Origin of the sequence: Streptomyces sp. ERV7 (assembly GCF_001653515.1) — a bacterium.
Classification (GTDB): domain Bacteria; phylum Actinomycetota; class Actinomycetes; order Streptomycetales; family Streptomycetaceae; genus Streptomyces.
This window is the reverse complement of record NZ_LYOY01000040.1, coordinates 1245367-1299381: the sequence shown is the minus strand read 5'-3', so window position 1 is coordinate 1299381 and position 54015 is coordinate 1245367. Positions and strand designations below refer to the sequence as shown.

General features: G+C 70.4%; 57 protein-coding genes and 3 pseudogenes (2 of these 60 cut by a window edge). 34 read left to right on the top strand and 26 right to left on the bottom strand.

What is annotated here, in order from left to right; translation table 11 throughout:
* The 3 genes from A8W25_RS20520 to ilvA form a co-directional block, all read right to left on the bottom strand.
* Nucleotides 1–219: the beginning of an ABC transporter permease gene (locus tag A8W25_RS20520; protein ID WP_067163477.1), read on the bottom strand. 633 nt of this gene lie to the left of the window's left edge; only the first 219 of its 852 coding nucleotides appear in the window; it begins with the start codon at nt 217–219; the stop codon falls past the left edge of the window.
* The gene (locus tag A8W25_RS20515; RefSeq protein WP_067163475.1) at nt 216–1190 is read right to left on the bottom strand and encodes an ATP-binding cassette domain-containing protein; all 975 of its coding nucleotides are present in this window, start codon (nt 1188–1190) and stop codon (nt 216–218) included. The genes A8W25_RS20520 and A8W25_RS20515 overlap by 4 nt, the downstream gene beginning before the upstream one ends.
* A gap of 182 nt (nt 1191–1372) precedes the next feature.
* The gene (ilvA, locus tag A8W25_RS20510) at nt 1373–2602 is read right to left on the bottom strand and encodes a threonine ammonia-lyase (protein ID WP_067164280.1); all 1230 of its coding nucleotides are present in this window, start codon (nt 2600–2602) and stop codon (nt 1373–1375) included.
* A gap of 155 nt (nt 2603–2757) precedes the next feature.
* Here ilvA and A8W25_RS20505 point away from each other — a divergent pair, with 155 nt between their 5' ends.
* The 3 genes from A8W25_RS20505 to A8W25_RS20495 are packed head-to-tail and all read left to right on the top strand — an operon-like array spanning nt 2758 to nt 4070.
* Nucleotides 2758–3261: a MarR family winged helix-turn-helix transcriptional regulator gene (locus A8W25_RS20505; protein ID WP_067163473.1), complete on the top strand. Its 504-nt coding sequence runs from the start codon at nt 2758–2760 to the stop codon at nt 3259–3261.
* Between the two features lie 31 nt (nt 3262–3292).
* Nucleotides 3293–3787 (top strand): sigma factor-like helix-turn-helix DNA-binding protein, encoded by a 495-nt coding sequence (locus tag A8W25_RS20500; RefSeq protein ID WP_067163472.1) that lies wholly within the window; start codon nt 3293–3295, stop codon nt 3785–3787.
* 31 nt (nt 3788–3818) lie between these two features.
* The gene (locus A8W25_RS20495; RefSeq protein ID WP_067163470.1) at nt 3819–4070 is read left to right on the top strand and encodes a hypothetical protein; all 252 of its coding nucleotides are present in this window, start codon (nt 3819–3821) and stop codon (nt 4068–4070) included.
* 214 nt (nt 4071–4284) lie between these two features.
* Here the strand turns inward: A8W25_RS20495 and A8W25_RS20490 are convergent, their stop codons facing one another.
* On the bottom strand, nt 4285–5439 hold the full coding sequence (locus tag A8W25_RS20490; protein WP_067163469.1) for a cystathionine gamma-synthase: 1155 nt from the start codon (nt 5437–5439) through the stop codon (nt 4285–4287).
* A 130-nt stretch (nt 5440–5569) separates the two neighbouring features.
* On the opposite strand from A8W25_RS20490, the gene msrA reads away from it, so the two are divergent.
* Nucleotides 5570–6235 (top strand): peptide-methionine (S)-S-oxide reductase MsrA, encoded by a 666-nt coding sequence (msrA, locus tag A8W25_RS20485; protein ID WP_067163467.1) that lies wholly within the window; start codon nt 5570–5572, stop codon nt 6233–6235.
* Between the two features lie 25 nt (nt 6236–6260).
* On the opposite strand, the gene A8W25_RS20480 is transcribed toward msrA, so the two are convergent.
* The 3 genes from A8W25_RS20480 to A8W25_RS20470 all read right to left on the bottom strand — a co-directional run bounded on the left by A8W25_RS20480 (nt 6261) and on the right by A8W25_RS20470 (nt 8820).
* Nucleotides 6261–6719, bottom strand: a complete 459-nt coding sequence (locus A8W25_RS20480) for a hypothetical protein (RefSeq protein WP_067163465.1) — start codon at nt 6717–6719, stop codon at nt 6261–6263.
* A 62-nt stretch (nt 6720–6781) separates the two neighbouring features.
* Complete coding sequence (locus A8W25_RS20475) at nt 6782–7495, bottom strand: creatininase family protein (RefSeq protein ID WP_067163464.1); 714 nt, start codon at nt 7493–7495, stop codon at nt 6782–6784.
* A 32-nt stretch (nt 7496–7527) separates the two neighbouring features.
* A complete protein-coding gene (locus tag A8W25_RS20470) occupies nt 7528–8820 on the bottom strand; it encodes a tetratricopeptide repeat protein (RefSeq protein ID WP_067163462.1) in 1293 nt (430 codons plus the stop codon).
* Nucleotides 8821–8936: 116 nt separating this feature from the next.
* Between A8W25_RS20470 and A8W25_RS32660 the strand changes: the two genes are divergently transcribed.
* The 3 genes from A8W25_RS32660 to A8W25_RS20460 all read left to right on the top strand — a co-directional run bounded on the left by A8W25_RS32660 (nt 8937) and on the right by A8W25_RS20460 (nt 10410).
* A complete protein-coding gene (locus tag A8W25_RS32660) occupies nt 8937–9356 on the top strand; it encodes an ATP-binding protein (protein WP_079126200.1) in 420 nt (139 codons plus the stop codon).
* A 223-nt stretch (nt 9357–9579) separates the two neighbouring features.
* Nucleotides 9580–9825 carry a hypothetical protein gene (locus A8W25_RS20465; protein ID WP_067163461.1) on the top strand — a complete coding sequence of 82 codons (246 nt, stop codon included), beginning with the start codon at nt 9580–9582 and terminating at the stop codon, nt 9823–9825.
* Nucleotides 9826–10119: 294 nt separating this feature from the next.
* On the top strand, nt 10120–10410 hold the full coding sequence (locus A8W25_RS20460; protein ID WP_067164278.1) for a hypothetical protein: 291 nt from the start codon (nt 10120–10122) through the stop codon (nt 10408–10410).
* Nucleotides 10411–10817: 407 nt separating this feature from the next.
* On the opposite strand, the gene A8W25_RS20455 is transcribed toward A8W25_RS20460, so the two are convergent.
* On the bottom strand, nt 10818–11597 hold the full coding sequence (locus tag A8W25_RS20455; RefSeq protein ID WP_067163459.1) for a GntR family transcriptional regulator: 780 nt from the start codon (nt 11595–11597) through the stop codon (nt 10818–10820).
* A 172-nt stretch (nt 11598–11769) separates the two neighbouring features.
* On the opposite strand from A8W25_RS20455, the gene A8W25_RS20450 reads away from it, so the two are divergent.
* From A8W25_RS20450 to A8W25_RS34075, 5 genes are all read left to right on the top strand, one after another.
* Nucleotides 11770–12111 carry a hypothetical protein gene (locus A8W25_RS20450; protein WP_067163457.1) on the top strand — a complete coding sequence of 114 codons (342 nt, stop codon included), beginning with the start codon at nt 11770–11772 and terminating at the stop codon, nt 12109–12111.
* The gene (locus A8W25_RS20445; RefSeq protein WP_067163456.1) at nt 12111–13412 is read left to right on the top strand and encodes an FtsK/SpoIIIE domain-containing protein; all 1302 of its coding nucleotides are present in this window, start codon (nt 12111–12113) and stop codon (nt 13410–13412) included. The genes A8W25_RS20450 and A8W25_RS20445 overlap by 1 nt, the downstream gene beginning before the upstream one ends.
* A complete protein-coding gene (locus A8W25_RS20440; protein WP_067163454.1) occupies nt 13409–13603 on the top strand; it encodes a hypothetical protein in 195 nt (64 codons plus the stop codon). The genes A8W25_RS20445 and A8W25_RS20440 overlap by 4 nt, the downstream gene beginning before the upstream one ends.
* Nucleotides 13604–13823: 220 nt before the next feature.
* Nucleotides 13824–15263 (top strand): replication initiator, encoded by a 1440-nt coding sequence (locus A8W25_RS20435; RefSeq protein ID WP_324616279.1) that lies wholly within the window; start codon nt 13824–13826, stop codon nt 15261–15263.
* Between the two features lie 361 nt (nt 15264–15624).
* Nucleotides 15625–16761, top strand: a complete 1137-nt coding sequence (locus tag A8W25_RS34075; RefSeq protein ID WP_158942629.1) for a hypothetical protein — start codon at nt 15625–15627, stop codon at nt 16759–16761.
* 441 nt (nt 16762–17202) lie between these two features.
* Here A8W25_RS34075 and A8W25_RS20430 read toward each other — a convergent pair whose 3' ends face one another.
* Nucleotides 17203–18678: a recombinase family protein gene (locus tag A8W25_RS20430; protein WP_067163451.1), complete on the bottom strand. Its 1476-nt coding sequence runs from the start codon at nt 18676–18678 to the stop codon at nt 17203–17205.
* 47 nt (nt 18679–18725) lie between these two features.
* Between A8W25_RS20430 and A8W25_RS33545 the strand changes: the two are divergent.
* From A8W25_RS33545 to A8W25_RS20415, 5 genes and pseudogenes are all read left to right on the top strand, one after another.
* Nucleotides 18726–18824 (top strand): annotated as a pseudogene (locus A8W25_RS33545) (peptide-methionine (S)-S-oxide reductase); the annotation flags it as partial.
* Nucleotides 18825–18983: 159 nt separating this feature from the next.
* Nucleotides 18984–19193, top strand: coding sequence for a hypothetical protein (locus A8W25_RS32655; RefSeq protein WP_079126199.1), 210 nt, complete (start codon nt 18984–18986; stop codon nt 19191–19193).
* Nucleotides 19177–19704, top strand: coding sequence for a DUF6879 family protein (locus A8W25_RS20425; protein WP_067163450.1), 528 nt, complete (start codon nt 19177–19179; stop codon nt 19702–19704). Before A8W25_RS32655 ends, A8W25_RS20425 begins: the two co-directional genes overlap by 17 nt.
* Nucleotides 19688–20539, top strand: a complete 852-nt coding sequence (locus tag A8W25_RS20420) for a helix-turn-helix domain-containing protein (RefSeq protein ID WP_067163448.1) — start codon at nt 19688–19690, stop codon at nt 20537–20539. Before A8W25_RS20425 ends, A8W25_RS20420 begins: the two co-directional genes overlap by 17 nt.
* Before the next feature lie 76 nt (nt 20540–20615).
* Nucleotides 20616–20831, top strand: coding sequence for a hypothetical protein (locus A8W25_RS20415; RefSeq protein WP_067163446.1), 216 nt, complete (start codon nt 20616–20618; stop codon nt 20829–20831).
* Nucleotides 20832–20855: 24 nt separating this feature from the next.
* Here A8W25_RS20415 and A8W25_RS20410 read toward each other — a convergent pair whose 3' ends face one another.
* Entirely contained in the window at nt 20856–22025 is a 1170-nt protein-coding gene (locus A8W25_RS20410) for an AAA family ATPase (protein WP_067163444.1), read from the bottom strand.
* 201 nt (nt 22026–22226) lie between these two features.
* Between A8W25_RS20410 and A8W25_RS20405 the strand changes: the two are divergent.
* Nucleotides 22227–22523: pseudogene (locus A8W25_RS20405) on the top strand (hypothetical protein); the annotation flags it as partial.
* A 367-nt stretch (nt 22524–22890) separates the two neighbouring features.
* Here the strand turns inward: A8W25_RS20405 and A8W25_RS20400 are convergent.
* Nucleotides 22891–23247 (bottom strand): DUF1330 domain-containing protein, encoded by a 357-nt coding sequence (locus tag A8W25_RS20400; protein ID WP_067163441.1) that lies wholly within the window; start codon nt 23245–23247, stop codon nt 22891–22893.
* A gap of 161 nt (nt 23248–23408) precedes the next feature.
* Nucleotides 23409–24446, bottom strand: coding sequence for an NAD(P)-dependent alcohol dehydrogenase (locus tag A8W25_RS20395; RefSeq protein WP_067163439.1), 1038 nt, complete (start codon nt 24444–24446; stop codon nt 23409–23411).
* A 163-nt stretch (nt 24447–24609) separates the two neighbouring features.
* On the opposite strand from A8W25_RS20395, the gene A8W25_RS20390 reads away from it, so the two are divergent.
* Nucleotides 24610–25512, top strand: a complete 903-nt coding sequence (locus A8W25_RS20390) for a helix-turn-helix domain-containing protein (protein ID WP_067163438.1) — start codon at nt 24610–24612, stop codon at nt 25510–25512.
* Between the two features lie 9 nt (nt 25513–25521).
* On the opposite strand, the gene A8W25_RS20385 is transcribed toward A8W25_RS20390, so the two are convergent.
* The 4 genes from A8W25_RS20385 to A8W25_RS20370 form a co-directional block, all read right to left on the bottom strand.
* Nucleotides 25522–26208, bottom strand: a complete 687-nt coding sequence (locus A8W25_RS20385) for an ABC transporter ATP-binding protein (RefSeq protein ID WP_067163436.1) — start codon at nt 26206–26208, stop codon at nt 25522–25524.
* A 51-nt stretch (nt 26209–26259) separates the two neighbouring features.
* Nucleotides 26260–27693 (bottom strand): ABC transporter permease, encoded by a 1434-nt coding sequence (locus A8W25_RS20380; RefSeq protein ID WP_067163434.1) that lies wholly within the window; start codon nt 27691–27693, stop codon nt 26260–26262.
* 119 nt (nt 27694–27812) lie between these two features.
* On the bottom strand, nt 27813–29078 hold the full coding sequence (locus tag A8W25_RS20375; RefSeq protein ID WP_067163432.1) for a L,D-transpeptidase: 1266 nt from the start codon (nt 29076–29078) through the stop codon (nt 27813–27815).
* Nucleotides 29079–29201: 123 nt separating this feature from the next.
* Nucleotides 29202–29552, bottom strand: coding sequence for a hypothetical protein (locus tag A8W25_RS20370; RefSeq protein WP_067163430.1), 351 nt, complete (start codon nt 29550–29552; stop codon nt 29202–29204).
* 109 nt (nt 29553–29661) lie between these two features.
* Between A8W25_RS20370 and A8W25_RS20365 the strand changes: the two genes are divergently transcribed.
* Entirely contained in the window at nt 29662–29937 is a 276-nt protein-coding gene (locus A8W25_RS20365) for a hypothetical protein (RefSeq protein WP_067163428.1), read from the top strand.
* A 66-nt stretch (nt 29938–30003) separates the two neighbouring features.
* Here the strand turns inward: A8W25_RS20365 and hutH are convergent, their stop codons facing one another.
* The 5 genes and pseudogenes from hutH to A8W25_RS20340 all read right to left on the bottom strand — a co-directional run bounded on the left by hutH (nt 30004) and on the right by A8W25_RS20340 (nt 35893).
* Entirely contained in the window at nt 30004–31545 is a 1542-nt protein-coding gene (gene hutH, locus A8W25_RS20360) for a histidine ammonia-lyase (protein ID WP_067163426.1), read from the bottom strand.
* 185 nt (nt 31546–31730) lie between these two features.
* Nucleotides 31731–32675: pseudogene (locus A8W25_RS20355) on the bottom strand (diguanylate cyclase domain-containing protein); the annotation flags it as partial.
* 88 nt (nt 32676–32763) lie between these two features.
* Entirely contained in the window at nt 32764–33564 is an 801-nt protein-coding gene (locus tag A8W25_RS20350) for an enoyl-CoA hydratase/isomerase family protein (protein ID WP_067163425.1), read from the bottom strand.
* 139 nt (nt 33565–33703) lie between these two features.
* The gene (locus tag A8W25_RS20345) at nt 33704–34861 is read right to left on the bottom strand and encodes an adenylate/guanylate cyclase domain-containing protein (RefSeq protein ID WP_067163423.1); all 1158 of its coding nucleotides are present in this window, start codon (nt 34859–34861) and stop codon (nt 33704–33706) included.
* A 171-nt stretch (nt 34862–35032) separates the two neighbouring features.
* The gene (locus tag A8W25_RS20340) at nt 35033–35893 is read right to left on the bottom strand and encodes a biotin--[acetyl-CoA-carboxylase] ligase (RefSeq protein WP_067163422.1); all 861 of its coding nucleotides are present in this window, start codon (nt 35891–35893) and stop codon (nt 35033–35035) included.
* Between the two features lie 136 nt (nt 35894–36029).
* Between A8W25_RS20340 and A8W25_RS20335 the strand changes: the two genes are divergently transcribed.
* From A8W25_RS20335 to A8W25_RS20325, 4 genes are all read left to right on the top strand, one after another.
* Entirely contained in the window at nt 36030–37622 is a 1593-nt protein-coding gene (locus A8W25_RS20335) for an acyl-CoA carboxylase subunit beta (RefSeq protein ID WP_067163420.1), read from the top strand.
* 17 nt (nt 37623–37639) lie between these two features.
* Nucleotides 37640–37846 (top strand): acyl-CoA carboxylase epsilon subunit, encoded by a 207-nt coding sequence (locus tag A8W25_RS20330; protein ID WP_067163418.1) that lies wholly within the window; start codon nt 37640–37642, stop codon nt 37844–37846.
* A gap of 104 nt (nt 37847–37950) precedes the next feature.
* A complete protein-coding gene (gene mmpB / locus A8W25_RS35460; RefSeq protein WP_267890382.1) occupies nt 37951–38079 on the top strand; it encodes a morphogenic membrane protein MmpB in 129 nt (42 codons plus the stop codon).
* A 70-nt stretch (nt 38080–38149) separates the two neighbouring features.
* The gene (locus A8W25_RS20325) at nt 38150–38761 is read left to right on the top strand and encodes a Maf family protein (protein ID WP_107470733.1); all 612 of its coding nucleotides are present in this window, start codon (nt 38150–38152) and stop codon (nt 38759–38761) included.
* Between the two features lie 7 nt (nt 38762–38768).
* Here the strand turns inward: A8W25_RS20325 and A8W25_RS20320 are convergent, their stop codons facing one another.
* A complete protein-coding gene (locus A8W25_RS20320; RefSeq protein WP_067163415.1) occupies nt 38769–39242 on the bottom strand; it encodes a hypothetical protein in 474 nt (157 codons plus the stop codon).
* A 383-nt stretch (nt 39243–39625) separates the two neighbouring features.
* Here A8W25_RS20320 and A8W25_RS34070 point away from each other — a divergent pair, with 383 nt between their 5' ends.
* Genes A8W25_RS34070 through A8W25_RS20310 form a run of 3 tightly spaced genes read left to right on the top strand, consistent with a single transcriptional unit; the run spans nt 39626 to nt 40910 of the window.
* Entirely contained in the window at nt 39626–39796 is a 171-nt protein-coding gene (locus A8W25_RS34070; protein ID WP_158942627.1) for a hypothetical protein, read from the top strand.
* Nucleotides 39797–39807: 11 nt separating this feature from the next.
* Entirely contained in the window at nt 39808–40323 is a 516-nt protein-coding gene (locus A8W25_RS20315; protein WP_067163413.1) for a hypothetical protein, read from the top strand.
* A gap of 26 nt (nt 40324–40349) precedes the next feature.
* A complete protein-coding gene (locus A8W25_RS20310) occupies nt 40350–40910 on the top strand; it encodes a TetR/AcrR family transcriptional regulator (protein ID WP_234386506.1) in 561 nt (186 codons plus the stop codon).
* Between the two features lie 73 nt (nt 40911–40983).
* On the opposite strand, the gene A8W25_RS20305 is transcribed toward A8W25_RS20310, so the two are convergent.
* Both A8W25_RS20305 and A8W25_RS20300 read right to left on the bottom strand, forming a co-directional pair.
* The gene (locus tag A8W25_RS20305) at nt 40984–41940 is read right to left on the bottom strand and encodes a DeoR/GlpR family DNA-binding transcription regulator (RefSeq protein ID WP_079126197.1); all 957 of its coding nucleotides are present in this window, start codon (nt 41938–41940) and stop codon (nt 40984–40986) included.
* Between the two features lie 143 nt (nt 41941–42083).
* On the bottom strand, nt 42084–43523 hold the full coding sequence (locus tag A8W25_RS20300; RefSeq protein WP_067163407.1) for an NAD(P)H-quinone dehydrogenase: 1440 nt from the start codon (nt 43521–43523) through the stop codon (nt 42084–42086).
* Nucleotides 43524–43675: 152 nt separating this feature from the next.
* On the opposite strand from A8W25_RS20300, the gene A8W25_RS20295 reads away from it, so the two are divergent.
* The 4 genes from A8W25_RS20295 to A8W25_RS20280 all read left to right on the top strand — a co-directional run bounded on the left by A8W25_RS20295 (nt 43676) and on the right by A8W25_RS20280 (nt 48305).
* Nucleotides 43676–44113, top strand: coding sequence for a gamma-glutamylcyclotransferase (locus tag A8W25_RS20295; protein WP_067163405.1), 438 nt, complete (start codon nt 43676–43678; stop codon nt 44111–44113).
* Nucleotides 44114–44305: 192 nt separating this feature from the next.
* The gene (locus A8W25_RS20290; protein ID WP_067163404.1) at nt 44306–45130 is read left to right on the top strand and encodes a purine-nucleoside phosphorylase; all 825 of its coding nucleotides are present in this window, start codon (nt 44306–44308) and stop codon (nt 45128–45130) included.
* Nucleotides 45131–45159: 29 nt separating this feature from the next.
* Nucleotides 45160–46836, top strand: coding sequence for a phospho-sugar mutase (locus tag A8W25_RS20285; RefSeq protein ID WP_067163402.1), 1677 nt, complete (start codon nt 45160–45162; stop codon nt 46834–46836).
* Between the two features lie 239 nt (nt 46837–47075).
* Complete coding sequence (locus A8W25_RS20280) at nt 47076–48305, top strand: glycosyltransferase family 39 protein (RefSeq protein WP_067163400.1); 1230 nt, start codon at nt 47076–47078, stop codon at nt 48303–48305.
* 76 nt (nt 48306–48381) lie between these two features.
* On the opposite strand, the gene A8W25_RS20275 is transcribed toward A8W25_RS20280, so the two are convergent.
* Nucleotides 48382–49014, bottom strand: coding sequence for a PH domain-containing protein (locus A8W25_RS20275; RefSeq protein ID WP_067163398.1), 633 nt, complete (start codon nt 49012–49014; stop codon nt 48382–48384).
* Nucleotides 49015–49145: 131 nt separating this feature from the next.
* Nucleotides 49146–50594 (bottom strand): hypothetical protein, encoded by a 1449-nt coding sequence (locus A8W25_RS20270; protein WP_067163396.1) that lies wholly within the window; start codon nt 50592–50594, stop codon nt 49146–49148.
* A 244-nt stretch (nt 50595–50838) separates the two neighbouring features.
* Here A8W25_RS20270 and deoC point away from each other — a divergent pair, with 244 nt between their 5' ends.
* The 3 genes in view from deoC to A8W25_RS20255 are tightly spaced (at most 10 nt apart) and all read left to right on the top strand, a layout consistent with a single transcriptional unit that may run on beyond the window.
* Nucleotides 50839–51795, top strand: a complete 957-nt coding sequence (gene deoC, locus A8W25_RS20265) for a deoxyribose-phosphate aldolase (RefSeq protein WP_067163395.1) — start codon at nt 50839–50841, stop codon at nt 51793–51795.
* Nucleotides 51796–51805: 10 nt separating this feature from the next.
* On the top strand, nt 51806–53251 hold the full coding sequence (locus A8W25_RS20260) for an aldehyde dehydrogenase family protein (protein WP_067164276.1): 1446 nt from the start codon (nt 51806–51808) through the stop codon (nt 53249–53251).
* On the top strand, nt 53244–54015 hold the 5' portion of the coding sequence (locus A8W25_RS20255) for an aldehyde dehydrogenase family protein (protein WP_067163393.1). The gene runs 140 nt beyond the window's last position; only the first 772 of its 912 coding nucleotides appear in the window; it begins with the start codon at nt 53244–53246; its stop codon lies beyond the right edge, outside the window. Before A8W25_RS20260 ends, A8W25_RS20255 begins: the two co-directional genes overlap by 8 nt.

Here is a 54015-nt window from a genome sequence, read left to right as displayed (position 1 = left end):
GTCCAGTGAGCCGCCGATGCTGACCGAGCCGCCGAAGACATAGCTGAACAGCACCACGAACATGATCGGCTGGATCAGGCCGAAGATGATCATCTCGGGGATGCGCATCATCCGGATCAGATTGCGCTTGGCCACGACCAGGGAGTCGTTGACCGACTGGACGACGCCGCCGCGCGGCTGCGGCGCTGCGATCTTCGGGGTTTCGACGACGGCGGTCACTTGGCGTCCTCCTTCTCTTCCTCGTTCTTCTGCTCGGCCACATGGCCGGTGAGGGAGATGAAGACGTCGTCGAGGGTCGGGCGGCGCAGCCCGATGTCGTCGATCTCCACTCCGCGGTTGTCGAGCTCGCGGATGACCTCGGCGAGCAGCTTGGCGCCGCCGGTGACCGGCACCGTGAGCTTGCGGGTGTGCTCGGCGACGGCGACCTCGCCCTTGCCGAACCCGGCGAGCACCGCGCGCGCGGGCTCGATCTCCTCGTGCTGGTGCACCACGACCTCGACGCGCTCGCCGCCGGTGCGGGCCTTGAGCTGGTCGGCCGTGCCGCGCTCGATCACCCGGCCGTGGTCGACCACGCAGATGTCGTGCGCGAGGTGGTCGGCCTCCTCCAGATACTGCGTGGTGAGCAGCAGGGTCGTGCCGCCCGCGACGAGCTCCTGGATGACCTCCCACAGCTGCTGGCGGTTGCGCGGGTCGAGGCCGGTCGTCGGCTCGTCCATGAACATCACGGGCGGCGACACGACCAGGGCGGCGGCCAGGTCGAGGCGGCGGCGCATACCGCCGGAGTACGTCTTGGCGGGGCGGTCGGCCGCGTCGGCGAGGTTGAACTTGTCGAGCAGCTCGCCCGCCCTGGCCTTCGCCTCCTTGGCCTTCATCTGGTAGAGCTGGCCGACCATTTGGAGGTTCTCACGGCCTGTCAGATACTCGTCGACCGCCGCGAACTGACCGGACAGACCGATCGCGCGGCGCACCTCGTTGGGATGCTTGAGCACGTCGATGCCCGCGACCGTGGCCCGGCCGCTGTCGGGCTGGAGCAGGGTGGTCAGGACGCGCACGGTGGTGGTCTTGCCGGCGCCGTTGGGGCCGAGCAGGCCCAGGACCGTGCCCTCGGGGACATCGAGGTCCACGCCGTCCAGAGCCTTTACGTCGCCGAACGTCTTCACCAGGCCTTCGGCATAGATGGCGCCTGGCATGTTGGGTACCCCCAGAGTCGGGTGTCGTTTTCGTACACAAATCCTAGGTTTGCCGGGCAGGTGATGCCCGGTGGAGCTGTGGCGCAGGACACACACTAACGCGATGTATCGCGTTTACTCAAGGGGTGCGACGTCTTCCGTGCGGGCGCCGGGGGCGGCAGCGGCCCCCGGCGGGCACCGGGTCAGGAGATGACCTGGTACCCCTCTTCCCGCAGCGCGGCCCCGACCTCCAGGCAGTGCTCCGGCCCCTTCGTCTCCAGGTGCAACTCCACCTCCACTTCGGTGAGTCCGAGCCGCGGGTCGGTCCGTACGTGGCTCACATCGAGGACGTTAGCGTCGACCACTGACAATGACCTGAGAAGCGCCGCGAGGGCACCGGGCCGGTCCGGCAGACGCAGCCGCAGGCTCAGATAGCGCCCGGCCGCCGCCATCCCGTGCCGCAGGATCCGCTGGAGCAGCACCGGGTCCACGTTGCCGCCCGACAGCACCGCCACCACCGGCCCCCTGAACGCCCCCGGATCGCTCAGCAGCGCCGCCACCGGGCTCGCCCCGGCGGGCTCCACGACCAGCTTGGCCCGCTCCAGGCAGAGCAGCAGCGCACTGGACAGCTCGTCCTCGGAGACCGTGCGGATCTCGTCCACCAGCTCCTGGATCAGCCCGAACGGCACGTCCCCGGGCCGCCCCACCTTGATCCCGTCGGCCATCGTCGGCGCCGGGTCGATCGCCACCGGGTGCCCGGCGGCCAGCGAGGGCGGGTACGCGGCCGAGGCCGCCGCCTGCACACCGATCACCTTCACATCGGGGCGGACCGCCTTCACCGCGACCGCGATGCCCGCCGCCAGACCGCCGCCGCCGATCCCGACGACGATGGTGCGCACCTCCGGGCACTGCTCCAGGATCTCCAGGCCGACCGTGCCCTGGCCCGCGATGATGTCCGGGTGGTCGAAGGGGTGGATGAAGACCGCGCCCGTCTCGCGCGCGTACGCCTCGGCCGCCTCCAGCGTCTCGTCGACGACCGTGCCGTGCAGAACGACCTCCGCCCCGTACTCCCGGGTCGCGGCGACCTTCGGCAGAGGCGCGCCGACCGGCATGAACACCGTGGAGCGCACGCCCAGGAGCGAGGAGGCGAGGGCCACTCCCTGCGCGTGGTTGCCCGCGCTGGCCGCCACCACTCCGGCCGCGCGCTCCTCGGGCCGCAGCCCGGCGATCCGTACGTAGGCGCCTCTGAGCTTGAATGAGCCGGTGCGCTGGAGGTTCTCGCACTTGAGGTGGACCGGGGCGCCGACCAGCTGCGTCAGATGCCGGGACCCCTCCATCGCGGTCATCCTGGCGACCCCCGAGAGCATCTTCTGCGCACCCCGGACGTCGTCGAGGATCAGGGGGCGCAAGGGGTCAGGCGTGCTGAAGCTCATGACCACAAGTCTCGCAGCTCATGGGCTTGGCGGCCGCTCCGGACCGGATCCTTGCGGCAGTTGTCCACAGCTTTGCGCAGGGCCGGTACGCGTACCGGTCCGGCCGCGTACTCTGTCCCCCACCACACCGACCGCCGCACGAGAGAGCCCCGGCCATGCCCACTACTCAGGACATGACTTCCCATCTCGACCCAGGTCTCCTCGATGCCCTCCAGCACCAGGTGGCCATCTTCGCGCGCCGTGCGGAGCAGACCCGTCTCGGCGGCGTCGGCCAGGTCCGCAACTCGATGGACCGCGCGGCGTACCTGCTGCTCAACAGGCTCGACCAGGAAGGCCCGATGGGCGTCAAGGCGCTCGCCGCGGGCATGGGCATCGACTCCTCGACGGTCACCCGCCAGGTCGCCCCGCTCGTCGACACCGGCCTCGTGAAACGGACCTCGCACCCGGAGGACGGCCGCGCGGTCGTGCTCCAGCTCTCCCCGCGCGGCCAGGCCCGCCTGGAGGAGGTGCGCTCCTCCCGCCGCGAGCTCATGGCACAGGTGACCGACGGCTGGAGCGAGGAGGAACGCGAGTCCTTCTGCACCCTCCTGACCCGCTTCAACTCCGCTCTCTCGGCCCGCCAGTCGGCCGCCCAGGACCCGGCGGCGCCGACCTCTTGACCTGCCGCGCGCACGGGCTTCATATGAGGCCATGCGCGAGCGGCAGACGGAACGGCAGCGCCGTAGCGCCCGCGAGTTCGAGGCTTTCGTGGCGGGCGCGGGAGGCCGGCTGCTGCATGCCGCCACCCTGCTCACCGGCGAGCCGCCCGAGCACAACGACCGGGCCCGCCGCCTGCTGACCGCCGCCCTGGCGCGGACGTACGCGCACTGGGACCCCGAGCGCGGCGAGGACCCGTACGACCGCACCCGCCAGGAGCTGGCGGCCAGATTCGCCAGCACCGCCTGGCGCCATCACCGTCACCGCGACCGGGCGACCGGCGTCCTGGCCCGGCTCACCCCGCAGGAGCGGCTCGTCCTGGTGCTGCGGCTGTACGAGGGCGTCGCCGAGGAGCAGGTGGCCGCGCTGATCGGCCTGCCGTCCGAGCGGGTCCGGGTGATCTGCACGCGCGCGATCGCGACGATGCGCAGCGGCCCGGCGGGGCCCCGGCACCCGGCGCCGAGGGCGACGGCGGAGGGGGTCTCGTGAGCGGGTCGCGGGCGAGGGGCGAGGGGGCGCCATGAGCCTGCCCGACCGCAAGGAGGCGGAGGTCCGCCGCCTCCTGGAGGGCCCGCACCCACCGGTCCCGGCCGAACTCGCCGTACGGGCAGCCGAGTTGGGCCTGCGGCTGCTGCGCCGCCGCCGGGCCGCGCGGCGGCTGATGTGGCTGGTGATCGTGGCGGCGGCGGTCGTCTTCGCGGTGTGGGCGTCGCGGGTGCATCCGTGGGTGGCGCCGCCGTCGACGGTGGCGCCACCGGTGGAGGGGTTCTGAACGACGGGGGCCGCCGCGGAGGTTGCGCGGGGCGGTCGGCCGCGGAGGGGTGCGCACCACGGCTGTCCGCAGAGGCTGTACACCACGGTCGGCCGCGGAGGCTCTACACCACGGTCGGCCGCAGAGGTCGCGCACCACGGCCACGCGCGCGTGAGGGGACCCGGAGCGCGCGGCTCCAGGTCCCCTCCGTGCACCTGCCCCTGAACCTGAACCGTCAGCCCAGCGCCTGCTGGAGGTCGGCCAGCAGGTCGTCCACGTTCTCGATGCCGACCGACAGTCGCACCAGGTCGCCCGGCACCTCAAGGGCGGAGCCGGCGACGCTGGCGTGCGTCATCCGGCCCGGGTGCTCGATCAGCGACTCGACGCCGCCCAGCGACTCACCCAGCGTGAAGACCTTGGTGCGGGCGCACAGGTCGACCGCCTCCTGCTCGCCGCCGGTGACGCGGAAGGACACCATGCCGCCGAAGGCGCGCATCTGCTTGGCCGCGACCTCGTGGCCGGGGTGCTCGGGCAGCCCCGGGTAGAGCACCTCCGACACCTTGGGGTGGCGGGTCAGCATCTCCGCGATCTTCCCGGCGTTCTCGCTGTGCCGGTCCATGCGCACCGGCAGCGTCTTGATGCCGCGCAGCACCAGCCAGGAGTCGAACGGCCCGGCGACCGCGCCCATCGCGTTCTGGTGGTACGCCAGCTCCTCGCCCAGCTCGGCCGAGTTGGTGACGAGGGCGCCGCCCACGACGTCCGAGTGACCGCCCATGTACTTCGTCAGCGAGTGCACGACGACGTCCGCGCCGAGCGCGAGCGGCTGCTGGAGGTAGGGGCTGGCGAAGGTGTTGTCGACGACCAGCTTGGCACCGGCGTCCTTGGCGACGGCGGCGACGGCCGCGATGTCGGTGATGCCGAGCAGCGGGTTCGAGGGCGTCTCGACCCAGATCGCCTTCGTACGGTCGGTGACGGCGGCCCGCACGGAGGCCGGGTCGGAGGTGTCGGCGACCGACCACTCCACGCCCCACCGGGAGACGACCTTGGCGAAGAGGCGGAACGTACCGCCGTACGCGTCGTTGGGGATGACCACGTGGTCGCCGGGGGCGAGCAGCGTACGCAGCAGGCAGTCCTCGGCGGCGAGCCCGGAGGCGAAGGCGAGCCCGCGGACACCGCCCTCCAGGGCCGCCAGGTTCTCTTCGAGGGCGGTACGCGTCGGATTGGCGCTGCGGCTGTACTCGTAGCCGCCGCGCAGCCCGCCGACGCCGTCCTGCTTGTAGGTGGAGACCTGGTAGATCGGGGGTACGACCGCACCGGTCAGCGGATCCGCGGTGTTACCGGCGTGGATCGCGATGGTCTCGAAGCTCTTGTCGAGGTGCTCGTGGCTCATGGGTCCAGAGCCTAGTTCGCCCGGTGGCGAGATTGGGGGTCGCCGCCGGTTGCTGAGACACAGGTCGGCGGTGGGTGAGACGTTGCAGAGGGTGGACCCACCGCCCCCCGCCTGGCCGAGGAGCCCCAGCATGTTCCTGAACAGCCGCACGCCCGTCCTCCCCAAGCCCGAGGAGGCGCTCAAGGGCCGCCCCGAGCCGGAATTCACCGTCCCCGAGCGCCACACGGTCCTGGGCAACCCGCTGCTCGGCCCCTACCCCGAGGGCCTGGAGGTGGCGGACTTCGGCCTGGGCTGCTTCTGGGGCGCCGAGCGCAAGTTCTGGCAGACGGAGGGCGTGTGGACGACCCTGGCCGGCTACCAGGGCGGCTACACGCAGAACCCCGCGTACGAGGAGGTCTGCTCGGGCCTGACGGGCCACACGGAAGCGGTCCGCGTGGTCTTCGACCCGGCGCTGGTCTCGTACGCCTCCCTCCTGAAGCTCTTCTGGGAGTCCCACAACCCCACCCAGGGCTTCCGCCAGGGCAACGACGTGGGCACCCAGTACCGCTCGGCGATCTACACCCACACCCCGACCCAGGCAACGCAGGCGGCCGCGTCCCGCGAGGCCTACCAGCAGGTCCTGACGGCCTCGGGCCACGGCACGATCACCACAGAAATCCTCCCGGCGGAGGGCCGCGTCTTCTACGCCGCTGAGCCGTATCACCAGCAGTACCTCGATCGCAATAAAAACGGGTACTGCGGGATCGGCGGGACCGGGGTGAGCTGCCCCATCGGCGTCGCGAACGCTGACGGCTAACCAAGCAGATCGGCCCCGTACGCTGCTACGGGGCCGTGTCGTACTGGGCGGCGAACGCTTGGTACACCTCCCGACAGTCAGCCGCCATCTGGCGAAATTCGGTTTCGGTGAGGGGCTGCATCGCCCCGAGCTCCTCCGGGATTCGCATACGGCTCATGTGCATGACGTGCTTGCTGGCAAGGTCCCACCACTCCGCTAGCCGCTCACCTGCCTCGCCCGTCGACTCCCAGCCGGGCAAAAGATCAACTGCACGAAGGTCTTTCGTCTCGTGCCCCTTGATCAGGAAGTCAGCAACGAGTCGAACATTGACCATGAAGGACTCGACGCAGGCATTGGCGACGACATCCGGTGCAATGTGCCGTTGGCCGGTTACGTAGTCCAACAGACCGTCGATCTGCTGGAGGGCATATTGGACTGTCCCGACAGCCCTACTAGCAGGCGGGAGCTGCTCGTTCCACCACGCCAGGGAACCGCTGCTTGTCATGCGAAGAGGCTAGACGTGCAGCCACTCCCATGGGCCTAACTCGGCAATCTGCGGGGCGTCCTTCAGCAATCGCAGATCACCGCGAGATGGGCGCGGGCAGCCTCCGAGAAGCTGTCCAAGATCGCCTTGCCCTTGGCGGCGGTGGCCAGCGACGGCTGGCCGATGATCCCGTTCGTCGTGTATCCGGCCATGCCCAGAGTCAGCAGGTGCGGGCGGCTCGGCGCTGAGTGGTCGTCCTGCTCGATGCCTTCGCGGACCAGGTGGGGCGCGCCGTGCAGGAGTAGCGAGACCTCGAACTCGCCGCCGTGCATGTCCTCGGCTCCGCTGCTCTCCAGCCCGGCATCCGCGCGGGCCTGGGCCCGGTCCTCGGAGACGGGGAAGAGGGCGACGCGCGGGCCGTCGACGTTCAGCTCCTGGGCGACGTTCGACAGGACGTAGTTGCCGCCGTGGCCGTTGACGATCAGCAGGCCGGGCGCGCCCGACGCCTTCAGCGATCGCCAGATGTCGTTGACCATGGCGTACAAGGTGGTCGCGCTGATGCTGACCGTGCCGGGCATGGGCGCGTGCTCGTGTGAGCAGGAGATCGTGATCGGCGGCAGGAGGAAGAGATCGTGATCGTCTGCGATCCGCTTCGCGATCATGCAGGCGATCGCGGTGTCCGTGATCAGTGGGAGATGGTCGCCGTGCTGCTCGAAACTCCCTACTGGGAGAACAGCGATGGCCTGCCCCCGACGGCGCTCGTCTCCGGACGTGGCCTGCGTGATCAGTTCGTCCATGCGCCTAGCTTCTCCCATCGCGACCGGTCCGACTAGGTAGCGAGTCGGTCGCGAACGATCTCAAATCGCTCGATGAACGTCCCCACAGCGGGCACGTTCCGCTGCGGTGCGGCCGCGTGGGTCACCGCCTCCAACTCGGCGAGCGTTCTTGCCGACCCGGTCTGAGTGACGATCGCGAGAGCCTTGGTGGCGGCCTTGGCTCCCTGTTCGGGCTCCCCGGCCTTCGCGTACGCACGTGCGAGCCGCGCGAGATAGACACCACGATCGTTCCGGTAGATCTGCGGCAGTGCGGCGATCTCCTCCTCGAAGAGTTCGACGGCACGTAAGGGCTCGCCCAGATCGATCCAGCAGTTCGCCCGCTGGATTTCGATGTACGTCGGGGTGCAGTACGAGGTGTCGAGTCTGGTCGGCGGGTCGTCCTCGGCGGACTGCGACGCGTACTCGTGCGCCTCGTCGAACTTCGCCAGCGCCGCTCTGGGGTTGTGCTGCAACGCGTACCCCGTGGCCTCCTGTTGAACGGCCAGCGCGGTGATCCCCGACGTCAGGTTCGGCACTCGCTGAGCCGCGCGCGCCAATCCGATCGCCCGTTCGGCGTTCGCCTGCGAGGCGGCCTGGTGGCTCTTCCGGAAGAGGACGTACGACTGCATGTGGTCGTCGGCCGCCTCTTGGGCCCATTCCATTGACCGGTCCGACCAGTAACCCGCTGTGGGGAAATCGCCAAGATCTTGGTAAAGCCATCCAAGGAACTCGGCAATCCGGCTACCGAGCCGCAGTAGCTCGTCCCGAGTCGAACCATTGGCGTCCCGCAACAGGCGGTCGATCGTCTGTGCATGGTGGACGACCGTGGCAAGCGGTTGACGTGCGCCGAAGTAGTTGGCGCTCTTGTAGTGCAGGGGCAGTTGGCTCTCGATGAGGGTCGTAGCGAACTGTGGGTCCGTGAGATCTTCCCCCGGGGACGCGATCCACAGCTCGTCCGGTGTCGGGGCCAGACCGGCTAGGCCAGTCTCCGACGGTGCTCCCAGCGAGGGGTGCTGGTCGTCCTCCCACTCCCGCCGCATGAGACCGAGCAGGTGACCGGGGATATGCAAACCGTCGGCAACCCTCTCGATCACCGCTATGTCCTTGATGATCCGCTGCCCTTTGATCACCTCGCCAACACGGCTCGGCGTCAGCTCACAGCGACGCGCGATGAGAGCGGGGTAGATACCGGCCCGCTTCACCAGTTTGAAGATCTCCGAGAAGTCGCGTTCACGGCAGGCTTCGATCATCTCGGCGTCATTCAACAAGCGCGCCGGAAGATCTTGTGACGCCTCGGGTTTGGACATGAGCGACGCTCCGGGATCGGCTCCGTGGATCGCTGTGGCGTGTCCCAGTGATGTTACCCACCGTGGGTAATCGCGCTGAGGTCGTTCGGGCGATTGCCCGCCGCAACTCTGGGTCCATGAAGACGAATGCGGCAGTGACGAACGGGACGACGGTGGTTCACCGTTGGGCCCGTAGCGCTCGCAGCGTCGGTGGGGCGCGGTCCGTGCTACGGGAGACGCTGGCCGGTTGGGGCCTGGGTGCCGTCGAAGAGACGGCGCTGGTGGTGCTCTCCGAACTGGTCACCAATGCGGTCCGGCACACGCATGTGCCACTTGGGAGCCAGATCCAGACGCGATATCAGCGTGAAGGAGACGGCGTCCGTATCGAGGTTCATGACGCGGATAACGAGCTTCCCGCAGCGCGTGTACCGGGAGAGACCGGTGGATGGGGACTCATCCTCGTCGACAGCCTCGCCGCTCGCTGGGGGGTCGACGACCGTGACGGGATCGGCAAATCAGTGTGGGCCGTGGTCAACGCGGCAGGGGGTGAGGCGTGATGGCACGGGTGATTGCGCTGCGGGTTCAGCGTGGTGACTTGGTCCACACACACGGCCAGTGGCGAGAGGTCAAGGCTGTCCGCTCCGACCGGCAACGCTCCAGCGGGTCGCAAGTGGTACTGCTCTTCCGCTCCGGCCCGGCGCTACGGGTAAAGGCCGGTGACGTGCTGATGGTGAACCGGGGCTGCCGGGCTGCGCGAGGGAAGACGAAAAGGGGGCGGCCATGACGCCCCCTCGGGCGATCTGGCGCTTCGCGGACTGGACGTTGCAGCTCGACACCTCGGGCAGCGGGCCGATCTTCGAGAGCCAGTGCACAACGTGCAACGACTCGTCCGAAGCCTCCGACGGTAAAGAGGTGCCCGAACTGTGGTGCCTGCGGCACGCGGGCGCTACCGGCCACACCGGATTCCGGGCCGTGGCGACTTCGTTCTTCAGGGCGAAGTTACTTGAGCGGGACGGGGCTGACTGATGCGACAGCGCCTGTTCGTCTTCGGGATCGTCATCTTCTGGATCACTGTCTACGTGCCGTTGGCGGTGATCAGCGATCCACTTTTGCACAGCTAATGACTTCTGGCCCTCCGAGGCCGGAAGCGGGCCGGGCCACCCCATGCCCTGGTAAGCGAAAGGGTGGCCCGGTTGGGGACACTGCGGCCCCCGGTGCCAGATGGTATCCGGGGCCGTTGTGCTGCGCTTCTGTCTTGGCACATAAGGAAGTTGGCCATGTGTCATCAAGACTGGACAGAGGTGGACTGTCGTGAGCGGTATGGAGGGTGAGGGTCTGTTCGACGGCCTGGACGCTGTGGAGGTGGATGGCGGGCTGTGGTCGCCGGGCGTGGATTACCTGGCCGGGTGGCGTGAGGCGCGGGTGGCGGCGGACCGGTTGAACCGTGTGCTGCTGGCGGCGGGCTTCCAGCTGTCGGAGCTGCGGGCGAGCGCGTCGACGACCGGGGACGGGTGCGGGGTGGTGCGCCTGGCGGGCTGGCCGACTGTGGTGGAGCGGCTGGCGCGGTGCCTGGAGCTGGCCGCGAGGAACCCGGGCGGCGGCGCGGCATGAGGCGGGTTTCGCCTGGTGAGTGGTGCGCGTGGGCACGTCGCCGGCCGCAGAGGCTTTGGGCGGTAGCTGCCATGGGGCGAGAGAGCAGGGGGCCCTACGCTGGCCCGGCGAATCGGGCGGGCACATGCCCTGCCCGCGGTAGTGCCCGATGGGCCCCCTGCTCTTGGAGGCTCGCCCCATGGGAGCTGCCTAAAGCCTCGGAGGCCGTCGACCCCCAGTTGTACGGGGTCTGCCCTGAGGTGACTGGTCGACACTGCTCGGCCTCGGGGGTGCGGTGTGGGGCGCTGGGCGTCCGGCCGGGACCGGCGGTCACGCCGCACGCCCGGCCGGGGCGGCCGGGCGGCCCGGCGCGCCGAAGGCGCGCCCTTGAGGAAGTAGAGAAAGTTTCGACCGATCGCCCTGAGGGCTCAGGCGCGGGCGCGCCGCGCGGGCTCCTTGTCGGCGGTGATCCGGTAGGCGAGTTCGGCCCGGTCCGCTCCGACGCGGAGCTCTTCGAGGATCAGGGGCCGGTCGTCGGTTCCGTGCGTGACGCGGGCGGTGCGCAGGACCGGTGTCGCATCGGGCAGGCGGAGCGCGGTGCGTTCGTCGGGCAGGGGCATGCTGGCGCGTACCGTCTCGGACCACCAAAGCTTGTGCCCGGCTTTCGCGAGCAGGGCGTAGATGGCGTCCGGGGGCGTGTCCGGTGCGTCGGCAAGGCCGGGGGTTGCCTCGGCGGTCTCGAACGGGATCAGGGTGCGGTGCATGGCGCGAGTACCCGTGGCCGGGTCGGTCAGCAGCCGGTCGCAGCCGAACAGGGCTTCTTCTTCCCCGAGTCCGAGCGGGGGGCCGGTGACCTTGGTGGTGTGCGAGCGGAAGACGCCCGGCTCGTCGACTGCCTCCCACTGGGTGCCGTCGTGGGTGGTGAACCGTCCGCCGGTGGTGCGGCTGATGCGGCGCTCGACGGTGAGGGCGGGCAGTCCTGCGGAGCGCACGAAACTGCCCTTGCCGTGGCGGACGTCGATCAGCCCTTCCGCACGCAGGGCGGCGACGGCGTTGCGGACGGTTGGCCGGGAGACCCGGTAGCGCTCCATGAGCTGGGCCTCGGAGGGGAGCGGTGCCTCGGGCTCGAACTCACCGGACAGGATCGCTTCGCGGATGGCGGCGGCGACCTGCTGGTAGAGCGCTCCGGGGCGCTGGATCTCCGTCATGTGGACACCTTTGTCGTGGGTGTGGTGGGGACGTAGGCACGTCGCACGCGCGACATCACTCGTCAGCATAAGTACTTGCCCAACTCCCGTACAGAGGCGCATAGTTCCAACTCATAAGGACAAGTGACGTCAGCATGAGACTGGCGTCGTGAGCGGCCTAGGAGGCCACGCAATGCAGTCCATTCCCGTGGACACGACGCGACTCGGCGTACTGCGGTGCGCCATCGCGCCGGAGAAGAAGATCAGCAACTCCGAGACAGGGGAGGTGAAGAGGGACCGCGACGGCAACCCGATGTACACCGTCGCGGTCACGGTCCGCCAGGACGCCCGCCGTATCTCCGTCATCGAGATCGCGATGAGCGGCGAACCGCGCGGCATCGAGGAAGGCATGATCGTCAAGGTCACCGGGCTCATCGCGTTCGCCTGGTCGATGGGCGACCGGCACGGGATCAGCTTCCGGGCCGACGCGATCACCCCCGTCACCAGCGTCTTACCCAAGGCGGGTGGTGCGTGATGGGTGCGATCCTGCTCGCGCTGGCACTCGCCGCACTCGCCTGGTCCCTCGTTCTTGGCGACTGGCTGCGCCGGAACCGTCCGGCCTGGCACTGGTACGTCACCGGCTACCCCGTCACCTGCTGCCGGGTGCTCTTCACCTGGCGCAGGGTCGCGATGCTCAACGACCTGTCCGTCTCGCGGCGCCCGCCGCGCGGGCTCGTCGGGGACCTGGTGGTCAAGGGCGATCCGCTGCGCCCCATCGCCCCTCGGCTCGCCTTCCCCCGGGCCACCCGCATGGGCTTGACCGTGTCCGTGCGCCTGCATCCGGGCCAGACCCCGGCCACGTACATGAAGGCCGCCGACGCGCTCATGCACGCGTGGAAGGTCCACGCGGTACGGGTCACCTCCCCCGAACGCGGACACGTCCTGCTGACCGCGACCGCCAGCGATCCCCTGGAGCGGCCGGGCCTGGCCACCGCGCCCGCCGTGCTGCTGTCCGCTCTCATCGGGGCCCTGGAGAGTGGCGGCGCCTGGGTCATGGACCTGCGGCTTGTGCCGCACTGGCTCATCACCGGTGCCACCCGCTCCGGGAAGTCCACCCTGCTGGCCCGGCTGATCACGCAGCTTGCAGGGCAGCCGGTCGCCCTGGTCGGCATCGACTGCAAGGGCGGCATGGAACTGGGCCTGTTCTCCGCCCGCCTCAGCGCACTCACCACGTGCCGACGCGAGGCGGTCGCCGTACTGGGCGCGCTCGTAGCGGACATGCACGAGCGCATGCTCGCCTGCCGGGCGGCTGGGGTCCGCTCCATCTGGGAGCTGCCCGACAAGCTCCGGCCCGCCCCCGTGGTCGTGATCGTCGACGAACTCGCGGAGCTCTACCTCTCGGACGGCACCCGCGAGAGCAGGTCGGAGGCGGAGCAGTGCTCGACCCTGCTGTTGCGTATCGCTCAGCTCGGCGCGGCTCTTGGTCTGCATCTGATCGTCGCCGGACAGCGGGTCGGTTCCGACCTCGGCCCCGGAGTCACCGCGCTGCGCGCGCAGCTCGCCGGACGTGTCTGCCACCGGGTCAACGATCCCGGCACGGCGGAGATGACGCTCGGGGACCTGAACAAGGACGCCGTGGCCGTGGCCCAATCGATCACCGTTGAGGAACAGGGCGTGGCCGTCTGCACAGGCCCCGACGGCGGCTGGTCCCGCGCGCGTTCGCACCTCACCAGCACCGAAGAGGCCGTGGCGACCGCCCGGAAGTACGCAGCCATGGCCCCGGACCTGCCCGGCTTCCATCGCGCCCTGGCGGCGCAGGCAGGAGGCACGGAGTGATCAGCGAATCGGCGGCACTGCCGCTCGTGGTGGTCTTCGGGATCATCTCCGTCCTGCTCGTCCGATCCCGCGACGTGCGGGCCTGGGAAGCGGTCTGCATCGGCCTGTTCGGCATGTACCTGGGTCAGACCCCGGTGTTGTTCACGGTCGACGGGCTCGTGACCTGGTTCCTCCACGGCTTCTCCCAGTGACCGGGCAGAAAGGACAGATGACGTCATGCCGATGAGCCGCGTGCGCTGCCCGGCCTGCAAGGGCGAAGGGGCCCGCACCACCTGGACCGGACGACGTCGGCGCTGCCGCGTCTGCCGGGGTACCGGCACCATCCGCTGAACCAACCCACGTGATCACCACGGAGGCCCGCATGGACCACGCCACCCCGCCCACCACTCACCCGGCCGCTACGGCGGCCCCCTGCGGAAGGTCCCCGCCATCACAGCCGACCTCACCCCGGCTGACCGGCGCGCCCACCTCAACCGTGCGGCGCGCCTGCGTCAGCTCTCCGAAGCAGACCGCGACGCGATACGCCTCGTCCAAGACCCCAAGTTCTCCCGCTGGCTCGACCAAGTACGCGCCACCGGCGGCTGCGCCCACCCCATCCACCTCTCCGGCTCCACCACCACATGGGCCCCGGCCACCGGCGAGATCCTGCACCACTACGACACCCGCGACGAACCCGGCGAACGACTCCTGATCCGCTGCCGCAACAGACGCGCAAGCGTCTGCCCGCCATGCTCCCGCCTCCACGCCGGAGACACCTTCCACCTGGTCCGCGCGGGCCTGATCGGCGGCAAGAACGTCCCGCCGACAGTACGTAACCGGCCCCGGCTCTTCATCACCCTCACGGCCCCGTCCTTCGGCCCCGTCCACAGGGCTGGGGACCGCTGTCGCCCGCGCCGCGACGGAGGCACCTGCGAACACGGTCGGCCTCTCGGCTGCGGGGCCGCCCACGAGGAGACGGCCATTCTGGTCGGTCAGCCCCTCTGCCCGGACTGCTACGACTACGTGGCCCACGTGCTCTGGCACGCGCACGCGGGCAAGCTCTGGGACCGCTTCACACGTGGGGTCCGCCGCCACCTCGCCACCGCAGTCGGCCTGACACAGTCCCGCTTCCCCGACCACGCCCGGCTGTCCTTCGCCCGGGTCGCCGAGTACCAGAAGCGCGCGGCCGTCCACATCCACGCCGTGGTCCGTCTCGACGGCCCGGCCGGACCCGCCGACGAACCCCCGCCCTGGGCCACCACCGACCTGCTCACCGACGCTGTACACGCCTCCGCGCGACGCGTCCTGATCCACACGCCCTACAGCCCCGCGGTCGGCCAATTAGCCCTCCGCTGGGGAACCCAGCTCGACGCCCGCCCCCTCCACAGCGACGGCACCGGACCAGACGACGACGCGGTAGCGGCGTACATCGCCAAGTACGTCACCAAAGGAGCCGATGAAACAGGCGCCGGCATCGACCACCGGGCTCTGACCCGCACAGACGTCGAAACAGCAGCGGTGAATGCACACGCCCACGCCCTCATGCGCACCTGTTGGCACCTGGGCGCTCTCCAGGAGTACGAGCCGCTGCACCTTCGGGCCTGGGCACACACTCTCGGCTATCGGGGGCACATCCTCACCAAGTCCCACGCTTACTCCACCACCTACGCAGCCCTGCGTGCTGGCCGAGCACAGCTCGCACAACAGGGTGACGTAACCGGGGTCGCCCATGCGCAATGGGGCTACATCGGCTCCGGCCATTCACCCGGGGCCATGCTCTTTGCGGCGGGGATCGCTGAGGAGCTCACGCTGAATCTTCACGTGGTCCGGCATGACTCTCACTATGTGCAAGGCATCGTATGGCCACGTTGACCGCCCGCGAGTGGGGACAGCAGCAAGCCCGGAGGTCTCCCCCCTGGAGCGACGAACGCTGGCACCGCATCTCCAAACTTCTCGGAGTAGCGCTGACACCACCTCGAACAGGAGGGGCTAAGCGCTGGGGCACCTCCACCCCAGCAGCCTCCATCGGCGTGCCGGGCAGCGACGCATCTGCTGAAAAAATCATGGATGTCACTCGTCAGCCCTCTTGATTACTTCGCACTTCAATCGCCAATCTGTACTCCCACAGCTTTCTCGGCACCAGCCACACCCCAACGCCCCTACACCCTGACGTGCCGTCACCTTCAGTCGATAGCTCACCCCCTTCTTGGGCGCAACGGAGACGGAGTCGATCATGGATGATCAGGAAGAGGAAGACTTCGCCTTTTTCCTGCTAACTGGCGACCGCTTTGACCCACCTGGAATGCCTGCCGACACAGCCCGCGAGGTGGGGACCTTTCGCGAGGCGGTGCTGAAGGTGGCGCGACATCTATGGCTTGAAGAAAATCCAGATCGACGCCGCCTACCGAATGGATTTAACGAAGCATTCGACCTTCGACTTCTCAGCATTTCAGGTGGAAGCGCCAAGCCTCGAATGCGTATTTATCGACAACCAGGCAGAGTATCAGATGCCGATTGGAGCGAGTGGTCATCCATCTACACCAAGGCGCGAGACGTGTTGACGGATTCACTCCAAGGCATTACCGAACCCCGCCAACAAGCGATCCAGTTCCCGCCCGACACCCTGGGCGCAATTCGGCGAGTGGGTTCAAGCCTTCGAGATTCGGAGACGCTGGTTCTCGGTGACCCTCGGCAGGAATCTAAACGTGCAATCGTAGATCACACGGTGCGGGAGCTCCTCGACGAGATTGAAGAAATCGCACCGACACCGGAATTGGCACATGCAGAGGGCCTAGTAATCGAATATGACGGCTCAACTCTCAGCTTTCGCCTGAAGACGGATACCGGCACAATCACCTGCCGCCTCGACCCCAAGAGCTATAGGCTAGCCTCTGCCGCGAAAGATTTCCTGGCCACTGACGGAATAACCGCACCAGACGTAAGGGTTTCCGGTGAGACCCTTGACCCAACCCAACGCAATGCCCCGATGGTTCGCATTACCGAAATTGTAGCCATCCGCTCTGTCGAAGAGAAAGCACTTCACGCCCAATTGCATCGAATCCATGAGCTACACGATGGGTGGCTGGGCCCTGGTTCCAAGGCGCCCGATGGCGAGGTGATGGGGAAAGCAGCCAGGCTGATCCCAGAGATCGCCCGACTCGGCGCTGGCGTATCTCTGGTACCCAGCACCGAGGGGGCAATCCTGCTGGAATGGCAGCGGGGGGAAGTGGAAATGTCAGCAGCAATTGAACCAGACGACGAGATGTTTTTGTGCGCCGACAACACTGCCACTGACGACCTGCTAGAGGACCAGTCAGCGTTTGACGAAAGTCGGCTACTTAGCTTCCTGACAGATGGGAGCATGCAGTGACAAACCCTCCGAAGGCGTCACGGATCAAGGATTCAGAGACTCTTCTGCGCCAGGTGCACCCGAGCCAGTTTCCCAACGGCTCCCCCTCCAGTGAAGCATTCGTGCCTTCCGAACTAGACGAATGCCTCCTTTCAACAATGCGCGAACGAGTCGGCCCCGAAGAAGCTTTTCGTCGTTGGACCGTGGAGCAAGAACGGAAGTCTGTTGGCACCTTTGGAATATCCGTCGAAGAGGTAGACGGCGAGGGGTTGGCCGCACTTGATGATGCCGACTTGATCCAGCAGCCGGATCACGCCTCCGTTGATTTCACGATGATACCTACGAAGGGAAAAAGAAAGCAGATCGGCAGACGCCTGCGCGATGCTGCCGTAGCCCGGGGCTGCCTGTATAGACCGGAGTAATCATCCATCACTCCTCATACATGGCACTCAATCACTCTGGTTACGTTTTCCAGATTGGTTTGAGAAGGTCTGGGTTGAATGGCTTTCGTCCACCTCCCGCAGGCTCCACTATCACGGCATGCAGGCACTCAAAGAGCAACGCTCGCCTCTGTGATAGATGCAGGCCGCCCCACCGCTCCCGCACGTCCTCGCCCCGGTCCGCACGAGCGGCCAGCAGTTCGCGGCGGCCGCGCTCGCCCCGCAATTCCTTGATGCGGGCTTCCAGTCGCTTGAGCTGCGGGAAGTACACGTCATCGCTGACCGCGTCGTCCTGCCACTCGGACGACAGGCGGGCGCGCTTGGCGAGTAGGCGGTCCAGCTTCTCCTCACCGTCCCAGGGGTCGGCCTCCAGTGCCTGGGCCTGGCGCTCCTCCAGCTTCGCCAGCACGGCCTCGGTGATGTACTCCTCCACCAAGTCCCCTCGACGACCCAGTCCCCCACAACCGCCCGCTGCCTTGGACGGGCACACGTACAAGTGTGCCGACAAACGAGTCTGGCGGGTGACTCGCAGAGGGGTGTTGCACTGCTTGCCGTCGTACACCCGGCCGCAGCGCAGGATGCCCGTCAGAAGGTGCCGGGCCTGGCCGTGCGTCTCCGGCAGCACGTCGCCGATCACCTGCTTCGGGCCGACCCTTCGTCCCTTCCGCGCTTGGAAGATCGCGTCCACCGCTTCCCACTCCGCCTGCGTAACGATCGGCTCCCACTGGCCGATGACCGGCTGGCCGTCCTCGTTCCGCAGAATCTCGCCCTGGTGCGTGCGCCACCCGCAGACTCGTGGGTTCCACAAAGTCAGCTTCAGCGAGCGGAGTGTCCAGTCGTTCCCAAGAGTCGTCTTCACCCCGGCCGTCCGCCACTCGCCACAGATCGCTGTCAAGGACTTGCCTCGCGTGAAGTCCTGTATGGCAGTGGCCAGTAGCTGAGCCTCTGTCTCGTGGCGGGTGCGCTTGTCCGTCTCCCAACCGAACGGGCGGGTGCCGCCGACCGGGATTCCGCGCTCAGCACGTGAGCGGTGGCTGTTGCGTAAACGGCGCTGTGTCTTGCGGACCTCCATCTTGGAGATGACGACGCCGAAGAGCCCCATCGCCTCGACGTCCTCGTTGTACAGGTCCTTCCGGCCCTTGGCGTCGGCATAGACCCGGCCGTCGTCGTACGTGATCGCGTCCACGAACCGCTCGTAGTCCCCCGCCCGCCGGACCAGCCTGTCGTCGGCCACCACGATCGCACCCCGGACCGCCTTGCCATCCGGGAGCTTGCCGGCCTTCAGCGCCCGCAGCATGAGCTCGAAGTCCTCGCGAATGACGTCGGCTTTGGCTGCCGACAGGTCGTTGTCCGTCAGCTCGGCCACGATCACGCAGCCAGTGCGGGCCGCCGTCTGCGCGTTGATGCGATGCTGATCCTCTACGCCGTGCTCGTCCTTCTCACCGTCGAACGAGATGCGGGCGTACGAAATCACGGGTACTAACTCGGAGTCGTCCATGAGGTTGGGTGCTCCTTCAGCAGGTAATGCTGCCTTTGAAGCAGTGGTACCACCAGCAGTACTTGGACAAGAACCCCGGCGGGTACTGCGGGATCGGCGGGACGGGTGTGAGCTGCCCCATCGGTGTCGCCAGCACGGACAGCTAACGGCGCCCACCGGCCGCATCCAGTGTGGCCGCCGTCTTTGTGCGGTACGGGTTTATGCCAAGACGTGCATAGTCGCGTTCGTGCATGGACGGCCGCGCCCGCCCCTCGTACCGTCGTGTGCACAGGCCCGAACAGGGCCCCGGCACGAGGGGTTCGGCCATGACGCGTGAGGAATTGACCCGGCTCACCGGTAACGGCAACGGTGGTCCCTGCGGGGAAGAGGACTGCCCGAACGTCTACCGCACCGCCTCCGGCTCCATCGTCGTCCAGGGCGAGCTTTCGCGAGCGTTCACACCACCGCTCGGGGAAGGTCTTGTCGAGATCCCGGAAGAGGTATTGCGGGAGGCCGTGCGTGCTCTTGGATGGTGAGGAGTGGCGGGCGATGTTCCGTTCCTTCCGCGCGGAAGCCTGGCGACTCGAAACGCTTCCTCAATACCTGATGCCACAGGAAGAGGCAGAGATCCGAGCGTTCGACGAAGGTAAACGCATCGACCTTCGGTCCTACAGGTCCGGCTACACCGACCGGATCAAGAGGCAGTGCGCTGAAGGCAGGGCGAACGGACGTGTCCGTATCCTGACTCGCCCGCTCACCGACTATCTGAGGTTCGAGTTCTCTCGATACTACGAGCCCCATTCGGCGGCCGGAGAGACCATCCGCATCCTCGATGTGACCGACCGGCCGAACCCATTGGCCGACGCCCAGGACTTCTGGCTTTTCGACCGCTCCACGGTCGTCCTGATGAACTACCGGCCGGACGGCGGACAGATCAATCGCGAACTGTACGAGGGTGATCCCGCGCCGTTCATCGAGTTCCAGCGGATCGCGGTAAGCGAGTCGGTGCCCTTCTCGGAGTACGTGAGCGGTGACGTTCGAGGCTGAACAGCTTGGCCAGTTCCCTGAGGAATTGGCGGCCACGCTGAAGGGACTGCGCAAAGCGGCAGGTCTCTCCGGGGAGCGGCTCGCCAGGCGTATGAACGTATCCCAGTCCAAGGTGAGCCGCATCGAGAACGCCAGGGTGCGGCCGTCCATCGTGGACGTGGAGCAGTACCTGAGAGGCGTCGGCGCTCCACCGGAAGCAGTCGAACGGGTCATGTCCCTGGCCCGGCTCGCGAACACCGAATGGCGGAACCTGCGGAACCTGCGACGCACCGGGCTGGGGAGCCGCCAGGCGGAGTTGAAAGCGCTGGAATCCTCCTCCAGGCACATGCGGTATTTCCTGCTGTCGCTGATCACCGGCCTGCTCGCCACCCCGGAATACGTCCGGGCCAGCCTGGCCCATTCACCAGCCGATACCAGCAAGGCCGTCGCGGGGAAACTGGAACGCCAGCAGATCCTCTACGACGCGTCGAAACGCTTTACGTTCATCCTGACCGAACAAGCCGTACGGTTCCCTCTCGTCGGGGCCCATGCCATGGCCGTACAGATCGACCAACTCGCTTCACTCGCCCAGCTGCCGAACGTGCGAATGGGGATCATTCCCGTCGGTACGCGTACGCCAGGGCTGCCCTTGAACACGTTCACCATCTACGACGACAGGATGGTCACGACCGAACTGACCACTGGATCGATAGTCTTCCGGGACGCACGGGACATCAGGGCCTACCTCGACGAGTTCGCCGGATACGAGGAGCGGGCCCTGTTCGGCGATGCCGCCAGGGAGCTGCTGCGGGTATGGGCGGCGGCTTTTCGCGATGGTCTTCAGTCCATCACGTGAATGAGTCTGGAATTCCGTCAGGCCCGGGCGGAACATTGCCCGTCGGAGAAGATGGCGGAAGAAAGGCGGCCCACTGATGGAGATGCGGGAATGGCGCGGTGGCTGGGAGCGGGCTCAGGAAGCCGCTGAGGCGCTGAAGTTGGCGCTTGAGGGGCTCGGGGTGCCCGAGGGGCAGACGGTTCGGCTGCGGCCCGCCGTGAGTGGCCGGGGTACGCCCTGGGTGGACGTCGGTATGGTCCCGGCGCACGTGGCCGTGCGGATCGCGGAGGCCGTCGCGGCCGGGGCGCCCTGAGCCGACGGCACCGGCCGGCCTCCCTCACCGCTTCGGCCAATACCAGAGCGGCTCATCCAGTACCCCCTGCCCCTCCACCACCGTCTGACCGAACTCCTTGACCAGTTCTATGACGTTCGCCCGGCGCGACAGGGCCTCGGCCAGGGGGCGGGCGTGGGTGACCACCACCAGCTGGGTGTGGGTCGTCGCCTTGCGGATCAGGTCGGCCAAGGGGAGCAGGAGGTCCGGGTGGAGGCTGGTTTCCGGCTCGTTCAGGACCATCAGGGCCGGAGGGCGGGGCGTGAGGAGGGCTGCTGCCCAGAGCAGATAGCGCAGGGTGCCGTCGGAGAGTTCCGCCGCCGTCAGGGGGCGCAGCAACCCGTGCTGGCGCAGGCGCAGTTCGAGGCGGCCGCCGACCGGGTCGATCTCCACCCGGCTGCCGGGGAACGCCGCGTCCACCGCCTCGTCCAGCGCCTCCCGGTCCCCGATCTCCCGGATCGTCTGGAGCGCGGCGGCGAGGTCGGCGCCGTCTCCGCTCAGGACCGGGGTGCGGGTGCCGAGGTGCGTGCCCCGCGCGGGCGCGTGCGCGTCGGTGCGGACGTGGTCGTAGAAGCGCCAGGCGCGGATCTGCTCGCGCACCGCCAGTACGTCCGGCGCCCGCTGCGGGTCCGCGAGCTCGCCCAGCATCGAGTCGTACGGCCTGATCCCGCCCGACGAGCGGTGCCAAGTGCCGTCCGCCGCGCGCACCTTCACCGCCGGGCCGGAGCGCTCGGAGAGCACCGAGGCCGGGCGCAGCACCGCGCCGCTCCAGATCGCCTCGCGTTTGATCTCCGGGTCGAGCGTGAAGAGCGAGGCGGGGGCGCCCGCCGCGCCCCCGGGGTGCCCGAAGTCGACCGCGTAACCGAACTCGTCCCCCGCGAATCCGAGCCGCAGGCTCACCGGTTCGGCGCGCACCGTGCCCTGGAGCGGGCGCAGGCCCTCGCGGACCGCGCGGCCCGTCTTCTCCGGGCCCGCCCACAGCGTCGACGGCAGTCCGCCCTCGCGCGCGAGGGCGGCGACCGCGCCCCCGCGCGCGGAGTCCGCGAGCAGCCGCAGCGCGCGGTAGAGCGACGATTTCCCGGTGCCGTTGGCGCCCGTCACCACGTTGAGGCGGTCGAGGCGCACGACGAGGTGCCGCAGGGACCGGTAGTTCTCGACGGCGAGTGTGGTGATCATGCCTTCGAGCGTAGGGAAGGGGTCTGACAATCGCCCCTGGAGGGAGATGGCCACGGGCGTGCCAGTGGCTGTGTCAGTGACCGTGTCAGTGGCCGCCCGTAGGGTGGGCCGGTGGGCATCAGCCAGGTCCTGCGGGCCGATACGAGCAGGGACTCAGCCGCCTCGCCACCGCGCGGAAGGTGGCTGCGGCCGCAGTGGCGCGTGCCGGCGGTCGTGACCCTGGCGGTCCTTCCGCTGTACGCGGTGTGGGCGCTGTTCCTCGCGACCGGTGGCGGCGACCTCGCGGCCCAGCTCGCCTGGGCCGGCTTCGCCGCCCGGCACCCGGGCTCGGCGTACAACCTGTCCTGGTACGGCGGCGCGCACACCGCCAACTACAGCCTGCTGACGCCCTGGCTGATGGCGGCGTTCGGGGTGCGCACGGTGTCGGTCGCCGCGGGCCTCTGCGGTACGTGGCTGATGGCCCTGCTCTTCGTACGGGCACCGGGCTCGCGGCGACCGACGTATCGGTTGGATTCGCCGTATCGGTGGCCGTGGGGCGGCGATTCGGGCGCGGGTGCCTGCGGCTGAGCGGGGCCCTCCGGGGCTGCGGGTTCTTCGGCTGCGGGCCGGTGGGGGCTGGTCGCGCAGTTCCCCGCGCCCCTTCTTGCCCGGTGTCCATCTGCGGGCCCGTGGGGGCTTGTCGCGCAGTTCCCCGCGCCCCTAAAACCCCGGTCGATCCGCGGACCGTACGTGGCTGGTCGCGCAGTTCCCCGCGCCCCTTAGGTAACTCGCCCGTCGCGCCCACCCGGCGGAGCCGCACAACGTCACAGCCCCGCGCCCCTCAGGCAACCCGCCCGTCGCGCCCACCCGGCGCAGCCGCACGACGTCACTCCCCCGCGCCCTGTGCCTCCCGGTAGTTCGCCGCTGTCTTTGCCGGGTCGTAGTTCGGGGGGACGCCGTCCACCAGGATCAGGTCGCCGGGGATGTGGTTCGTGCGGAGGGGGAGCAGGGACTGGTAGGGGGCCGAGTCGTACCAGGAGCGCGCCTCCCGCATGCTCGGGAAGCCGACCATGACCAGGGCTCCCGGCCAGGTGCCCTCCCGTACCTCCACCGTCGTTCCGTGGACCAGGAAGTGGCCGCCGAAGGGAGCGAAGGTCTCCTGGATGCGCTCCATGTAGACGAAGACCTCCTCGGGGACGGGGCCGTCGGTCGGGCGCAGGTGGGCTATGGCGTATGCGGTCATGACGGACTCCCGGTCAGTGATCCCGAGCGGTGCGCCCGATCGGCGCTTCCGCACGGTGCTTCCGTTCGGCGTTTCCGAGCGGATGCCTTGATCCTGCCGGGGACGGCCGGGGCGGTCGATTACCCCTGGGGTAATCGACCGCCCCGGCCCCGGCCGACGGCTCAGATCGTCGCCGCGTCGATCACGAACCGGTACCGCACATCGCTCGCCAGTACCCGCTCGTACGCCTCGTTCACCTGGTCCGCGCGGATCAGCTCGATCTCCGCGCCCAGGCCGTGCTCGGCGCAGAAGTCCAGCATCTCCTGGGTCTCCGCGATGCCGCCGATCATCGAACCGGCCAGGATCTTGTTGCCGCCGATGAGGCCGAACATGTTGAGCGCGTTCGGCTCCTCGGGGGCGCCCACGTTCACCAGGGCGCCGCCCGGCTTCAGGAGCGAGAGGTAGGCGCCGAGGTCCAGCGGGGCCGAGACCGTCGAGACGATCAGGTCGAGGGAGCCCGCGAGCTTCGAGAAGGTCTCCGGGTCGCTGGTGGCGTGGAAGTGGTCGGCGCCCAGCTTCACGCCGTCCTCCTGCTTGCGCAGGGTCTGGCTGAGCACGGTCACCTCGGCGCCGAGCGCGTCCGCGATCTTGACGCCCATGTGGCCGAGCCCGCCGAGGCCCAGGATCGCGACCTTCTTGCCGGGGCCCGCCTGCCAGCGCTTGAGCGGCGAGTAGAGGGTGATCCCCGCGCACAGCAGCGGCGCGGCCACGTCGAGCGAGAGGCTGTCGGGGATGCGGACGGCGAAGCGCTCGCTGACGACGACGTGGGTGGAGTAGCCGCCGTAGGTGGGCTCGCCGTCGCGCCCGACGGCGTTGTACGTGCCGACGGCCTGGGCGCAGAACTGCTCCTGCCCGGCCGCGCACTGCGCGCACTCACCGCAGGAGTCGACGAAGCAGCCCACGCCGACCCGGTCGCCGACGGCGTACTGGGTGACGCCGGCGCCGACCTCGGTGATCACACCGGCGATCTCGTGGCCCGGGACCATCGGGAAGATGGCCTCGCCCCAGCCCTCGCGGGCCTGGTGGATGTCGGAGTGGCAGATGCCGGCGTACTTGATCTCGATCAGGATGTCGTGCGTGCCGACGGCGCGGCGCTCGATGGTGGTGCGCTCCAGCGGGGCCTTGGCGGCGGGGGCGGCGTAGGCGGCGACGGTGGTCATTGCCTTGACTCCTCGGGATTCTCGGGTACGCCGTCCACGGTGCCGCAGCCGCCGCCGGTCACCCAGCCCCCTGCTCTTCGTACGTCCGCCGTACGTACGTCCCCTGTGCGTACTACTGGCAGGGTCAGGCTCGCGGTCGTACGACGGCGGATACTTGGATGTCATGGACCAGCGTGTTGAACTCAGCGAATTCCTCCGCTCCCGCCGGGCCCGGCTCAAGCCCGGCGACGTGGGCCTGCCCGACTTCGGGCGGCACCGCCGGGTGCCGGGGCTGCGCCGGGAGGAGCTGGCCCAGCTCGCCGGGGTGTCGGTCGCGTACTACACCCGGCTCGAACAGGGGAACGGGCAGAACGTGTCGGCCGAGGTGCTCGACGCGATCGCGCGGGCGCTGCGGCTGACCGACGCCGAGCAGCAGCATCTGACGCATCTGGCGAAGCCGACGGCGACCAAGAAGAAGAAGGCCGGGCTCTCCCGGCAGGCGGCGGTGCGGCCGCAGCTGCGGCATCTGATCGACTCGATGGAGGCGGTCCCGGCGTACCTCCTGGGCCGTCGGCTCGACCTGCTGGCCTGGAACCGGATGGCCGCCGCGCTGATCGGCGACTTCGTCTCGCTCCCGGCGGAGGAGCGCAACTTCGCCCGCCACATCTTCCTCGACCCGACCGCCCGCGAGCGGTATCTGGAGTGGGAGGACAAGGCGGCCGAGGTGGTGGGCGTGCTGCGGCTGTGCGCGGGCTGCTACCCGGACGACCCGCTGCTCACCGCGCTGGTGGGCGAACTGTCGGTCAAGAGCGATGAGTTCCGTACGCTGTGGGCCGCCCACACCGTCCGCCAGAAGGGCCACGGCACCAAGCGGCTGCACCACCCGGTGGTGGGCGAGCTGACGCTGTCGTACGAGACGCTGAAGCTGCCCGAGGAGCACGATCTGTCGCTGGTGACGTACTACGCGGAGCCGGGCTCGCCGTCGGCGGACTCGCTGCGGCTGCTGGCGAGCTGGGCGGCCGCCCCGGACCCCTCCGGTCCCGGCGGCCGCCCGGCTCCCGTCACCCCGCCGACGCGCTCCCAGTAGCGGCCCGGGTCACGCCGCCGACACGTTCTCGGTGATCGTCACCTTCCCCTTGCGGATGACGGCGATGCGCGGGGCGCGGCGGGCCAGCGCGGTGTCGTGGGTGACCATGACGAAGGTCAGCTGGTGCTCCTTCCACAGGTCCTCCAGGACCTCCATGATCTCGTCGCGCATGCCCTCGTCGAGGTTGCCGGTGGGCTCGTCGGCGAGCAGCACCTTGGGGCGCTTGACGACCGCGCGGGCGATGGCGACGCGCTGCTGCTGACCGCCGGACAGCTCGCCGGGCAGATGGCCCAGGCGCTCGCCGAGGCCCACCGAGGCCAGCGCGTCGGCGGCGCGCTCGCGCCGGTCGGCGGCCGAGAGCCCGAGCGGGACGAGGGCGGTCTCGACGTTCTCCTGGGCGGTGAGGGTCGGGATCAGGTTGAAGCTCTGGAAGACGAAGCCGATGGACTCGGCGCGCACCTTGGTGAGCCGTGCCTCCGGCAGGCTCGCCAGGTCGACGCCGTCCAGGACGACGCTGCCTCCGGTGGGCCGGTCGAGGCCGCCGAGCATCTGGAGCAGGGTGGACTTGCCGCCGCCGGTGGGGCCCTGGATGACCAGGCGCCCGCCGTCCTCGATGGTCAGGTCGACTCCGGCGAGCGCGTCGATCGTGTCCTTGCCCCGCCGGTACCGCTTGGTGACGCCGCTGAGTTGATACATGGCTCGGGGTCGGTTCCTTTCGTACGTACGTGAGTGAGCGGTGCGCGGCGGCTAGGCGACGCGGCGCAGCGCGTCGGCCGGGCCCAGCCGGGAGGCGCGCCAGCCGCCGAAGGCGCCCGCGACGAGGCCGCCCGCGACGGCCAGGGCGACGGCGAGGCCGATGGTGGTGAGGGAGACCGGCGCGGTGAGCGCGATGTCGACGGCCTTGGCCGTGGTGCGGCGCCCGAAGCCACCGCCGCCCCCGCCGAAGCCGCCACCGCCACCGCCCAGCTTCGCGGTGAGCGTCGGGCTGATCGCGGTCACCGTATAGGCGCCCGCCAGGCCGAGGCCGATGCCCAGGATGCCGCCCATCAGACCGTTGACCAGGGCTTCTCCGACGACCTGGCGGGTGACCCGGCCGCTCTTCCAGCCGAGCGCCTTGAGCGTGCCGAACTCCCGCACCCGGCGGCTGACCGCCGACGAGGTGAGCAGCCCGGCCACCAGGAAGGCGGCGGCGAGCACGGCGATGGAGAGCCACTTGCCGACGCTGGAGGCGAGGTCGGCGGCGGTGGACAGGGAGCCGGAGACGGTGTCGGCGAGATCGGCCGAGGTGGTCACGGTGGTCCCGGAGACGTTCTTCTGGATGGCGGACTTCACCGTGGCGATCCGCTGCGAGTCGGCGGCCTTGACGTAGACCGTGGTGATCTTGCCCTTGGCGCCGGCGAGTGCCTGCGCCTGTGCGAGCGGCAGATAGACGTTGGCGGCGGCCTCCCCGCTGTCGGCCGTGGCGAGGCCGATGACCGTGTACTTGGCGCCGGAGACGGTGATGTCGCCGCCGGTGGCCAGCTTCTTCTCCTTGGCGTACGCGCTGTCGAGGACGGCGACCTTGGCGGCGCCCTCGTCGCCGCGGAAGGTACGGCCCGCGGTGATCTTGGAGGAGGAGAGCGGGCCGAGCCGCTGCTTGGCGACGTCCGTGCCGTACACGGTGAAGGAGTTGACGTCGAAGGAGGCGCCGCCGCCCTGCACCTCGCCCTGCGGGCCGCCCCCGCCGCCCTGGGCGCGCCGCTGCCCGCGGTACTGCTTGAACTCGCCCCGGGTGAACTCCCCGTCGACCTTCAGCACGGTCAGGTTGAGGCCGCCGACCGCGTCCGCCACCCCGCTCTGCCTGCCGACCTGGTCGACGGTGGACGACGCGAGGGTCTGGAAGCCCTGCACCATCACCCGGTCGCCGGACTGGCTCGTGCCGTCCCCGCTGCCCTTGGCGTCGAACCGGAAGCGCGGCCGGCCCTCCTGCGAACCGCCGGGCGGGGCCGCGGCCTTGGTGACCGTCATATCGGTGCCGAGCCCGTACAGCGACTGCAGGACCTTGCCCTGCGCCCGGGTCATCCCGGTCGACACCGAGCTGACCACGATGACCAGCGCGATGCCGAGGGCGAGGCCCGAGGCGACGACCAGCGCCGCCTTTCTGCGGCGGCGCAGCTCGCGCCGGAGGTAGGTGAAGAACATGGCGCGAAGCTAGGCGGGTGCGGTGATGGTGGGTTGAGGCCGCGATGAGAACGCCATGAGAACGCGAACGGCCGCGCCCGGAGAACCGGGCGCGGCCGCTTCGCGCGGACCGTACGGGATCAGACCGCCGAACCGGCCTTCCAGGCCGCCCAGCTCATGTTCCAGTCGCTGAAGCCGTTGTCGGGCGTGATGGTCTTGTCGCCGGTGTTCTTGACGACGACCACGTCACCCACGATCGAGTGGTCGTAGAACCAGGCACCCGAGGTGCCCGAGTCGCCCGCGCCCTTGGTGTCGGACAGACCGACGCAGCCGTGGCTGGTGTTGGCGCTGCCGAAGATGGACTTGGCGCCCCAGTAGTTGCCGTGGATGAAGGTGCCGGAGGCGGAGAGCCGCATCGCGTGCGGGACGTCCTTGATGTCGTACTCGCCCTTGCCGTCGCCGTCGGTGAAGCCGACGGTGGCGCCGTTCATCCGGGTCTCCTTGAACTTCTCGGAGATCACCATGGTGCCGTTGTACGTCTTGTGGTCGGGCGCGCCCGCCGAGATCGGGATCGTCTTGACGGTCCTGCCGTCCTGGGTGACGGTCATCTGGTGGGTCTTGGCGTCCACCGTGGAGACCTGGTTGCGGCCGATCTTGAAGGTGACCGTCTTCTCCTGCACGCCGGTGACACCCGGCTTGCCCTCGACGCCGTCCAGGTCGAGCTTCATGGTGACGGTCGAGCCGGACTTCCAGTAGTCCTGCGGGCGGAAGTCCAGGCGCTGCGCGCCGAACCAGTGGCCCACGACCTCCTGGCCGCTGCTGGACGTCACCGTGATGTGGGACTGGACGTCCTTCTTGTTGGCGATCGCCTTGTCGAAGGTCACCGACACGGGCATGCCCACGCCGACCGTGGAGCCGGACTCGGGCGTGAAGTTGCCGATGAAGCTGTTGGCGGGCGAGACCGTCGCGAACGAGGCGTTCTCGTGGGCCTCGCGGCCCTTCGCGTCCTGCGCGGTCGCCGTGATCTTGTACTTGGCGGAGCGCTTCAGCGCCTTGTCCGGCACCCAGCTCAGCCCGTCCGCGGAGATCTTGCCCGCGACCGGCGTGCCCTCGGCCGAGGTCATGACGACCGAGGTCAGCTTGCCGTCGGCGACGGAGACCTTGGTGTCGTTGTTGATGCCGACGTTGTCGGCGCCGTTCTTGGGCGTGATGGTGATCTTCGCGTCGGAGGTGTCCTTCTCGGCCGCCTTGTCGACCTGGGACTGCGACGTCTTCGAGGCGTCGGCGCCGCCCTTGTCCTTGCCGTCGTCGTTGCAGGCCGACAGCAGCAGTACGCCGCCGAGCACCGCGGACGCGGCCACGAGACCCTTGCGCCGCTTACTCTCCGTTATCACACGCTTCTCCATCGTTGCCGGTTCCCCAAGCCATCGACTGAACAACATAGCTACTGAGGCTGTGGTTCCTTTTCCGGAGGAGATGTGGGAAACGCCACCCGGGCCGGACAAACCGGCCCTGCGGCTCCTCGGACGTCACGGCCTCGGGCCGTCGACTCCGTCCTCCTCGTCGTCCTCATCTTCCTCGTCGAGGTCCCAGTCCTCGTCGTCGGGGTCGTACTCGATCTCCTCGCTGCTCCAAGAGGCCTGTGCGAGCTCGACCCCCGGCACCTGGGCGACCAGGTCGAAGGGATCGACCAGATACGCCAGGGCCTCCGCCTCGTCTTCCCTTACGGCGGACTCGGCATGCGCGCGTTCTTGGTCCGGAAGGAGCTCGTCCGCCGTGATGCGCTCCAGAGCTGCGCCCGTCAGCGCCTGCGGGTCGTCGATCTCCAGTACCAAATCCACCCGGAGACGGACATAGCGTGGTGTCTCTTCAGTCGTCATGCGTCGGAGCGTAGGGCTCGCGACCTCCGCGACTTTCCTGCGACCCGCTGCTTTCACTAGCATCGGCGGACACCACCAATTCGCCGTATCCACAAGGGGGATCGACTAGGTGTCCGTCGCTCGCCGGCCTCTGCTCACCGCCACCGCGGCAGGCTCGCTGCTCTGTGCTCTGTGGTTCGTCCCGTCCGCCAACGCCACGGACGGGAAGCCACAGTCGAACCCGGGCCACTCGACGGCCGCGGCCCCGGGCTCACAGGGCGATCTCGCCCTCGCCGACACGGGCACCGTGGACAAGTCCCCGTACCTCTTCGGCGGCACGGCCTTCCTGGGCCTGGGTGCCGGGTTCGTCGCCTTCTCGGTGCGGCGGGCGCGGCAGCAGTACTGAAGTACGCGTACGTGAAGGGGCGCCCGGGAAGTTCCCGGGCGCCCCTTCACACGTACGGCCCGGCTGTCAGGCCAGCGGACCGGTGACCGGCTCCACGGCCGCGACCAGCTCACCGCTGCGCACGAAGGCGTCGGCGGCGGCCAGGTCGGGGGCGAGGAAGCGGTCCGGGCCGGGGCCGCCGACACCGGCTTCCCGGGCGGCCTTGATGGCGGCCTGGGAGGCGGGCGCGGGGGTGAGGCCGTGGCGCAGCTCGATGCCGCGGGTCGCCGCGTACAGCTCGACGGCGATGATCCGGGTCAGGTTGTCGATCGCGGTCCGCAGCTTGCGGGCGGCCGACCAGCCCATGGAGACGTGGTCCTCCTGCATGGCGGAGGAGGGGATCGAGTCGACGGACGCCGGGACGGCCAGCCGCTTCATCTCGCTCACCAGGGCGGCCTGCGTGTACTGGGCGATCATCAGACCCGAGTCGACACCGGCGTCGTCCGCGAGGAACGGCGGCAGGCCGTGCGAGCGGTTCTTGTCGAGCAGCCGGTCGGTGCGGCGCTCGGCGATCGAGCCGAGGTCGGCGGCGGCGATCGCGAGGAAGTCCAGGACGTACGCGACCGGGGCACCGTGGAAGTTGCCGTTGGACTCGACGCGTCCGTCCGGCAGGACGACCGGGTTGTCGACGGCCGAGGCGAGCTCGCGCTCGGCGACGGTCAGGGCGTACGCGAGGGTGTCGCGGCCGGCGCCGGCGACCTGCGGGGCGCAGCGCACCGAGTACGCGTCCTGCACGCGCGGGGCCTCGTCCTGCTGGAAGTGCCCGGTCAGACCCGACCCCTTCAGCACGGCCAGCATGTTGGCGGCGGAGACGCCCTGGCCGGGGTGTGGGCGGATCGCGTGCAGCTCCGGGGCGAGCACCTTGGCCGTGCCGAGCAGCGCCTCCAGGGAGAGGGCGGCCGTGATGTCGGCGGAGGTGTAGAGCTTCTTCAGGTCCGCGAGGGCCATGACCAGCATGCCGAGCATGCCGTCGGTGCCGTTGAGGAGGGCCAGGCCCTCCTTCTCGCGCAGCACGACGGGCTCGATACCGGCCTCGGCGAGCAGCTCGCCGGCGGGCCGCACGACGCCGTCGGGGCCCTCCGCCTCACCCTCGCCCATCAGGGTCATGGCACAGTGCGAGAGCGGCGCGAGGTCGCCGGAGCAGCCGAGCGAGCCGTACTCGTGGACGACGGGGGTGATGCCCGCGTTGAGGATGTCCACCATGGTCTGGGCGACGGACGGGCGTACGCCGGTGTGCCCCGAGGCGACGGTCTTCAGCCGCAGGAACATCAGCGCGCGCACGACCTCGCGCTCCACGCGCGGGCCCATGCCGGCGGCGTGCGAGCGCACGATGTTGCGCTGGAGCTGGGCGCGCAGGTCCGGGCTGATGTGCCGGCTGGCGAGGGCGCCGAAGCCGGTGGAGACGCCGTACACCGGCTCCGGCTTGGCGGCGAGGGCGTCGACGATCTCGCGGGCTCTGGCGAGGGCGTCGAGGGCTTCGGCCGAGAGCTCGATCCGGGCGCCCTGACGGGCGACGGCGACGACGTCCTCCGGGGTCGTCCCGGACGTCCCCACCACGACAGTGTGCATATCCATATTCAGCAGCGTACGTATTGAATCGCCATGTGTCACTAGCCCCCGCCCCGCCCCTTCCCGTAAGCCCTCTGGCGGGCGGCCGGGTAGCGGGCCGGGGCCCACTGCCGGGGGCGCTGCCCCCGGACCCCTTGATTTATCCGCGGCTCCGGTGGGGGCTGGCCGCGCAGTTCCCCGCGCCCCCCCTCCCCCAGCTCCAACTCCCCTGCCCGCAGGCACAGTTCGGACGCCACGGCGACCACCTCGTCCGCCGCCGGCCCCACCGCGAGCAGACAGAACTCGTCGCCGCCGAGCCGCGCGGCCAGCGCCCCCGGCAGCATCGCCCCGCACAGGGACAGCACCGAGCCGAAGCGCTCCAGCAGCCGGTCCCCCACCGCGTGGCCCCGCGTGTCGTTCACCCGCTTCAGCCCGTTCAGGTCGCAGACGACCAGGCTCACCACCACCGCGTCCCGCCGGTGCGCCTCGACCGCCTCGTCCAGACGCACGTCCACCGCGCGCCGGTTGGCGAGGCCGGTCAGCGGATCGGTGAACGCGAGGCGGCGGACCTCCTCCAGACGTTCCGTCTGGGCGATCCCGGCCGCCGCCACCGACGCCAGCACCGTGGCGAAGTCCGCGTCGGACGCGTCGAAGACGGGCGCGCCCACCGGCCGGGCCACATACAGCTCGCCCCACGCCCGTCCGTGCAGCACGATCGGCGCGACCACACAGCAGCCGCGCCCGCGCCGGCGCAGGGCGGTGACCCGCTCGTGGCAGTAGCCGGCGGCGTCCCCGGGCCCGGCGGAGGCCGTCTCCACCCAGGCGTTGGGCTCGCCGCCGCCGGCCCACCGCTCGTGCAGGAACTCGGTGATCTCGGGAAACTGGTGCACCGGATACGTCTCGTCCTCGGGGAACTCCTCCTCCCCCTCGGCCCGTTCGCCCGAGTTCACCAGGACCCGCAGCCGCCCCAGCTCCCGCTCCCACGTGGAGAGAGCGGCGAAGTTCCCGGCGAGCGCGTCCCGCGCGCCGAGCGCCGCCGCCCGCCAGGACTCGCGCGGGGTGTGGGCCGCCGCCATGGCCTGCGCCAGCGACACCACGGCCCGCAGCCGTGCGTCCTCGGTCCCGCCGCCACCCTCGCCCTCACCGCGCATCCCTCCAGTTTAGGGAGGTTTGCCCGAGTTCGATCAGTTTGGCTGGGCCAATTCGATCAAGAACGTACGCGGCGGGCGGTGCGGACCGTCACTCGCCGGGCCACTGGGGCTTCCGCTTCTCGTTGAACGCCGCGACGCCCTCCGCCCGGTCCCCCGAGAACGCCACCGACCGCCACGCCGCGTCCTCGACCTCCAGGCCCGCCCGCAGGTCGAGGCCGTGCCCCAGGCGCATCGCCCGCTTGGCCGCGCGCAGCCCGACCGGTGAGTTCGCCGCGATCCGCCCGGCCAGCGCCAGCGCCTGGGTACGGTCCTCGCCCGCGTCCACGAGCACGTCGACCAGGTTCAGCTCGCGGGCCTCCGCCGCCTCCACCCGCCGTGCGGTGAAGACCAGTTCGGCGGCCCGGGCCGCGCCCACGCGCCGGGGCAGCAGCTGCGTACCGCCGCCGCCGGGGATGACGCCGACGGAGACCTCGGGCAGACCGACGACGGCCGTCGCGTCCGCCACGATCAGGTCGCAGGCGAGCGCCAGCTCGAACCCGCCGCCGAGCGCGAAGCCGTGCACCGCGGCCACGGTCGGCATGGGCAGATCGAGGACGCCGGTGTAGCAGGCCCGCGCGGTGGGGCGCTGGCGCACCAGCTCGGCGTCGGTGAAGGAGTTGCGCTCCTTGAGGTCGGCGCCCACGCAGAAGGCCCGCTCGTGGGTGGAGGTCAGCACGGTCGCGCGGACCTGCGGATCGGCCGCCAGCGCGTCGCACGCGGCGGCGATCGAGCGGGCCATCTCGCTGGAGACGGCGTTCATCGCCTTGGGCCGGTCCAGCACCAGCTCGGCCACGTGCCCGTGCCGCCGCACGCCCACGAACTCCCCGTACCGCTGCTCATCCGTGCCCATGAGAACCCTCCCGACGACGTTAACGAACGTTACGTCGGGATCTTAGGCAGGCACGTCAGCGCCCCGTAAGGGGCACGGGGAACCGCGCGGCCGGCCCAGGACGGCCCGCGGCCGAACGGCGATGCCTCCGGCGAAGCGCCTACGCGCCCCTGCGGTGCAGCATCCAGGGCTCGACCACGCCGAGGCCCCGCACCGGCCGCTGCCACATCGGCTGGAGCGCGAAGCGGTACTTGGGGGGCTCCTCGCCCTCCTTCTCCGCCTTCGCGGCCTCCTCCGCCGCCTGGGTCTCGGAGACCGGCGCGTCGCCGGTGCGCGCCAGCTCCTCCGCGAACGCGCCGTCCACCAGGACCGAGTCCTTGGGCGCTATCGAGGTGAGCCTGCTGGCCAGGTTCACGGTCGTGCCGAAGACATCGCCCATCCGGGTGGTGACCGTCCCGAACGCGATGCCCACGCGCAGCGCCGGCATCGTCTCGTCGTGGCCCATGGTCTCGATCAGCCGGAGCGATATCTCGGCCGCCGTACCCGCGTCGTCGGCGGCGAACAGGACCTCGTCGCCGAGGGTCTTGATGAGGCGGCCGCCGTGCGCGGCCACCAGGTCGGCGGCGGTCGTCTCGAAGGCCTCGACGAGCTCGCCGAGCTCCTCCTCCTCAAGCCGCCGGGTGAGCCGCGTGAACCCGACGAGGTCCGCGAAGCCGACGGCGAGCCGGCGGTCGACCATCTCCTCGTCGTCGGCGGCCTGCACCACCCGCCCGGTCGCGGCGGCCAGCTGGCGCCGCCACACATAGACGAGGAACTCCTCCAGCTCCGGCAGGAGCAGCTCGACCAGCGGGTATGTGACCTCCGTGCGGGTCATCCCGGGCTCGGGCGGCTCGGTCAGACCCTCCAGGAAGGAATCGATCTGCCATTCGGCCAGCCGGGCGGTGGTCTGCCCGGTGGAGCGGGCGACCTGGACCGCCATGGGCTCGCTGAGCAGCCCCGCCTCGACCAGACCGGCGAGGCGGCGCAGCGCCAGCACATCCGCCTCGGTGAGCGCCTTGGCCTGCCCGATGTCCGCGAACCCCATGGCCCGCCAGAACCGCGAGGCCAGCTCCATGGACACGCCCGCGGTCCGGGCGGCCTGGAACGGCGTGTACCGCCGGTCCGCGCCCAGGATCAGCTGTTCGAGCCGGATGGCGAGCGGATCGGCGGTGGGTTCGGCGGTGTGGTCCACGACGTGGTGCGGGGTCGGGTAGGCGGAGGGCCCCGGCTCGGAGGGGGGACCGCCACCCTCGCCGGACTGCGTGTCGTCGACGGTCACCAGCCGCCTCCTGCCCGTTCCCTGCGCACTTACCTGCCGATCTGTCGCTGGATCGGGCTCCACGATACGGCAGGTGTGCCGTAGCTCACGTCCTCGCACCCGTTGCCTTGTCACTCGAAGGCGGCGCGGTGGGCGAGAGAAGGTGCGCGAAGGAGCCCGGTGTGCTCCGCGTCAGCCCGCCGCCGGCCGCAGGTGGACGATGTCGCCCGCCGCCACGGGCTCGCGTCCGCCGCCCTCCGTGGCGAGCACGAGCCGCCCGTCCGCGTCCACCGCGACCGCCTCGCCGGTCAGGGCGCGGTCGCCCGGGAGCTCGGCGCGCACGGAACGGCCGAGCGTGGCGCAGCCCGCCGCGTACGTCTCCTGGAGCCGGGACGCCGCCGGGTCGCCACCCGTCTCGCGCCAGTCCACGTACCACTGCTCCAGGGAGCGCAGGACGGCCCGCAGCAGCGTCTCGCGGTCGGTGGAGACCGCGTCGGCCAGCAGCAGCGACCCGGCGGCGGGCACCGGGAGTTCGTCGGCGCGCAGGCTGACGTTGAGGCCGATGCCGACCACCACCGCGTCCTCGCCCGCCCGCTCGGCCAGGATCCCGCCCGCCTTGCGCTCCTCCCCGCCGACCTTCACCAGCAGGTCGTTGGGCCACTTCAGCGCCGTGTCGACGCCCGCGGCACGGGACAGGCCGGTGGCCACCGCCACGCCGGTGAGCAGCGGCAGCCAGCCCCAGCGGTCCACCGGGACGCCCGCGCCGGGCCGCAGCAGCACGGAGAAGAAGAGGCCCGAGCGGGCCGGCGCCGACCAGCTGCGGTCGAGGCGGCCGCGCCCGGCGGTCTGCTCCTCTGCGACCAGGACCGCGCCCTCGGGGAGCTCCTTGGCCCGGGCGGTCAGGTCGGAGTTGGTGGAGCCCGTCGCCTGGACCACGTCCAGGGAGGTCCACAGCGCGCCCGGCCGCACCAGGGCGTGGCGCAGGGCGGAGGCGTTCAGAGGAGGCCGGTCGAGGTCGGACCAGCGGCTTTCGGATGCGTCCTGGGGCGTCATACGAGCCAGGTTAGGCGCGTGGGCGCAAGCGCACCCCGGTGTGGCAAACGACGCACTGCCGAACGGTATGCGCGCCACTACCCTACGAGTCAGTAGCCAGCCGAAAACCCGTGACCAGGCAGGGAGCCGCATCCCGATGTCCGAGCCGGAGCAGCAAGAAGTGACTGACATCCACACGACCGCGGGCAAGCTCGCGGATCTGCAGCGCCGCATCGGGGAGGCGACGCACGCCGGCTCCGAGCGCGCTGTGGAAAAGCAGCACGCCAAGGGCAAGTTGACCGCGCGTGAGCGGGTCGACCTGCTGCTCGACGAGGGGTCCTTCGTCGAGCTCGACGAGTTCGCCCGGCACCGCTCGACCAACTTCGGGATCGAGAAGAACCGCCCCTACGGAGACGGTGTCGTCACCGGCTACGGCACCGTCGACGGGCGCCCGGTCTGCGTCTACTCCCAGGACTTCACCATCTTCGGCGGCTCGCTCGGCGAGGTCTACGGCGAGAAGATCGTCAAGGTCATGGACTTCGCGCTGAAGACCGGCTGCCCGGTCATCGGCATCAACGACGGCGGCGGCGCCCGTATCCAGGAGGGTGTGGTCGCGCTCGGCCTGTTCGCCGAGATCTTCCGCCGCAATGTGCACGCCTCGGGCGTGGTCCCGCAGATCTCGCTGATCGTCGGCCCCTGTGCGGGCGGCGCGGTCTACTCCCCCGCCATCACCGACTTCACGGTGATGGTCGACCAGACCTCGCACATGTTCATCACCGGACCCGATGTCATCAAGACGGTCACCGGCGAGGACGTCGGCTTCGAGGAGCTGGGCGGCGCGCGCACCCACAACACCACCTCGGGCGTGGCGCACCACATGGCGGGCGACGAGAAGGACGCCATCGAGTACGTCAAGTCGCTGCTGTCGTACCTGCCTTCGAACAACCTGAGCGAGGCCCCGGCCTTCCCCGAGGAGGCCGACCTGGAGGTCTCCGACTCCGACCGGGAGCTGGACACGCTCATCCCGGACTCCGCGAACCAGCCGTACGACATGCACACGGCCATCGAGCACGTCCTCGACGACGGCGAGTTCCTGGAGACCCAGGCGCTGTTCGCGCCGAACATCATCACCGGCTTCGGCCGCGTCGAGGGCTTCCCGGTCGGCATCGTCGCCAACCAGCCGATGCAGTTCGCCGGGTGTCTGGACATCAACGCCTCCGAGAAGGCCGCGCGCTTCGTGCGCACCTGCGACGCCTTCAACGTGCCGGTGATCACCTTCGTGGACGTGCCGGGCTTCCTGCCGGGCGTGGACCAGGAGTACGGCGGCATCATCCGGCGCGGCGCCAAGCTGATCTACGCGTACGCCGAGGCGACCGTCCCGCTGATCACGGTCATCACCCGCAAGGCCTTCGGCGGCGCGTACGACGTCATGGGCTCCAAGCACCTGGGCGCCGACCTCAACGTGGCCTGGCCGACCGCGCAGATCGCGGTGATGGGCGCGCAGGGCGCGGTGAACATCCTGCACCGCCGCACCATCGCCGCCGCCGACGACCAGGAAGCCACCCGCGCCCAGCTGATCTCGGAGTACGAGGACACGCTCCTCAACCCGTACATCGCGGCCGAGCGCGGCTACGTGGACGCCGTGATCATGCCGTCCGAAACCCGTGCGCACGTGGTGCGGGGCCTGCGTCAGCTGCGCACGAAGCGGGAAAGCCTTCCTCCGAAGAAGCACGGCAACATCCCCCTCTAGGCCCCGAAGGAGCGGTCATGATCAAGGTCGTACGGGGCAACCCCACTCCGGAGGAGCTGGCCGCCGCACTGGCGGTGGTCCGGGCGCGCGCCGCGGCGACGGCGTCCGTCTCCTCCGGCGCGCCCCTGCCCCCCGAGGACTGGTCCGACCCGGCGCGCATCGCCCGCCACCCGGTCCCCCGGCCCGGTCCGCGCTCCTGGGCGCGCACCTACTGGCCGGCGTAGCCGCCGCACTCGTGAAGGCGTGCCGTGTCCGTACGTACGGATACGGCACGCCTTGAGTACCCGTACTCAGGCGCCCGGCCGGTTGCCGCCGCAGTATCGAAGGCATGCTGTGGTCCGACCCGAAGAACGAGCCGCCGAAGGAACTGCGCGAGGCACAGGCGAAGATGCGCCGCGCGGGCCTGGTGCTGGCGCTGCTCATGATGCTGGCGATGGTCGTCGTCAGCATCCACTGACCCGTCCGTCGCGCCCCTTCACGGGCGTACGCCGTCCGGGTGGCGTCCCGCGCTGTCTACGATGACCCGTATGACTGCCGCCGTACGCCGCCTCGTCCTCGCCTCCGCCTCGCCCGCCCGGCTCGGTCTGCTGCGCCAGGCCGGCCTCGCCCCCGAGGTCATCGTCAGCGGGGTCGACGAGGACGCCCTCACCGCCCCCACTCCCGGCGAGCTCGCCCTGGTCCTGGCCGAGGCCAAGGCCGACGCGGTCGCCGCCCGCCCCGAGGCCTCCGGAGCCCTGCTCATCGGCTGCGACTCGGTCCTGGAGCTGGACGGCGAGGCGCTGGGCAAGCCCGCCGACGCCGAGGAGGCCACGGCCCGCTGGAAGTCCATGCGCGGGCGCTCCGGGGTGCTCCGGACGGGCCACTGCGTGATCGATACGGCGAACGGCCGCCGCGCCTCGGCCACCGCGTCCACCACGGTCCGCTTCGGCGAGCCGAGCGACGCGGAGATCGCCGCGTACGTGGCGAGCGGCGAACCCCTTCACGTGGCGGGCGCGTTCACCCTCGACGGCCGCTCGGCCCCGTTCGTCGACGGCATCGACGGCGACCCCGGCAACGTCATCGGCCTCTCCCTGCCGCTGCTGCGCACCCTGCTCGCGGAGCTGGACATCGCGATCACGGACCTCTGGACGGACCGGTAGGGGATCCTCAGGCGGCGGCCGGCTCCGGCGGGGTCCCGTTGCCCGGCGGGGCCTCGGCGGGCTCCCCGTCCTCCGGCTCCGCGGGCAGGGCGGGCGGCGCGTACATGAGCAGGACGAGCACGACCAGCGCGAGCACCACCATCATGAACGCGAAGGCGGTCCAGCCGATCAGGCCCACCGTCAGCGCGCCCAGCACGCCGTGCACCACCGCGCAGCTGATGAGCAGGATGCGCCCGACCCGGCCGGGGGCCCGGTCGCGTACGCCGGTGAGCAGCAGGATGACGCCGCACACGGCCAGGTAGAAGCCGAAGACGCCGCCCATGGCGTACGTGGTGGTCGACATCGTGTCCGAGTCGACCCCGCCGAGGGACATGTGCTGCCGGTGCACGACGCGCCCGAGGAACCAGTTGACGAGCACGATGCCGACGGCCTCGCCCAGAAGAACGATCGCGGCCACCACGGCCACCGGTCTGCGCGCCACCGCGCACCACCCCCTGCTTACACCCAGCCCCTGTTACCGGTAGTACGTCTGACACCCGAACGCTACTAACGGGTAAACCCCTGGGCAAGGGTCCTGACGAGAGAGGGAGCACGATCTTCCGGCCCGCAAAGAATCATTCCGCCATTCGTAGGGACTCCACAAAGAATGTGAGGGGCCCGCTGGCCTCCAGGACAGAGACCTTGACCACACCAGAACGCTAATGTGCCGGACAGGGACCCGGCGTACCGTGGTGCGACAAGGGATTTCGCGACATGAGCGAGCCGCGGATCACACTCCGTGTGGGCAAGCTCACCACGGGGGACGGGTCGTGGGCCGGTGTACGGCTTCCCTAAACTCAGCTTGTTTTCAAGGAGGGAGCCATCGTGCGCAAGGTGCTCATCGCCAACCGTGGCGAAATCGCGACGGGACCGCGCTCGGCCCGCTCGCGTCCGCCGATCTCGTACGCGTACGCAGCGATCCGCGCCTGGCCCGGGCCGTCCGCAAGGACCGGCGGCGGACCTCGGCGCAGCGCGGGCTGCTCCAGGAGCGGCTGAACCGGTACCCGGTGGATCCGGCGCAGATCGCGCCGACCCGCCTCGGCAACGCGATCCGCCGCTTCGAGGAGTACGGGCAGAACCGCTACTGCCTGGACACCCAGCTCCTGTCGAACGAGCTGAGCGGAGCGGCGCCCGACAAGATCTGCCGCCAGGTCGACCTGGCGCGGACCAGCGTCGACTTCTTCGTGGCGCTGCTCGCCGGGCACCTCGCGGTCGCCGTGGTCGCGCTGGCCACCCTCCCGGCCGCCTCCGCCGACGTGCCGCCGCTGCTGACCACGGCCGGGGTCCTGATCGCCCTGGTGCCGCTCTGGTACCGGGCCGCGGTGGCCGCGACCGACGAGTGGGCGGCGGCCGTACGGGCCCTGGTGAACGCGGGCCGCAAGCCGCTCGCGGAGTCGCTGGGGCTCGTCCTGCCCAAGGAACTGGCCGAGGAGCGGCGGATGTGGACCCTGGTGTCGCGGTTCTCCCGTATCCCCTTCCACGAGCGGGCCTCCGCACTGGACCGGTACCGGGCCGCCCCCTGAGCGCGCGCTTCGGGCATCCTTGGGGTATGACGACGAGGCCCATGCGTGCCGACGCGCGCCGCAACTACGAGCGGCTCCTGGGCGTGGCGAGGAGCGCGTTCGCGGAGCACGGGACGGACGCCTCGCTCGAAGACGTGGCCAAGCGCGCGGGCGTCGGGATCGGCACCCTCTACCGGCACTTCCCGAACCGGCACGCGCTGATGAGCGCGATCTTCCAGGGCGAGGTGGACGTACTCCTCGCACGCTCCCGGGAGTTGCTCGACGCCGAACAGCCGTGCACGGCGCTCGTGGAGTGGCTGCGCGCCATCATCACTCATACGGGTGAGTATCGCGGGGTGGCCCGCGCCCTCATGTCCGCGTCGCACGACGACAGTTCGGCGCTGGCGCAGTGCAGCACACCGATGCGGGAGGCGGGCAGCGCCCTGCTGGAACGGGCCCAGCTGGCCGGTTCCGTAAGGGTCGATGTGACGATCGGCGATCTGATGCAGCTCACCAACGCCATCGCCCTGGCAGCCGAACAGGCGCCGGACGACCCGGAGTTGGCCGACCGGCTGCTCGCCCTGACCTTGCGGGGGCTGAAGCCGTGACCGAGGCCGTGCGGGGCCCCGAACACGGCGGCGACGCCCGCGAAGGCCCCGTCCGCGCCTGGCCGGATACCGTCTAGCGGCGACGCAGATCGGCCACTCTCGCCCGCTCCCCGGGTCCCTGCTGGTCACCCAGCGGGGCCGCGCTGCGCAACTGTGGCCCCGCGCCCGGCACATGGCTGCGGCGCTGGCCGGGGACCGGCACGTCCCGGCGGGGCTGGCGGCCCGGCGGGACGCCCTCACCGCCGGCCCCGGTCCCGGCCACCGTGATCTGCACGCCCTGGTCGGCCAGGGCCTGGAGCTCGGTACCGGCCCGGTCGTCGTGGCCGGGGGGCTCGTCGGTGACCAGGCGGGTGATCACGTCCGTCGGCACCGTCTGGAACATGGTGTCGGTGCCGAGCTTGGTGTGGTCCGCGAGGACCACCACCTCGGCGGCGGCCTGGACCAGGGCCCGGTCCACGCTCGCCGAGAGCATGTTGGACGTGGACAGACCGCGCTCGGCGGTCAGCCCGCTCCCGGAGAGGAAGGCCCGCGAGACCCGCAGCCCCTGGAGGGACTGCTCGGCCCCGCTGCCCACCAGGGCGTAGTTGGAGCCGCGCAGGGTGCCCCCGGTCATGACGACCTCCACGCGGTTGGCGTGGGCCAGCGCCTGGGCGACGAGGAGCGAGTTGGTGACGACCGTGAGGCCGGGGACGCGGGCGAGCCGGCGGGCCAGCTCCTGCGTGGTCGTCCCCGCGCCGACCACGATGGCCTCGCCCTCTTCGACGAGGCCCGCGGCGAGGTCGGCGATGGCCGTCTTCTCCGCGGTCGCGAGATGGGATTTCTGCGGGAAGCCGGACTCTCGCGTGAACCCGCCCGGCAGTACCGCACCGCCGTGCCGGCGGTCGAGGAGTCCTTCCGCCTCCAGCGCCCGCACGTCCCGCCGTACGGTCACTTCGGAGGTCTGGACGACGCGGGCGAGCTCCCGGAGCGAAACCGCCCCGTTGGCCCGCACCATTTCGAGGATCAATTGGCGACGTTCTGCAGCGAACACGAAACTGACAGTAACCTGAGCGGCCGATTGTTTTCAGCAGTTTGCGCCGAATAACAGAAGGTGTGCACAGAGGTGTCCACGAAGTGGTATAGGCGCCCTCCCGGGCGCCTTGTCCCGCGCCGCGACCGCTCCCGCGCGCCGGTTTACGCCTCTCCGGCCTTCTTGCGCGTGTGCAGCTGCCGCGCCACCTCGGCGATCGAACCCGACAGGGACGGGTAGACCGTGAACGCGTTCGCGATCTGCTCGACGGTCAGGTTGTTGTCGACCGCGATCGAGATGGGGTGGATCAGCTCCGAGGCGCGCGGCGAGACGACCACGCCGCCGACCACGATCCCGGTGCCGGGGCGGCAGAAGATCTTCACGAAGCCGTCCCGGATGCCCTGCATCTTGGCGCGCGGGTTGCGCAGCAGCGGCAGCTTGACGACCCGGGCCTCGATCTTGCCCGCGTCGACGTCGGCCTGCGAGTAGCCGACCGTGGCGATCTCCGGGTCGGTGAAGACGTTCGAGGAGACCGTCTTGAGGTTGAGCGGCTGCACCGCGTCGCCCAGGAAGTGGTACATCGCGATCCGGCCCTGCATGGCCGCGACCGAGGCGAGCGCGAAGATCCCGGTGACGTCACCGGCCGCGTACACGCCGGGCGTGGACGTGCGCGAGACCTTGTCGGTCCAGATGTGACCGGACTCCAGGAGCTTGACCCCGGACTCCTCCAGGTTCATCCCGGCGGTGTTGGGGATCGCGCCGACCGCCATCAGGCAGTGCGTACCGCTGATGACGCGGCCGTCCGAGAGCGTGACCTCGACCCGGTCGCCGACGCGCTTGGCGGACTGGGCGCGGGAGCGGGCCATGACGTTCATGCCGCGGCGGCGGAAGACGTCCTCCAGGACGGCGGCCGCGTCCGGGTCCTCGCCGGGCAGCACCCGGTCGCGGGACGAGACCAGGGTGACCTTGGAGCCGAGCGCCTGGTACGCGCCGGCGAACTCGGCACCGGTCACACCGGAGCCGACCACGATCAGCTCTTCGGGCAGCTCGTCCAGGTCGTACACCTGGGTCCAGTTCAGGATCCGCTCGCCGTCCGGCAGCGCGTCCGGGATCTCGCGCGGGTGCCCGCCGGTGGCGATCAGCACGGCGTCGGCGGTGAGGATCTCCTCGCTGCCGTCGGCGGCCGTGACGATGACGTCCCGGGTGCCGTCGATGCCCTGCGGGCCGCCGAGCTTGCCCCGCCCGCGCAGCACCCGGGCGCCGGCCCGGGTCACCGAGGCGGTGATGTCGTGCGACTGGGCCAGCGCGAGGCGCTTGACGCGTCGGTTGACCTTGCCGAGGTCCACACCGACCACCCGGGCGGACTGCTCCTCGGGCGGCGTGTCGTCGGCGACCAGGATGCCCAACTCCTCGTACGAAGAGTCGAAGGTGGTCATCACCTCGGCCGTCGCGATCAGAGTCTTCGACGGCACGCAGTCGGTCAGCACCGACGCCCCGCCCAGACCGTCGCAGTCGACGACGGTCACCTCCGCGCCGAGTTGGGCGCCCACCAGGGCCGCCTCGTATCCGCCGGGTCCGCCACCGATGATCACGATCCGGGTCACGAAAAAGTCCGCCTCGCATTGTGGAATGCAGTACGTAGCTCATTGTCCCGCACGCTTCAAGATGCTTCGCCCCCCGGGGCGCCATCCGGCTGTCACACCCGTGTGCCATTCTCGCGCGGGCACCCGTGGGCCGCTGTCGTACCCTCGACACCATGTCGCTCTACGCCGCGTACGCCGGCAACATGGATCCGCGGCTGATGACGCGCCGCGCCCCGCACTCCCCGCTGCGCGGCACCGGCTGGCTCAACGGCTGGCGGCTGACCTTCGGCGGGGAGCAGATGGGCTGGGAGGGCGCCCTCGCCACGATCGTGGAGGCGCCGCGCTCCCAGGTGTTCGTCGCGCTGTACGACATCGCCCCGCTCGACGAGGACTCGATGGACCGCTGGGAAGGCGTCGGCCTCGACATCTACCGCCGGATGCGGGTGCGGGTGGACACGCTGGACGGGGAGGAGCCGGCGTGGATCTACGTCCTGAACGCGTACGAGGGCGGACTCCCGTCCGCGCGCTACCTGGGCGAACTGGCCGACGCGGCGGAGTCGGCGGGCGCGCCTCACGACTACGTCATGGAGCTCAGGAAGCGCCCCTGCTGACCCCTTCGCATGCGGACCGTGCCGGGTTGCCCGCGCCCCTTTTTCGCCGTGAGGTCATCTGCGGGCCGGTGGAGGGCCGGCCCGCGGACAAACCCCCGGTACCCCCACTCGTCGGAAACGACAAGACAACGATCCCACCCTTGTGCGCCAGTCATCTACGCGCGTAGGAAGACAGCGGTTACCCTCGTCGTCGTGAACGCATCTGTTATTCCGGACAACATCCAGGGCGACCCCCACGCCGCCGCCGACGCCGCCGCCGCGCGCCTGCGCGAGCTGACCGGCGCCGAGACCCACGACGTCGCCCTCGTGATGGGCTCCGGCTGGGCGCCGGCCGTCGACGCGCTCGGTGAGCCCGAGGCCGAGTTCCCGGTCACCGAGCTGCCCGGCTTCCCGCCGCCCGCCGTCGAGGGCCACGGCGGCAAGGTCCGCTCGTACAAGATCGGTGAGAAGCGCGCGCTGGTCTTCCTGGGCCGTACGCACTTCTACGAGAAGCGTGACGTCACCGCCGTCTCGCACGGCGTGCGCACCGCCGTCGCCGCCGGCTGCAAGACCGTCGTCCTCACCAACGGCTGCGGCGGTCTGCGCGAGGGCATGCGCCCGGGCCAGCCCGTCCTGATCAGCGACCACCTCAACCTCACGGCCGCGTCCCCGATCATCGGCGCCAACTTCGTGGACCTCACCGACCTGTACTCGCCGCGCCTGCGCGCGCTGTGCAAGGAGGTCGACTCGTCGCTGGAAGAGGGCGTGTACGTCCAGTTCCCCGGCCCGCACTACGAGACCCCGGCCGAGATCAACATGGTCCGCGTGCTCGGTGGCGACCTCGTCGGCATGTCGACCGTCCTGGAGGCCATCGCGGCCCGCGAGGCCGGCGCCGAGGTGCTGGGCATCTCGCTGGTCACCAACCTGGCCGCGGGCCTGACCGGCGAGCCCCTCAACCACGAAGAGGTGCTCCAGGCCGGCCGTGACTCGGCGGCGCGCATGGGCTCGCTGCTGACCCGGGTACTCGACCGCATCTGACCCTGATCCGTACCGGAAGGGATTTCGACGTGACGCAGGACCTGATCGCGCGGGCCAAGGCCTGGCTGGCCGAGGACCCGGACGGCGAGACGCGCGAGGAGCTGGCCAAGCTCATCGACAACGAGGAGCTCGACGAGCTGGCCGACCGGTTCGGCGGCACGCTCCAGTTCGGCACCGCCGGGCTGCGCGGCGAGCTGGGCGCCGGGCCGATGCGGATGAACCGCTCGGTCGTCATCCGCGCCGCCGCCGGGCTCGCCGCGTACCTGAAGGCGAAGGGCCAGGGCGACGGCCTGGTCGTCGTCGGGTACGACGCGCGCTACAAGTCGGCCGACTTCGCGCGCGACACGGCCGCCGTGATGACCGGCGCGGGCCTCAGGGCCGTCGTGCTGCCGCGCCCGCTGCCGACGCCCGTCCTGGCGTACGCGATAAGGCACCTGGGCGCCGTCGCCGGCGTCGAGGTCACCGCCAGCCACAACCCGCCGCGCGACAACGGCTACAAGGTCTACCTCGGCGACGGCTCGCAGATCGTGCCGCCCGCCGACGCCGAGATCGCCGCCGAGATCGCCGCGGTCGCCTCGCTCGCCGACGTCCCGCGGCCTGAGTGGGGGTCCCCCCGCTCGAGCGAAGCCGAGAGTGGGGGAGGATGGGAGACGCTGGGCGAGGAGGTCCTGGAGGCCTATCTGGCGCGTACGGACACGGTGCTGACCCCCGGGTCCCCGCGCACCGCCCGCGTCGTCTACACGGCCATGCACGGCGTCGGCAAGGACGTCCTGACGGCGGCCTTCGCCCGGGCGGGCTTCCCGCCGCCGGCGCTGGTGGCCGAGCAGGCCGAACCGGATCCGGCGTTCCCGACGGTGGCGTTCCCCAACCCGGAGGAGCCGGGCGCGATGGACCTCGCCTTCGAGGCCGCGCGCGCCGTCGCCCCGGACATCGTCATCGCCAACGACCCGGACGCGGACCGCTGCGCGGTCGCCGTGCCGGACGCGTCGGTGGAGGGCGGCTGGCGGATGCTGCGCGGCGACGAGGTCGGCTCGCTGCTCGCCCAGCACCTGGTCGACCGGGGCGTGAGCGGCGTCTTCGCCGAGTCCATCGTCTCGTCCTCGCTGCTCGGCCGGATCGCCGAGGCGGCCGGTCTCGGCTACGAGGAGACGCTGACCGGCTTCAAGTGGATCGCCCGCGTGGACGGTCTGCGGTACGGCTACGAGGAGGCGCTGGGCTACTGCGTCGACCCCGACGGCGTACGCGACAAGGACGGCATCACCGCCGCCCTGCTCGTCGCGGAGCTCGCGTCCGTCCTGAAGGAGCAGGGGCGCACGCTCCAGGACCTGCTGGACGACCTGGCCGTCCGGCACGGGCTGCACGCCACCGACCAGCTGTCGGTGCGGGTGGAGGACCTGACCGTCATCTCCGACGCGATGCGGCGACTGCGCGAGAAGACGCCGGCCTCGCTGGCGGGCCTGGCGGTCACCAAGGCCGAGGACCTCACCGAGGGCACCGGGGAACTGCCGCCGACCGACGGTCTGCGCTACTACCTCGAAGGCGCCCGAGTGATCGTCCGCCCCAGCGGCACCGAGCCGAAGCTCAAGTGCTACCTGGAGGTGGTGGTCCCGGTGGCGTCCGCCGAGGCGCTGGACGAGGCCCGTGCCAAGGCGACGGAGCTGCTGACCGGCATCAAGCGGGACCTGGCGGCAGCGGCGGGCATCTGAGCGCCTGACGTCTTCCCCGCGCCCGCGAGTACCCGGGGGCGCGGGGAACCGCGCCAGGAACCCGTACGGCCCGCGGCCCGACGACGGCACGGCACCCCACCGCCCCACCCGCCTTCCCGCCCGGCGAAGGGCCCCGTACGAGTGAATCCCGTACGGCGACCGGCGCAGCGGCCCCGGCCCTTCCGGATCATCCGAGAAAAGGTGGCCCGGAACCGCCCGCCGAGCCCAGGAGCACCGCCGTGCCCCCGACCGTCTCACCGGCGGCCCCTACGCCCAGCCGTACGGGCCGCCGCCGCGTCCCCGCGGCCCGCGGCCCCCGGGGGCGGGGCGGCGGGGACGGTCCGCGTCTCATCGGGGCCACGGCCCGGGCGGCGTTCGCCCGGGCCGCGCCCGCTCTCCTGGGCCATCTCGCGGTACGGCTGCTCGGCCTCGCGGTCCTCGCCCGCTGGGCGCACCTCCAGCACCACGGCGTGTGGACGACGCTCGCCACCTCGTGGGACTCGGTCTGGTACCTGGGCATCGCCGACCACGGCTACGACCACGAGCTCGGCACCCGGCCCTACCACAACAACCTGGCGTTCTTCCCGCTCTACCCGGCCGTGGTCAAGGCGGTCGCGGCCGTCACGCCCGGCTCGCGCGCGAGCGTGGGCCTGGTGGTGGCGGTGCTCTGCTCGTCGGCCGCGGCCTGGGGGGTCTTCGCGGTCGGGGACCGGCTGTACGGACGGCGCGCCGGGACCGTCCTGACCGTCCTGTGGGGCGCGCTGCCGGTGGCCGTCGTGCAGTGGATGGGCTACACCGAATCCCTCTTCACGGCGCTCGCCGCGTGGTCGCTGTACTGCGTCCTGACGGGCCGCTGGGTGGCGGCCGGGGCGCTGGCCTCGCTGGCGGGACTGACCCGGCCGACGGGCATCGCGGTCGCGGCGGCCGTCGTGGCGGCGGCCCTGGCCGCGCTGTGGCGCGGCGGCCCGGCGCGGGACCCGCTCACCGGGGCGCTCCTCGCCCCCCTGGGCTGGTTCGGCTTCGTCGCCTGGGTCGGGGCCCGGCTGGGCCGCTGGGACGGCTACTTCGCGGTCCAGCGGCTGTGGAAGAACGAGTGGGACGGCGGCGCCGACACCCTGCGCGAGCTGCGCGCCCTGCTGGTCTACGACCGCTCGCCCGCGCTGTTCCTGGTGGTCGTCTCGCTGGTCCTGATCCTGACGGGCTTCCTGTTCCTGCTCTGCCTCGCGGACCGCCAGCCACCGGCGCTGCTGATCTTCTCGGGAGTACTGCTCCTGGTGGTCCTGGGCAGCGGCGGCGTCTACTTCCCCAGAGCCCGCTTCCTCCTCCCCGGCTTCCCCCTCCTCCTCCCCCTGGCAGTGGCCCTGTCCCGGGCAAGACGCCATGTGGCGGTACTGCTGCTGGGCGCGGCAGCACTGTCATCGGCGTGGCTGGGCGCGTACATGCTCCTGGTCTGGCCGGGCGCCCCGTGACGGCTGCTTTCAGGGGCGGGGAACCGCGCGAGCAACCCACCGCCGGCCCGCACCCGAAAGCGCGACCCGCACCGGTTCACGCCACCGCGAGCAGCACCGCGAGCAGCACAGCCCCCGCCGCCGCGGGCGCGATGACCTCATAGGCCCACCGCACACTCGGCGCACCCTGCGCCCCCTCGCGCCCCGCGTTCCGCTCCGCGAGCTCCCGCAGCTCACGAATGGTGCGGTCCGCGGACGCGAGCCGAGACTTCTCGTCGGCCCCGGCGGTGGCCGACGTACGCCCGTACGGATCGGACGCCGCGTCCCGCACCTGCGCCCGCGCGGCCCGCTTGCGCTGCCGCAGCGACACGGGGATCGACCACAGCTGGTACTTCGTCCCGCTCTGGTCGAACACCTCGCTGGAGTACCCGGCCCGTACGTCCGCGACCGCCGCCCACGGCAGCGTGATCGTCCGGAACGGGTTGCGCACCCGCATCCGGTCGTCGTTGGCGAACACGGCCGGCCGGACGGTGAACGCGAAGACCAGCGGCACGGCACAGATCAGCCCGGCCAGCGCCAGCCAGGGCGCGCTGCCGTGCCCGCTCACGATCGCGTCGCCGGCGAGCCACAGCCCGAGCGCGAGCAGCAGCGCGCCTCCGGCGATACCGCCGGGTGACCGGTAGACGCGGTCGGCGTAGGTGGGCTCGGCGGGCGGCGTGGGGCTCGTCATGGGGCCGATTGTGCACTACGTGTTCGAGCGGGGCCGAGAGAGGGCGCGGACGCGCCCGGCCGACCGCCCCGGAACACGCGTGAGGGGGTGCCGCCACAGGCGTGGCGGCACCCCCGGGTCAGCGACGGACGTCAGCCGCGGGCACCCGCCCGGCGCCGCATCGCGACGAACCCGAGCCCGGCCAGGCCCACGGACGCGAGGCCCGCGCCGCCCGCGACGAGCGCGGTGTTGCCGTCCTTGCCCTCCTCGACCTCGGCACCGGCCGCGACGGCGCCCTTGGGCACGATCCGCGTGCCGGCGGTGACGGTCTGGGCGCCGACGCCGGTACCGGCGGTCTTCGAGGTGCCCGTGGTGACCGCGCAGCCCCGGCCGGCCGGCTTCTGCGGGAACTTGACGGCGGCCCAGGCGCTCTTGCCGCCGTGCACGCGCATCCGGAACGTCGGCCCGCTCGGCAGGTCCCGCACCTGGGCGCCGTCCAGCAGGCCGTACATGTCGCCGGTGGAGAGGCGGTCGTAGACCGAGCCGTCGTTCACGTTCAGTACCTCGGCGACGGCGCCCCCGGGGCCGTTGGACAGCCGCAGGCTCAGCCCCTTGAAGGGGGTGCCGCTGGTGCGGAAGGCCGTGCAGCCCTTGGTGGAGTCGACCTCGCCGTCGAAGCCGCCCGCCGGGTTGAGCCAGGAGCCCACCTTGCCGCCGGTGTTCACGCCGACCCACATGCCGCCGACCTGCGCGCCGCGCTCGACGCCCTGCCGGTTCGGGCCGCCGACCGAGAGGGAGCCGCGCTGCTTGCCGTCCTTGGCGCCGAGCTCCAGGACGTACCAGCCCGTGCCCCTCTTCCACAGCTCGCCGTACGTGCCGTCGGCCAGCTTGCGCTTGCCGAGGTCCGTGCCGACCGGGGTCTCGGGGCCCTGGCCGTCGCTGCCGTGGTCCTGGACGGAGGTGACGTCGCCGCGGAAGTCCAGGGTCACCTGGATGCCGTTGAAGACCTTGGTGTCCTTGAGCGCGTAGCCGCCGCCCGCCTTGAGGTGGCCGATCTCCTCGTTGTCCTTGCCCTTGAGGACGGTGGCCCCGTAGTAGACGTGCCGGCTGCCGTAGCGGTAGACCATGGCGGTCAGGCCGCCCTTGAGCGGGACGGTGGACACCAGCACGCCGTCCACGTCGTTCTTGCGCTCGGGGAGCATGATCGTCCGGCTCTCGCCCGCGCCGTCGAGCTTGAGGAGCGGCACATCGCCGTCCAGGTTCCGCAGGCTCAGCCGCAGCCCGTCGACCGTGGCGCTCGTCGTGTCCCGGTCCAGCTTCGCCATGAGGCGGCCCATGTAGTCGTCACCGCGCTGCCAGTTCGGGTTCACCGCGCGGATCCACGCCTCGGGGCCGCCGTCGGAGACACGGTTGCGCAGTACCGCGACATAGCCCTTGGCGAGGTAGACGGGGTAGCCGGAGTAACGGGTCTCGGTGGTCTTGGCGGCGGCCGACTTCGGGACGGAAGGCGCGGCGAGCGCGGTGGTCGCGGTGACGACCGGGGTGAGGGCGACACCGGCGACGACCGCGGTGGCGAGGGCGGTGCGGAGGACGTGACGCATGACGACTCCCAGGGAGACAGGTGATCGGGGAAGGGAAGAGCCGCATGCCGCTGTGTTCTCGTCCGAGTGGGGCGGTTGAGCTTTCGGCGGGCTGCGTCAGCAAATCTAATGATCTTGTTCATCGGAGCCGTCCGCTCCCTGTCACAGCGGCGTGACAGGCGACCGGAAGCCCTCGTTCCGAAGCAGCCCTGGTCAGCGGGGCTGTACAGGACGCTACGCGCGTAGATATGCTCATCTGGTGACCATGCCCACCAATGCACCCGCAGCCACCCTCGCCGACGCGACCGCGTCGGACGCGGCACTGCGCCGCTTCCTCCACGGGCTCCCCGGCATCGATCCGGTGGGCCTGGAAGCGCGCGCCGCGTCCCTCGGCACCCGTTCGATCAAGACGACGGCCAAGGCGTACGCCATCGACCTGGCCATCTCGATGATCGACCTGACGACGCTCGAAGGCGCGGACACCCCGGGCAAGGTCCGGGCGCTCGCCGCCAAGGCCGTCCACCCCGACCCGCTGGACCGCACCACCCCGGCCACCGCCGCCGTCTGTGTCTACCCCGACATGGTGGCCACCGCCAAGGAGACCCTGAAGGGCTCGACCGTGAAGGTCGCGTCCGTCGCGACCGCCTTCCCGGCCGGCCGCGCCGCCCTCCCGGTCAAGCTCGCGGACGTGCGCGACGCCGTGGCCGCGGGCGCCGACGAGATCGACATGGTGATCGACCGGGGCGCGTTCCTGGCCGGCCACTACCTCAAGGTGTACGAGGAGATCGCGGCCGTGAAGGCCGAGTGCGGTGACAAGGCCCGCCTCAAGGTCATCTTCGAGACCGGCGAGCTCTCCACGTACGACAACATCCGCCGCGCCTCCTGGCTCGGCATGATGGGCGGCGCCGACTTCATCAAGACGTCGACCGGCAAGGTCGCGGTGAACGCGACGCCCGCCAACACCCTGGTCCTCCTGGAGGCGGTGCGCGACTACCGCGCCCAGACCGGCGTCCAGATCGGCGTGAAGCCCGCCGGCGGCATCCGCTCGACCAAGGACGCCATCAAGTTCCTGGTCCTGGTCAACGAGACCGTGGGCGAGGACTGGCTGGATAACCACTGGTTCCGCTTCGGCGCCTCCTCGCTGCTCAACGACCTGCTGATGCAGCGTCAGAAGCTGGCGACCGGCCGTTACTCCGGCCCCGACTACGTGACGGTGGACTGAGACCATGGACATGAAGAAGCAGTCATCTGTTTTCGAGTACGCGCCGGCTCCCGAGTCCCGCTCGGTCGTCGACATCGCGCCTTCGTACGGGCTGTTCATCGACGGCGAGTTCGTCGACGCGGCCGACGGCAAGGTCTTCAAGACCGTCTCGCCGAGCTCCGAGGAAGTCCTCTCCGAGGTCGCCCAGGCGGGCGAGGCGGACGTGGACCGGGCCGTGAAGGCCGCCCGCAAGGCGTTCGAGAAGTGGTCGGCGCTGCCCGGCTCCGAGCGCGCCAAGTACCTGTTCCGCATCGCCCGGATCATCCAGGAGCGCAGCCGCGAGCTGGCCGTCCTGGAGACCCTGGACAACGGCAAGCCGATCAAGGAGACCCGCGACGCGGACCTCCCGCTGGTCGCCGCGCACTTCTTCTACTACGCGGGCTGGGCCGACAAGCTCGACCACGCCGGGTACGGGCCGAACCCGAAGCCGCTCGGCGTCGCGGGCCAGGTCATCCCCTGGAACTTCCCGCTCCTGATGCTGGCGTGGAAGATCGCCCCGGCGCTCGCCACCGGTAACACGGTCGTGCTGAAGCCCGCCGAGACGACCCCGCTGACCGCCCTGTTCTTCGCGGACATCTGCCGCCAGGCGGGTCTGCCCAAGGGCGTCGTCAACATCCTCACCGGGTACGGCGACGCGGGCGCGGCCCTCGTCGAGCACACCGGCGTCGACAAGGTCGCCTTCACCGGCTCGACCGCCGTCGGCAAGGCGATCGCCCGGTCGATCGCGGGCACCGACAAGAAGGTCACCCTGGAGCTGGGCGGCAAGGGCGCCAACATCGTCTTCGACGACGCCCCGATCGACCAGGCCGTCGAGGGCATCGTCAACGGCATCTTCTTCAACCAGGGCCAGGTCTGCTGCGCGGGCTCGCGCCTCCTCGTCCAGGAGTCGATCCAGGACGAGCTGCTGGACGCGCTGAAGCGCCGCCTCTCCACCCTGCGCCTCGGCGACCCGCTGGACAAGAACACCGACATCGGCGCCATCAACTCGGCCGAGCAGCTGGCCCGGATCACCGCGCTCGCCGAGACCGGCGAGGCCGAGGGCGCCGAACGCTGGTCCCCGGCGTGCGACCTGCCGGAGAACGGCTACTGGTTCGCCCCGACGCTCTTCACCAACGTCACCCAGGCGCACACCATCGCCCGCGACGAGATCTTCGGCCCGGTCCTGTCGGTGCTGTCGTTCCGTACGCCGGACGAGGCCGTCGCCAAGGCCAACAACAGCCAGTACGGCCTGTCGGCGGGCATCTGGACGGAGAAGGGCTCGCGCATCCTCGCGGTCGCGAACAAGCTCCGCGCCGGTGTCGTGTGGGCCAACACGTTCAACAAGTTCGACCCGACCTCGCCCTTCGGCGGTTACAAGGAGTCGGGCTTCGGCCGCGAGGGCGGCCGGCACGGTCTGGAGGGTTACCTCGATGTCTGAGAAGTCGTCTGAGAAGTCCGAGTCGACACGTCTTGGTGTCTTCAAGACCTACAAGCTGTACGTGGGCGGGAAGTTCCCGCGTTCCGAGAGCGGCCGGGTGTACGAGGTGAGCGACTCCAAGGGCAACTGGCTGGCGAACGCCCCCCTGTCCTCCCGCAAGGACGCCCGTGACGCGGTCGTCGCCGCCCGCAAGGCGTTCGGCGGCTGGTCGGGCGCGACCGCGTACAACCGGGGCCAGGTCCTCTACCGCGTCGCCGAGATGCTGGAGGGCCGCAAGGAGCAGTTCGTCCGCGAGGTCGCCGAGGCGGAGGGCCTGTCGAAGTCCAAGGCCGCCGCCCAGGTGGACGCGGCGATCGACCGCTGGGTCTGGTACGCCGGGTGGACCGACAAGATCGCCCAGATCGTGGGCGGCGCGAACCCGGTCGCGGGTCCGTACTTCAACCTGTCCACGCCGGAGCCGACCGGTGTCGTCACCGTCGTCGCGCCCCAGGACTCCTCGTTCCTCGGCCTGGTGTCGGTGATCGCCCCGGTGATCGCCACCGGCAACACGGCCGTGGTGATCGCGAGCGAGAAGTCGCCGCTGCCGGCGCTGTCGCTCGGCGAGGTGCTCGCCACGTCCGATCTGCCGGGCGGTGTCGTCAACGTCCTGTCGGGCAGGGCGGCCGAGCTCGCGCTGCCGCTGGCGGCGCACCAGGACGTCAACGCGATCGACCTCACGGGGGCGGGTGCCGAGCTGGCCCGCGATCTTGAGGTTGCCGCCGCGG

Bases quoted from the DNA above. Each gene is read 5' to 3' on its own strand.
- A8W25_RS20385 (WP_067163436.1), bottom strand. From the start codon at position 26,208: ATGTATCAACTCAGCGGCGTCACCAAGCGGTACCGGCGGGGCAAGGAC.
- A8W25_RS20330 (WP_067163418.1), top strand. From the start codon at position 37,640: ATGATCAAGGTCGTACGGGGCAACCCCACTCCGGAGGAGCTGGCCGCC.
- A8W25_RS20445 (WP_067163456.1), top strand. From the start codon at position 12,111: ATGGGTGCGATCCTGCTCGCGCTGGCACTCGCCGCACTCGCCTGGTCC.
- A8W25_RS32655 (WP_079126199.1), top strand. From the start codon at position 18,984: ATGACGCGTGAGGAATTGACCCGGCTCACCGGTAACGGCAACGGTGGT.
- A8W25_RS20395 (WP_067163439.1), bottom strand. From the start codon at position 24,446: ATGACCACCGTCGCCGCCTACGCCGCCCCCGCCGCCAAGGCCCCGCTG.
- A8W25_RS20375 (WP_067163432.1), bottom strand. From the start codon at position 29,078: ATGGAGAAGCGTGTGATAACGGAGAGTAAGCGGCGCAAGGGTCTCGTG.
- A8W25_RS20475 (WP_067163464.1), bottom strand. From the start codon at position 7,495: ATGGACGAACTGATCACGCAGGCCACGTCCGGAGACGAGCGCCGTCGG.
- A8W25_RS20260 (WP_067164276.1), top strand. From the start codon at position 51,806: ATGAAGAAGCAGTCATCTGTTTTCGAGTACGCGCCGGCTCCCGAGTCC.
- A8W25_RS20515 (WP_067163475.1), bottom strand. From the start codon at position 1,190: ATGCCAGGCGCCATCTATGCCGAAGGCCTGGTGAAGACGTTCGGCGAC.
- A8W25_RS20490 (WP_067163469.1), bottom strand. From the start codon at position 5,439: ATGAGCCACGAGCACCTCGACAAGAGCTTCGAGACCATCGCGATCCAC.
- A8W25_RS20340 (WP_067163422.1), bottom strand. From the start codon at position 35,893: ATGACGCCCCAGGACGCATCCGAAAGCCGCTGGTCCGACCTCGACCGG.
- A8W25_RS20480 (WP_067163465.1), bottom strand. From the start codon at position 6,719: ATGACAAGCAGCGGTTCCCTGGCGTGGTGGAACGAGCAGCTCCCGCCT.
- A8W25_RS20505 (WP_067163473.1), top strand. From the start codon at position 2,758: ATGCCCACTACTCAGGACATGACTTCCCATCTCGACCCAGGTCTCCTC.
- A8W25_RS20390 (WP_067163438.1), top strand. From the start codon at position 24,610: ATGGACCAGCGTGTTGAACTCAGCGAATTCCTCCGCTCCCGCCGGGCC.
- A8W25_RS20465 (WP_067163461.1), top strand. From the start codon at position 9,580: ATGACGCCCCCTCGGGCGATCTGGCGCTTCGCGGACTGGACGTTGCAG.
- A8W25_RS20310 (WP_234386506.1), top strand. From the start codon at position 40,350: ATGACGACGAGGCCCATGCGTGCCGACGCGCGCCGCAACTACGAGCGG.
- ilvA (WP_067164280.1), bottom strand. From the start codon at position 2,602: ATGAGCTTCAGCACGCCTGACCCCTTGCGCCCCCTGATCCTCGACGAC.
- A8W25_RS34075 (WP_158942629.1), top strand. From the start codon at position 15,625: ATGGATGATCAGGAAGAGGAAGACTTCGCCTTTTTCCTGCTAACTGGC.
- A8W25_RS20460 (WP_067164278.1), top strand. From the start codon at position 10,120: ATGGAGGGTGAGGGTCTGTTCGACGGCCTGGACGCTGTGGAGGTGGAT.
- A8W25_RS20295 (WP_067163405.1), top strand. From the start codon at position 43,676: ATGTCGCTCTACGCCGCGTACGCCGGCAACATGGATCCGCGGCTGATG.
- A8W25_RS20350 (WP_067163425.1), bottom strand. From the start codon at position 33,564: ATGGGCACGGATGAGCAGCGGTACGGGGAGTTCGTGGGCGTGCGGCGG.
- A8W25_RS20500 (WP_067163472.1), top strand. From the start codon at position 3,293: ATGCGCGAGCGGCAGACGGAACGGCAGCGCCGTAGCGCCCGCGAGTTC.
- A8W25_RS20335 (WP_067163420.1), top strand. From the start codon at position 36,030: ATGTCCGAGCCGGAGCAGCAAGAAGTGACTGACATCCACACGACCGCG.
- A8W25_RS20325 (WP_107470733.1), top strand. From the start codon at position 38,150: ATGACTGCCGCCGTACGCCGCCTCGTCCTCGCCTCCGCCTCGCCCGCC.
- A8W25_RS20400 (WP_067163441.1), bottom strand. From the start codon at position 23,247: ATGACCGCATACGCCATAGCCCACCTGCGCCCGACCGACGGCCCCGTC.
- A8W25_RS32660 (WP_079126200.1), top strand. From the start codon at position 8,937: ATGAAGACGAATGCGGCAGTGACGAACGGGACGACGGTGGTTCACCGT.
- msrA (WP_067163467.1), top strand. From the start codon at position 5,570: ATGTTCCTGAACAGCCGCACGCCCGTCCTCCCCAAGCCCGAGGAGGCG.
- A8W25_RS20415 (WP_067163446.1), top strand. From the start codon at position 20,616: ATGGAGATGCGGGAATGGCGCGGTGGCTGGGAGCGGGCTCAGGAAGCC.
- A8W25_RS20410 (WP_067163444.1), bottom strand. From the start codon at position 22,025: ATGATCACCACACTCGCCGTCGAGAACTACCGGTCCCTGCGGCACCTC.
- A8W25_RS20470 (WP_067163462.1), bottom strand. From the start codon at position 8,820: ATGTCCAAACCCGAGGCGTCACAAGATCTTCCGGCGCGCTTGTTGAAT.
- mmpB (WP_267890382.1), top strand. From the start codon at position 37,951: ATGCTGTGGTCCGACCCGAAGAACGAGCCGCCGAAGGAACTGCGCGAG.
- deoC (WP_067163395.1), top strand. From the start codon at position 50,839: ATGCCCACCAATGCACCCGCAGCCACCCTCGCCGACGCGACCGCGTCG.
- A8W25_RS20455 (WP_067163459.1), bottom strand. From the start codon at position 11,597: ATGACGGAGATCCAGCGCCCCGGAGCGCTCTACCAGCAGGTCGCCGCC.
- A8W25_RS20270 (WP_067163396.1), bottom strand. From the start codon at position 50,594: ATGCGTCACGTCCTCCGCACCGCCCTCGCCACCGCGGTCGTCGCCGGT.
- hutH (WP_067163426.1), bottom strand. From the start codon at position 31,545: ATGCACACTGTCGTGGTGGGGACGTCCGGGACGACCCCGGAGGACGTC.
- A8W25_RS20380 (WP_067163434.1), bottom strand. From the start codon at position 27,693: ATGTTCTTCACCTACCTCCGGCGCGAGCTGCGCCGCCGCAGAAAGGCG.
- A8W25_RS20275 (WP_067163398.1), bottom strand. From the start codon at position 49,014: ATGACGAGCCCCACGCCGCCCGCCGAGCCCACCTACGCCGACCGCGTC.
- A8W25_RS20450 (WP_067163457.1), top strand. From the start codon at position 11,770: ATGCAGTCCATTCCCGTGGACACGACGCGACTCGGCGTACTGCGGTGC.
- A8W25_RS20495 (WP_067163470.1), top strand. From the start codon at position 3,819: ATGAGCCTGCCCGACCGCAAGGAGGCGGAGGTCCGCCGCCTCCTGGAG.
- A8W25_RS20430 (WP_067163451.1), bottom strand. From the start codon at position 18,678: ATGGACGACTCCGAGTTAGTACCCGTGATTTCGTACGCCCGCATCTCG.
- A8W25_RS20370 (WP_067163430.1), bottom strand. From the start codon at position 29,552: ATGACGACTGAAGAGACACCACGCTATGTCCGTCTCCGGGTGGATTTG.